General features: G+C 46.0%; 44 protein-coding genes (2 of these 44 running past the window's edge). 24 read left to right on the top strand and 20 right to left on the bottom strand.

Annotation, left to right across the window (positions count from 1 at the left end):
* From ABQ275_RS03665 to ABQ275_RS03650, 4 genes are all read left to right on the top strand, one after another.
* Positions 1 to 1,465 carry the 3' portion of a helix-hairpin-helix domain-containing protein gene (locus ABQ275_RS03665; RefSeq protein WP_349316916.1) on the top strand. It extends 224 nt beyond the left edge of the window, so the window shows 1,465 of its 1,689 coding nt (coding positions 225-1,689); its start codon lies beyond the left edge, outside the window; its stop codon occupies positions 1,463 to 1,465.
* The gene (locus ABQ275_RS03660; protein WP_349316915.1) at positions 1,462 to 2,163 is read left to right on the top strand and encodes a PrsW family glutamic-type intramembrane protease; all 702 of its coding nucleotides are present in this window, start codon (positions 1,462 to 1,464) and stop codon (positions 2,161 to 2,163) included. The genes ABQ275_RS03665 and ABQ275_RS03660 overlap by 4 nt, the downstream gene beginning before the upstream one ends.
* Before the next feature lie 110 nt (positions 2,164 to 2,273).
* Entirely contained in the window at positions 2,274 to 2,909 is a 636-nt protein-coding gene (locus ABQ275_RS03655; protein WP_349316914.1) for a DsbA family protein, read from the top strand.
* A gap of 10 nt (positions 2,910 to 2,919) precedes the next feature.
* A complete protein-coding gene (locus ABQ275_RS03650; protein ID WP_349316913.1) occupies positions 2,920 to 3,414 on the top strand; it encodes a GNAT family N-acetyltransferase in 495 nt (164 codons plus the stop codon).
* A gap of 292 nt (positions 3,415 to 3,706) precedes the next feature.
* On the opposite strand, the gene ABQ275_RS03645 is transcribed toward ABQ275_RS03650, so the two are convergent.
* The 4 genes from ABQ275_RS03645 to ABQ275_RS03630 form a co-directional block, all read right to left on the bottom strand.
* Positions 3,707 to 6,190 (bottom strand): Calx-beta domain-containing protein, encoded by a 2,484-nt coding sequence (locus ABQ275_RS03645; RefSeq protein WP_349316912.1) that lies wholly within the window; start codon positions 6,188 to 6,190, stop codon positions 3,707 to 3,709.
* Positions 6,191 to 6,222: 32 nt separating this feature from the next.
* Positions 6,223 to 8,409 (bottom strand): OmpA family protein, encoded by a 2,187-nt coding sequence (locus ABQ275_RS03640; RefSeq protein ID WP_349316911.1) that lies wholly within the window; start codon positions 8,407 to 8,409, stop codon positions 6,223 to 6,225.
* A gap of 33 nt (positions 8,410 to 8,442) precedes the next feature.
* Positions 8,443 to 9,357, bottom strand: coding sequence for a type IX secretion system membrane protein PorP/SprF (locus ABQ275_RS03635; protein ID WP_349316910.1), 915 nt, complete (start codon positions 9,355 to 9,357; stop codon positions 8,443 to 8,445).
* Between the two features lie 66 nt (positions 9,358 to 9,423).
* Positions 9,424 to 19,851, bottom strand: coding sequence for a Calx-beta domain-containing protein (locus ABQ275_RS03630; protein ID WP_349316909.1), 10,428 nt, complete (start codon positions 19,849 to 19,851; stop codon positions 9,424 to 9,426).
* A 505-nt stretch (positions 19,852 to 20,356) separates the two neighbouring features.
* On the opposite strand from ABQ275_RS03630, the gene ahcY reads away from it, so the two are divergent.
* Both ahcY and ABQ275_RS03620 read left to right on the top strand, forming a co-directional pair.
* On the top strand, positions 20,357 to 21,685 hold the full coding sequence (gene ahcY, locus ABQ275_RS03625) for an adenosylhomocysteinase (protein ID WP_349316908.1): 1,329 nt from the start codon (positions 20,357 to 20,359) through the stop codon (positions 21,683 to 21,685).
* 140 nt (positions 21,686 to 21,825) lie between these two features.
* A complete protein-coding gene (locus ABQ275_RS03620) occupies positions 21,826 to 22,557 on the top strand; it encodes a pyridoxine 5'-phosphate synthase (protein ID WP_349316907.1) in 732 nt (243 codons plus the stop codon).
* A gap of 123 nt (positions 22,558 to 22,680) precedes the next feature.
* Here the strand turns inward: ABQ275_RS03620 and lon are convergent, their stop codons facing one another.
* From lon to ABQ275_RS03600, 4 genes are all read right to left on the bottom strand, one after another.
* The gene (gene lon / locus ABQ275_RS03615; RefSeq protein ID WP_349316906.1) at positions 22,681 to 25,083 is read right to left on the bottom strand and encodes an endopeptidase La; all 2,403 of its coding nucleotides are present in this window, start codon (positions 25,081 to 25,083) and stop codon (positions 22,681 to 22,683) included.
* Between the two features lie 174 nt (positions 25,084 to 25,257).
* Positions 25,258 to 25,869 carry a porin family protein gene (locus ABQ275_RS03610; protein WP_349316905.1) on the bottom strand — a complete coding sequence of 204 codons (612 nt, stop codon included), beginning with the start codon at positions 25,867 to 25,869 and terminating at the stop codon, positions 25,258 to 25,260.
* Between the two features lie 108 nt (positions 25,870 to 25,977).
* Positions 25,978 to 26,835 (bottom strand): hypothetical protein, encoded by an 858-nt coding sequence (locus tag ABQ275_RS03605; RefSeq protein WP_349316904.1) that lies wholly within the window; start codon positions 26,833 to 26,835, stop codon positions 25,978 to 25,980.
* 199 nt (positions 26,836 to 27,034) lie between these two features.
* Positions 27,035 to 28,300, bottom strand: coding sequence for a metallophosphoesterase (locus tag ABQ275_RS03600; RefSeq protein ID WP_349316903.1), 1,266 nt, complete (start codon positions 28,298 to 28,300; stop codon positions 27,035 to 27,037).
* A gap of 329 nt (positions 28,301 to 28,629) precedes the next feature.
* Here ABQ275_RS03600 and ABQ275_RS03595 point away from each other — a divergent pair, with 329 nt between their 5' ends.
* From ABQ275_RS03595 to ABQ275_RS03555, 9 genes are all read left to right on the top strand, one after another.
* Positions 28,630 to 29,310, top strand: a complete 681-nt coding sequence (locus ABQ275_RS03595; RefSeq protein WP_349316902.1) for a metal-dependent hydrolase — start codon at positions 28,630 to 28,632, stop codon at positions 29,308 to 29,310.
* Positions 29,311 to 29,378: 68 nt separating this feature from the next.
* Complete coding sequence (locus ABQ275_RS03590) at positions 29,379 to 30,200, top strand: AAA family ATPase (protein WP_349316901.1); 822 nt, start codon at positions 29,379 to 29,381, stop codon at positions 30,198 to 30,200.
* Entirely contained in the window at positions 30,184 to 31,101 is a 918-nt protein-coding gene (locus ABQ275_RS03585) for a ParB/RepB/Spo0J family partition protein (RefSeq protein WP_349316900.1), read from the top strand. Before ABQ275_RS03590 ends, ABQ275_RS03585 begins: the two co-directional genes overlap by 17 nt.
* Positions 31,094 to 31,804, top strand: coding sequence for a DUF5683 domain-containing protein (locus ABQ275_RS03580; protein WP_349316899.1), 711 nt, complete (start codon positions 31,094 to 31,096; stop codon positions 31,802 to 31,804). The genes ABQ275_RS03585 and ABQ275_RS03580 overlap by 8 nt, the downstream gene beginning before the upstream one ends.
* A 40-nt stretch (positions 31,805 to 31,844) precedes the next feature.
* Positions 31,845 to 32,561 (top strand): 4-hydroxy-tetrahydrodipicolinate reductase, encoded by a 717-nt coding sequence (dapB, locus tag ABQ275_RS03575; RefSeq protein ID WP_349316898.1) that lies wholly within the window; start codon positions 31,845 to 31,847, stop codon positions 32,559 to 32,561.
* A 172-nt stretch (positions 32,562 to 32,733) separates the two neighbouring features.
* Positions 32,734 to 33,150 (top strand): Rrf2 family transcriptional regulator, encoded by a 417-nt coding sequence (locus tag ABQ275_RS03570; protein WP_349316897.1) that lies wholly within the window; start codon positions 32,734 to 32,736, stop codon positions 33,148 to 33,150.
* Positions 33,151 to 33,482: 332 nt separating this feature from the next.
* The gene (locus tag ABQ275_RS03565) at positions 33,483 to 34,166 is read left to right on the top strand and encodes a phosphoadenylyl-sulfate reductase (RefSeq protein ID WP_349316896.1); all 684 of its coding nucleotides are present in this window, start codon (positions 33,483 to 33,485) and stop codon (positions 34,164 to 34,166) included.
* Between the two features lie 34 nt (positions 34,167 to 34,200).
* Complete coding sequence (cysD, locus tag ABQ275_RS03560; protein WP_349316895.1) at positions 34,201 to 35,109, top strand: sulfate adenylyltransferase subunit CysD; 909 nt, start codon at positions 34,201 to 34,203, stop codon at positions 35,107 to 35,109.
* A gap of 93 nt (positions 35,110 to 35,202) precedes the next feature.
* Complete coding sequence (locus ABQ275_RS03555) at positions 35,203 to 36,450, top strand: GTP-binding protein (RefSeq protein WP_349316894.1); 1,248 nt, start codon at positions 35,203 to 35,205, stop codon at positions 36,448 to 36,450.
* Positions 36,451 to 36,525: 75 nt separating this feature from the next.
* Here ABQ275_RS03555 and ABQ275_RS03550 read toward each other — a convergent pair whose 3' ends face one another.
* Positions 36,526 to 37,464: an NAD-dependent epimerase/dehydratase family protein gene (locus ABQ275_RS03550; protein ID WP_349316893.1), complete on the bottom strand. Its 939-nt coding sequence runs from the start codon at positions 37,462 to 37,464 to the stop codon at positions 36,526 to 36,528.
* Positions 37,465 to 37,860: 396 nt separating this feature from the next.
* Here ABQ275_RS03550 and kdsA point away from each other — a divergent pair, with 396 nt between their 5' ends.
* Positions 37,861 to 38,682, top strand: a complete 822-nt coding sequence (gene kdsA, locus ABQ275_RS03545) for a 3-deoxy-8-phosphooctulonate synthase (protein ID WP_349316892.1) — start codon at positions 37,861 to 37,863, stop codon at positions 38,680 to 38,682.
* A gap of 84 nt (positions 38,683 to 38,766) precedes the next feature.
* On the top strand, positions 38,767 to 39,171 hold the full coding sequence (locus tag ABQ275_RS03540) for a hypothetical protein (protein WP_349316891.1): 405 nt from the start codon (positions 38,767 to 38,769) through the stop codon (positions 39,169 to 39,171).
* Positions 39,172 to 39,323: 152 nt separating this feature from the next.
* Here the strand turns inward: ABQ275_RS03540 and ABQ275_RS03535 are convergent, their stop codons facing one another.
* Complete coding sequence (locus tag ABQ275_RS03535; RefSeq protein WP_349316890.1) at positions 39,324 to 39,545, bottom strand: PspC domain-containing protein; 222 nt, start codon at positions 39,543 to 39,545, stop codon at positions 39,324 to 39,326.
* 211 nt (positions 39,546 to 39,756) lie between these two features.
* On the opposite strand from ABQ275_RS03535, the gene ABQ275_RS03530 reads away from it, so the two are divergent.
* Complete coding sequence (locus tag ABQ275_RS03530) at positions 39,757 to 42,024, top strand: aconitate hydratase (protein ID WP_349316889.1); 2,268 nt, start codon at positions 39,757 to 39,759, stop codon at positions 42,022 to 42,024.
* A gap of 121 nt (positions 42,025 to 42,145) precedes the next feature.
* A complete protein-coding gene (locus ABQ275_RS03525) occupies positions 42,146 to 42,727 on the top strand; it encodes a TIGR00730 family Rossman fold protein (protein ID WP_349316888.1) in 582 nt (193 codons plus the stop codon).
* Here the strand turns inward: ABQ275_RS03525 and ABQ275_RS03520 are convergent, their stop codons facing one another.
* A complete protein-coding gene (locus ABQ275_RS03520; RefSeq protein WP_349316887.1) occupies positions 42,728 to 43,762 on the bottom strand; it encodes a DUF4421 domain-containing protein in 1,035 nt (344 codons plus the stop codon).
* 37 nt (positions 43,763 to 43,799) lie between these two features.
* On the bottom strand, positions 43,800 to 44,273 hold the full coding sequence (locus tag ABQ275_RS03515) for a metallophosphoesterase family protein (protein WP_349316886.1): 474 nt from the start codon (positions 44,271 to 44,273) through the stop codon (positions 43,800 to 43,802).
* 64 nt (positions 44,274 to 44,337) lie between these two features.
* Between ABQ275_RS03515 and purU the strand changes: the two genes are divergently transcribed.
* Entirely contained in the window at positions 44,338 to 45,207 is an 870-nt protein-coding gene (gene purU / locus ABQ275_RS03510) for a formyltetrahydrofolate deformylase (protein WP_349316885.1), read from the top strand.
* 18 nt (positions 45,208 to 45,225) lie between these two features.
* On the opposite strand, the gene ABQ275_RS03505 is transcribed toward purU, so the two are convergent.
* On the bottom strand, positions 45,226 to 45,816 hold the full coding sequence (locus ABQ275_RS03505; RefSeq protein ID WP_349316884.1) for a hypothetical protein: 591 nt from the start codon (positions 45,814 to 45,816) through the stop codon (positions 45,226 to 45,228).
* A 150-nt stretch (positions 45,817 to 45,966) separates the two neighbouring features.
* On the opposite strand from ABQ275_RS03505, the gene ABQ275_RS03500 reads away from it, so the two are divergent.
* Positions 45,967 to 46,803: a CHAD domain-containing protein gene (locus tag ABQ275_RS03500; RefSeq protein ID WP_349316883.1), complete on the top strand. Its 837-nt coding sequence runs from the start codon at positions 45,967 to 45,969 to the stop codon at positions 46,801 to 46,803.
* 5 nt (positions 46,804 to 46,808) lie between these two features.
* Here the strand turns inward: ABQ275_RS03500 and hutG are convergent, their stop codons facing one another.
* The 6 genes from hutG to ABQ275_RS03470 all read right to left on the bottom strand — a co-directional run bounded on the left by hutG (position 46,809) and on the right by ABQ275_RS03470 (position 53,624).
* Positions 46,809 to 47,828, bottom strand: a complete 1,020-nt coding sequence (gene hutG, locus ABQ275_RS03495) for a formimidoylglutamase (protein WP_349316882.1) — start codon at positions 47,826 to 47,828, stop codon at positions 46,809 to 46,811.
* Entirely contained in the window at positions 47,825 to 49,054 is a 1,230-nt protein-coding gene (hutI, locus tag ABQ275_RS03490; protein WP_349316881.1) for an imidazolonepropionase, read from the bottom strand. The genes hutG and hutI overlap by 4 nt, the downstream gene beginning before the upstream one ends.
* 149 nt (positions 49,055 to 49,203) lie before the next feature.
* Complete coding sequence (gene hutU, locus ABQ275_RS03485) at positions 49,204 to 50,874, bottom strand: urocanate hydratase (protein WP_349316880.1); 1,671 nt, start codon at positions 50,872 to 50,874, stop codon at positions 49,204 to 49,206.
* A complete protein-coding gene (hutH, locus tag ABQ275_RS03480; RefSeq protein WP_349316879.1) occupies positions 50,852 to 52,420 on the bottom strand; it encodes a histidine ammonia-lyase in 1,569 nt (522 codons plus the stop codon). Before hutH ends, hutU begins: the two co-directional genes overlap by 23 nt.
* A gap of 42 nt (positions 52,421 to 52,462) precedes the next feature.
* A complete protein-coding gene (locus ABQ275_RS03475) occupies positions 52,463 to 52,942 on the bottom strand; it encodes a MarR family transcriptional regulator (protein WP_349316878.1) in 480 nt (159 codons plus the stop codon).
* A 280-nt stretch (positions 52,943 to 53,222) separates the two neighbouring features.
* Complete coding sequence (locus ABQ275_RS03470; RefSeq protein WP_349316877.1) at positions 53,223 to 53,624, bottom strand: SET domain-containing protein; 402 nt, start codon at positions 53,622 to 53,624, stop codon at positions 53,223 to 53,225.
* Between the two features lie 123 nt (positions 53,625 to 53,747).
* Between ABQ275_RS03470 and ABQ275_RS03465 the strand changes: the two genes are divergently transcribed.
* Together ABQ275_RS03465 and mgtE are read left to right on the top strand one after the other, a co-directional pair.
* Complete coding sequence (locus ABQ275_RS03465) at positions 53,748 to 54,623, top strand: bestrophin family ion channel (protein ID WP_349316876.1); 876 nt, start codon at positions 53,748 to 53,750, stop codon at positions 54,621 to 54,623.
* A 55-nt stretch (positions 54,624 to 54,678) separates the two neighbouring features.
* Positions 54,679 to 56,055, top strand: a complete 1,377-nt coding sequence (mgtE, locus tag ABQ275_RS03460; RefSeq protein ID WP_349316875.1) for a magnesium transporter — start codon at positions 54,679 to 54,681, stop codon at positions 56,053 to 56,055.
* Here the strand turns inward: mgtE and ABQ275_RS03455 are convergent.
* Positions 56,052 to 56,585 carry a histidine phosphatase family protein gene (locus tag ABQ275_RS03455; protein ID WP_349316874.1) on the bottom strand — a complete coding sequence of 178 codons (534 nt, stop codon included), beginning with the start codon at positions 56,583 to 56,585 and terminating at the stop codon, positions 56,052 to 56,054. The genes mgtE and ABQ275_RS03455 overlap by 4 nt on opposite strands.
* Before the next feature lie 105 nt (positions 56,586 to 56,690).
* Here ABQ275_RS03455 and ABQ275_RS03450 point away from each other — a divergent pair, with 105 nt between their 5' ends.
* Positions 56,691 to 57,671 carry the 5' portion of a prolyl oligopeptidase family serine peptidase gene (locus ABQ275_RS03450; protein ID WP_349316873.1) on the top strand. It continues 1,386 nt past the right edge of the window, so the window shows 981 of its 2,367 coding nt (coding positions 1-981); its start codon is at positions 56,691 to 56,693; its stop codon lies off the right edge, out of view.

Here is a 57,671-nt window from a genome sequence, read left to right as displayed (position 1 = left end):
CGGGCTGCTGGATAACTACCTGCAGATCACCCCCGCCGGTATCCTGGAAATCATGAAGATAAAAGGACTGGGGCCTAAAAAGATAGCTACTATCTGGAAAGAACTGGAAATAGAATCTATGGGCGAACTCCTGTACGCCTGCAACGAAAACCGGCTGATGCTCCTCAAAGGATTCGGCGCAAAAACACAGGAAAATGTTCGTCAGAACATCGAATTCTATCTTTCTAACCGCAACAGGTTCTTATATGCCGAAGTTGCTGCCACAGGCGCCGACCTGGAAAAACAACTCCGCGAAATCATGGCGCCGGCAGCCGTAGCCCTCACAGGCGCATTCCGCCGCCAGGCAGTGATCATCGATGAAATTGAACTGGTCATCGCCGCACCGGCAGACAAAGTACAGGCGCAACTCAGCGCACTGCCGGGATTTGCCCTGACAACGGCCAACGATCATAACCTGGTATGGAAACTCAACGATAAACTAAAAGTCGTTACCCATAGCTGCGAAGCGGCCGATTTTTATAGCCAGCTGTTCACTACTACGGGCGCGCCGGCATTCATGGATAAATTCAATGCGGCCGGTGGAGCTGCCCACCTGTCATCCGCACCATCGGAAGAAGCCATCTTCAGTGCGGCTGGTATTGACTTCATTCCGCCCTGCTTACGGGAAGGCATGAACGAAATTGAGCAGGCACGCCTACACCAGCTCCCGGAACTTATCCTGCCAGGCGATATCAAAGGGATCATTCACTCTCACAGCCAGTGGAGCGATGGCCTCTATACGCTGGAAGAAATGGCCATAGCCGCCAGGGATCAGGGGTTCCAGTACCTGGTGATCAGCGATCACTCCCGCTCCGCCTTTTATGCAAACGGATTGCATATTGAAAGAGTGCAGGCCCAACAATTACAGGTAGATGAACTGAATAAAAAACTGGCGCCTTTCCGCATTTTTAAGAGCATAGAGGCCGATATTCTCAATGATGGATCATTGGATTACCCGGATGAAATACTGGCCACTTTCGATCTCGTAATCGCTTCTGTGCATTCAAATCTTAAAATGACAGAAGAGAAAGCGATGGCCCGCCTGCTGAAAGCCATCGAAAATCCATACACCACCATCCTCGGACACATGACCGGCCGCCTGCTGCTGAGCCGCAACGGGTACCCCGTAAACCATAAAACCATTATCGATGCCTGCGCGGCCAACGGTGTGGTAATAGAACTGAATGCCCACCCCCGCCGCCTGGATATCGACTGGACATGGCTACCTTATGCGCTGGAAAAAAAGGTGCTGATCTCTATTGATCCTGATGCACACAGCATTGAAGGTTATCATGATATCCACTACGGTACCCTGGCCGCACAAAAAGGCGGCGTAACAAAAACAAACAATCTTAGCAGTTATACTGTTGACATGCTGGACGCTTACCTGCTGGAACGTAAAAAACAAAAAAGTATCCTTTCATGATGTTACTGGCGCTGGCCATTGCCCCCGGATTTGCGATATCCCTGTTCATTTATGCCATGGATAAATACGACCGTGAACCCATAGGGTTGCTTCTCAAATGCTTCCTGCTGGGCATGGTATGTGTGGTGCTGCCGTTGGTTATACAGGCCCTGGGTCTGCAAATAGGTCTGCGGGAAAACACCGGAACTTTTCTGGGCACTGCGGTCTTTGCCTATGGTGTGGTAGGCTTGTCAGAAGAACTGGCTAAATTCCTTGTGCTGCGCTTCTACGCTTACCCTAAAAAAGCATTTAATGAACCGCTGGATGGCATTGTTTATTCGGTCATGATAGGAATGGGCTTTGCCACACTGGAAAATATAGCCTATGTAGCCCAGTTCGGATTCAGGACCGGCGTAGCCCGCATGTTCCTGTCCGTGCCCGCTCACGCCACTTTTGCCGTGTTGATGGGATACTATGCCGGCCTGGCTAAATTTATCCCGCAAAAAACAGATGCCTTACTTTTACGGGGATTGCTGATCGCTGTTTTCTTTCACGGATCATTCGATTTCTTCCTGTTTCTAGGTAATAACATATTCCTGCTGGGGGCTTCCCTGATCACACTTTACATAGCAGGAAAGCTATCACTGAAGGCTATACGAAAAAACAAAGCCCATTCAAAGGAATTATATGAACAACGTTATTTTGAAGAAGAAGGATGACGGAAACCCTAAAGCTATTAACGTTTGGCTTTTAGCTTTTAGTTATCTTTGGTGCGTATACGGCTGTCTTAACAGCCAAAGGCGAACCGCTAAACGATAAACGCTGACTTATGCGATTTATATATGTCTATGATCCGCTTTGCGGCTGGTGCTACGGTTTTACTCCCGTAGTACTGCAACTACAGCAGCAAAGTAACGGTACCATGGAATTTGATATTCTTTCCGGCGGCATGATTACCGGCGATAACAGGCATCCTTTCTCTTCCATGGCGGCTTATATCCAAAGGGAACATACCAACGTAGAGGAAATGACAGGCGTAAAATTTGGCGAAGCTTTTCTCAGAAAATTATTACCTTCTGCCGAAATAATGGATTCAGAGAAACCCAGCGTGGCGCTCAATGTATTTAAGCAATACCAACCTGAAAATGCCATCAGCTTTGCGCATGATATGCAGGTAACCCTTAATTATGATGGCGTAAGCCTTAACAGCGACGATACTTACAGGAAGTTAATCCGCAAATTCGGATTACCGGAAGACGAATTTATCAGCCGTTTACATGACGAACATTACCGGTATGAAACACAGCAGGAATTTCAGCTGATACAGAACTGGGGCATCACCGGCTTTCCGGCCGCCATCCTCGATACTGGCAAACAACTCTATCTCTGTGCAAGAGGTTTTACAACTTTAGAACGACTACAAGAAACCATTGATAATATAATACAGGAAAGTAAAAGTATCTAATTCAAAAAAAATGTACCGCATAAAATCAACTACCGTGGCAGACATTCCTGTAATACAGGACCTGACAGAAAAAATATGGCGCCCCACCTATCAAAGCATCCTTACACCGGAACAGGTCGATTATATGATCAACCAGATGTACAGCACTGAAGCTTTGACCAAACAAATAACAGAACAGGGACATCGGTTTATCATCTTACAAGATGATAAAAAACCTATTGGTTTTGCTTCTTACAGCGCCACCGATACACCCGGCGTTTATAAATTGCATAAAATATACCTGCACCCCAGCTACCAGGGAAAAGGTGTAGGAAGATTCCTGCTGGATACCGTAGCAAGACAAACCAAAGCCCTCGGAGCCCAGATCCTGGAACTGGATGTAAACCGGTTGAACAAGGCAAGATACTTCTACGAAAAACAGGGTTTTAGCGTTTATGGGGAGAAAAATACAGACATCGGCAACGGCTTCCTGATGGAAGATTTCGTGATGCGTAAACAACTATAAAAAAAGAGCCCGGTAAGGACATACCAGGCTTTTCATTTTAAACCATTAAAAGACACAACTCTTTTGATGATCATCTTTATGAATATTAATTCATAAAAAAGTTATTCAACTATAATACCTACGAGAAATAATCACTGTTTGGATTGAATTGATTTTAAATAAGCAGCATCTTTATATATTATAATATAAAAGATGCTGCTTACTACTCTATTAAAAAAATTCCCGCATAATAACTATGCGGGAATGCAGGTGTGCCTGAAGCGCGTATATCGGTTAGTGATCCAAGCTGTGGTTATTTAGCCGTTAACACAGTTCCCTCATCATTATCATCATCGTGGATGACTGCAACGGCCTTGTTCAGTTTCAGTTCAGGTGAAATACTCAATGTTCCTGCATTAGCAGCGGCAGTAACGTCGCGCAGCTTCACAGATACCAATGCATCCGGTTCCTTGACACGGTCATTCACCAATGCCACCTGGATATCGGTTTCACTGAAAGCACAGTCGCCTGTAATTTTCACCATGTCACCATTCATGATCACGTAGTCCTTACCATAAGTGGCTGTGCTGGACGAATCTACTCCAAAGAAAACATTGATATCACTGCCAGTACAGTTTGTTTGTACAGACTGATCTGCCGCTTTCACGAGGATACATTTAAACATGCTCACCGGCGCAGTAGCCGATTCGTTGGCATCTGTGAGCCTTACCAGGGTAATATATGCCGCCTGATCCTGGATATGCTGGGAAGCGGAAATAGAAGCTACATCTCCATTGTAGCCCACCACTGCTTCATTATCTGCTTTGATCTCACTCAATACCAGTACCACGGTTTCCGCCAGTTCAAAGCGGTTATCATCCTTTACCTTTACTGCAAGACTGGCAGTAGTGGCTCCACTATCGATCACAAAAGGCGCTTTAATGCTGCTTACAAAGTCTGCACCCGGCAAAGCGGTACCATTACCAAATTTATAGGTAAGGCGTACCGGTTTGGCGGTAGCGTTGATCAGCGGCGTATTATCTCTCTTAAATAATCCGGCAGAAAAAACCACATCAGTAGCAGGTTCTGCACCATTGGTGCCCCCAATAAATTTCACCATCGCCGGTTGATCCAGGATCGTTACCTCTCCTTTTGCTTTAGTCAGGTATAATGCTGATGCGTCCAGTACTTCTACATGGAAAGCCTCTTTACCTTCCAACAGGTTATCGCTTTTTACCGGTACCTGGATAGTTTTGGAGATAATAGCACCAGCTGCAAATTCAGAGGGCACAAAAGAAATCGTTCCTTCTGTTATGTCAAAATCAGCCGGTCCGGCACCCCCTTTACGTGGTATCGTTTTATAGTGCACATTCACCGGTGTACGTATCCCGTTGTTTCTTAAAAACCCCGACAAGGTAATGGTAAGAGTGGCATTGGATAAGCCGTTGAGCGGCTCAGAAACAGCAATATCATTGATAGATACACCGTGACTGATTTTGATAATACGGTTACCATCTTCCTCTCCGCCGCCAGCCGCCAGGATTTCTCCGGAAGGACTCATCAGCAAAGCAGCAAGGGTCGTTTTTGCATCGTACTTCCCAAGTTGTTTATCAAACATCATTTCGCCATCAGGAGTTAGTTTAATGAGACGATAACCATCTTTGGTCACCATACACATTTCATCGTCCTCTGTGAGCAACAGATGCTGGAAAACAGATCCTACATTCTTATTCACCACTTCAGTGCCATCCGGTAATAATTTTACAATTTTGCCGGTATTGTTGCCAACGTTACCGCCGGCAGCAACTACGATACCGTTCCTTCCAACTTCCAGCGCATAAAGCGCGGCGTCCACTTCTTTATTGAATAGTTCTGTTCCGTCAGGACGCAACTTAACGATACGCCCTTTATCTTTTTCTTCCGCGCAGGCGAAGATCTGACCCAGGTCATTCACCTTTATCGCATTAAATTTACCATCTACAGTGCTGTATTCCTTATCGAATACCACCTGTCCTTCTGCATTCACTTTGGCAATGCGGCTGGCGTTGCCGGTACCATAGGCGCCACCGCCCATAGCCAGTACAGCACCGTCTTCCAGCAGCAACATTCTTTCGAAGGTAGCGCCGGGCTTCCCAAAAGAAAGCTCAAATTGTTTTTCTCCCTTACCATCTACTTTCACGATATATGCTTTACCCTGACCATCACCAACATCGCCACCTACAGCAATGATGTTTTCATCTTCATCGATCAGCACATTCGTGAACACATTATGTGCACCGAATCCTTTATCAAATGTAATTTTACCATCGGGCGTCATTTTTGTGATGCGCGCCTGGGCAGGTTTGCTGCCATCTACTCCCACGGTAATATAGTTACCATGACGGTCGGTAATGATCTTTGTAAAATAGCCACCCTGGCCATTTCCGATACTCTTATCAAATACTACCGCCCCGGTGGAAGACAGCCTGGTAATACGTGCATTACCATAGGCAATAGTACCGCCACCAACAGCTATCAGTTCATTCTTCGGTAATAACAGCAGATCCTGGTAAGCAACCAGTCCCCCTTTATTCAACCGGGCATTATAAATAAGATCTCCTGTGGCAGATAATTTGGTGATACACCCATTATCAAATCCACCGCCGATAGCAACAATCGTATTGTTCTCTGCAATCGCCAGCTTCCGGTACTGGTTTTTGGGAGTACTCATACTTTTGTTGAACACGACAGGCATCTCCTGTGCGAAGGCTTGTGTGCCTATCGCCAGCATTAGCATAAGTGAAGCAATTTTGTTCATTTTGTTAATTTGATATACGCAAAAAATAATTCCTATTGTAGTTTAATCTCACACCTGCGGTTCACACCCTGCATTTCTATAAAAAGCTCCCGATCCGCTACCACATTGAAGTTTCTTGTTACCAGTACCGGCCGCGTGGAACCGAAATAATTGATCCTGATCCTGTCTGGGTCCACTCCCCTGCTCAGCAGGCATTGCTGTATGTATACAGCGCGGTTCTTCGATAAAGCCAGGTTATACTTTTCTGTACCGATAGTATCTGTATGGCCATTGACTATAATCAACCGGTGCGGATTGGCTTTCCATAAATGGAAGATAGAATCCAGCTTATACCATTCCTGATCCTGCGGTATATAAGAGTTCAGATCAAAATAAATGACGCCGGGTACACGCCACAGTGAACCAACAGCCTGCTGACCGCTATCCTGTTTTGACGTATATGCGTTTACGTTCGACTGCTGCCGGATAATAATATCACTACTATCCTGATTTTTGCCAGGCAAAACAGTCCCTTTCCCTTCCTGCTGCCACCGCAAAAGATCCGGATGGCTGCTGATAGTTTGTACCGCATGCGCCGGTGCTGTATCAGCAACTACCGCAGTAACGGGTTGTTTTGCAACTGCATTATTGCCGGCATTTTGCCAGGGAATGATTTCAGGTGAACTATCGGGGATATCTTCCGGATTATTGTTGATAACAGGTTCCCCACTAACGGCAACGGCCATATTAACTGCGGGTTTGGCAACAGATATAGCCACCTCCGTTTTTGCCGGAAGCAGGCTATCATACTTTTTATCTCCCACTAAAGTCAGCTGTTGACGGGTATCCGCCTGATTCATAGTATAAGGTACTTTATCATCATCTACTGGTTTACCGGGATAAGGCAGGTCCAGTTGTTTCAAAGGATTCTTTTTCAGGTTTAAAACATAGATATGGTCATTATCATGCACACCGGAACGATCTGATGTAAAGTATAATAACTGCCTGGACACATCCAGCACGGGATTCAGATCATCAAACTGCGTATTTACGGGATAGGGTAAATGTATCGTTCCTTCTTCCTGCTTTTTGATATTGATCATGAATATATCCAGTCCACCAAAGCCCTGCAACCCATTCGAAGAAAAGAATAGTTTGTCGCCCACTACAAACGGATACAATTCATTTCCGTTTGTATTGACCGTAGGGCCCATGTTCACCGGTGCTTTCCACCGTTTCTCCGTTTTGTCCCAGTCAGCGTAATAGATGTCTGTACCACCCTGACCACCAGGCATATCGGATGCAAAGTACAAACGTTTCCCATTCGGCGCAACGGATGGATGCAGGAAAGAATAGGTTACATTTTTGCCCAGCTTTACCGGCGTAGGTTTACTCCAGGTATTATGGTCAGGCTGATAAACAGCCGACAACAACTGGGTACCATTATTATAATTGATGTAGGAATTCTTTTCATTTTTAACATCTGCAAACCTGTTGGAAGTGTAGATCACCTTCTGCCCGTTATCAAAAAAAGAAGCGGGACCTACCTGCAACACGCCACGCAAACTATTGCTGAAAGGTTCAATACCATCTTCCGAAATCATGTACAACTTGGAATTGGTATAAAATGATTGCGGCGCATCATCCCTGAAATCATTGGAAAGGAATACAATGTTATCACGGTACAATGCCAGTCCATACTGGTATCCCGGCAGATTAAGCCTTAAACTGTCTACCCGCACGTTCTGCACAGAGTCACGGTTAAAAAAGGAATAATAGTTTACCAGCGATTCCTGCAAGTTGGTGAAGCGGGCATTGTTCTTATAGTTGTTACTATATACTTCACTTACTTCTTTTGCTTTATCTACCCTGCCGGTACGTTTGAGCAGATCAATATAATTGGTAACATCTGCTACGAGGATATCAGCAGCAGGTTTATATAACAGTTCATCATACAGGCTGATGGTTTTTTCAAACTGCCTGGTTTCATAATAAATGCGTGCCAGCTGTAATTTGGCGCGGCGCATCACCTTTTCTTCACTTCCGTTATTGATAACATCATTACATAAAAAGATAGCTCTTTCATATTCCTGTCTTTTATACAAACGTTCCGCGCGCTTCACTTTCGCCATACTCCCGAACGAAGCTGTCTGCACATGATCCTTTACAAAAGAACAGGAAGCAGACATGCATACTACGCTCAGAAAAAGCAGGAGGTACTTAAATGGATATACTCGCATATGTCCCGTGATTTGGGTTTTCATAGTTTTAATTTAGAAATAACGTGGCGCTACCACTTTCCATTTAGACCAGGAAAAACGGTAGTTGACCATCAATTCATGCGATACGGTTTGCGCACCCTTCAGATTCGATTGCATCGGTGTATCATACGAATAGCCTATTTGCAAACTTTTGCTGGCCTGGATCTGTACCAACCCGGTAAGCGTTTTCTCCGAACGCCAGGAAGCGCCCAACCATATCAGGTTTTTCAGGAGGATATTGGCATTCAGGTCATACTGAAAACCGGTTCCTTTCACAGCACGCAACAACACATTCGGTTTCAGTTTTACATCGTCATTAATATTGATCAGGTACCCTGTCTGCACATAATAATGCGATTGCACCACCACTTTATTCACACTGCTACCCAGGTCAAAGCTTTTGAAAGTAGGAGATGACAGACCGATAAAAAAACGATCTGTAAACAACATGAAGCCAAACCCCACATCGGTTCTCCAATAACTCTGGTCATGTGCAAAAGCGGGATCGGTGGTTGACAACGAACTATTATCCTCCCGGAATTGCGACATCCCACCCTTTATCCCCATAGCCAGGTAAATTTTTTCGTTCAGCTTTACCCGTTGCGAGATGTTGAAGTTGACAGCTGTCTGCGAGTTCACCGTAATCTTTTCGTTCATCAGTGAAACACCGAGACTTGTATTGGTAGCTTTCAACGGCGTATAAAAAGAAGCAGTGGCAGTTTTAGGCGCTCCATCCACACCTACCCACTGGTTACGGCCTACAGCGGTAAGACTCGATGACTCATCCATAGATGGATAAGCAGGATTGATAATCATGCCATTGAACATATATTGTGAGTACAGTGGCTCCTGCTGCGCCTGCAGCTGCAGACAGCAGCACCAGCATAATACAATAACCCCTAAAGCTTTCATAGGACGCTTATTCATAGGTATCAGCTTAAACATTTTTCAAAATCATCTTTCTTAATTGCTGTTTATACTTTCGTATAACCATTACCGTTTTATCACAATAAATCCGGTGTACCGCTCTGCTTTACCATTTATCCAAATCTGTATATTATAGAAGTAAGAACCATCCGGAACATCATTACCCACATTACCACCGGCATTGGAACGACCTCTGAAATTATTGGACTTATTATCGTAATTATTTAGTTTAAAAATGGTGCCACCCCAACGGTTAAATATCACGACTTCATTTTTCGGATACTTTTCAATGTTCTCAATAAACATCGCATCATTACCCTGCCCGTCATTGTTGGGCGAAATGGCCGGATGTACACGGATCTTGTTATTGTTAGCGTCTATTTGACGGTTGTCTGTTGTAAATCTTTCTACTGAATCCGGTACACCGTCTCCATCAGAATCCAGGTCCAGGAAATTCGGAATACCATCGCCATCCGTATCATCATCAAACGGATCGCCGTTATCGTTGATATCTTCCTGTTCATCGGTAAGTCCATCGCCATCTGTATCACATTTCCGACACATCTCGTCATCATTGAGAATAACACCGGTTGCATGGTCGGGCATACCTATTACCGGTAGATGCTGGCCGGAAGGAACGGTAGCAGAAAGCATTTTCAGGATAAACGTTTCATGCTGTTCAAAGGCAACATCTCCGATAATATTCACCGCGATTTTACCATCAGACTGATAAGCCGGTATAACTGCCTGTTTAACGGTGTTACCAAAATCAACGCCCGGTGTGGCTTTGAAGTCCATATAAGGGAAGCTGACACCTTCTGTTGATTCCTCAAAATCAAAGTTGATGGTAACCGGCCGGGAACTCTGCCTGTTCATTTTTACCAGGAAGTTGAGTGGCGTGTTCTCTCCTGCATTACCTTCTTTCACACTGAATTTATCTGCGGTAAACGACAGTGTAAGCGGATCATTATCCGTAATGATCACGTTGGACTCCGCTACAGCACCCGCTTTATAAACAGGTGTACTATTATCGCCATTGTAAGGCAGGATAGTAGCTTTAATAAACCCATCATCATCATTCACATCATTATCCACCGTCTTGATGGTGAAAGTTTGCTGCGTTTGCATGGCAGCATAAGTGAGCGTAATGATGTTACCAGCAGCGGTAGCACCGGTGGTAGTAAAGGTTCTGGCGGCATCCTGGTCAATTTGTATCCGGATAGGCATATCATGCGTTGTACTATTCACCGATTTGATGGTGAACTGCACCGCTTCACCTTCAGCAGCTGTGGTGACTGTGCTGGAAATTTCCACCACCAGTGTATCATTATCATGAATAATTACATCTGCAGCCGCCTGTGATGAGATAGGCCAGGTTACACCAGGTATATTGGCGGTAATAGTTTGCAGTTGTACCTGCACATTTTCATCTCCTTCTATTATGCTGTTATCAATAGGATCTACCTTGATATCGGCATAATGCAGACCCGCCGGAATGGTGACTGCACCACTCAGTTTTTTGTAACGGGTATCCGCTACCGCATTTCCTGCTACTGTATAGTTTACGGTTACATCTTTCACCGCTGATAACTGCGTATCCGTAAAGCGTATCCTGAAAGCGCCTGGCACAGCAGGTTCGGAGGCATCTGCGGTTTTCTCTACCAGCATTTCACGCCTGGTGGCATTAGCGCCGGTCGCATCACTTTCATCATCGTGAATAGTCATTTTCACGGTATCCATATCATTCACATCAAACGCGATGTTTTTGCTGAAACGTTTCATCTGCGCCAGCATCAGGGATACCCCTATTTGTTCATCTCCTTCAATCACCTGGTTATCTATCACATTAACGGGAACGGATACACTACTTTCGCCCGCTGCAATAACCGCTGATGCCTGTACCGGTGCCACGTTGGTCATACCGGTAATACTGCTTACATAAAACACCACTTTAACATCTGCTGCGGCGGTATTATTGCCAGACAACTTGATCTGATAAGCCCCATGGATGGCAGGTTCTGCGGCATCATTCACTTTCAGCAGCTGCACCGACATATCACCCGTTTCAGGAATAAGGAGGGCAGCCGGTTTGTTGAAAGTATATCCTGCTGTAACCAGTTGCGGAGCAAACTGTACTTCTTCATCCCCTTCCAGCATGTTGTCATTAATCACCTGCAACTCATATGCTTTACTATGTTGCAGGGCGGGCAGGATTACCTGTGCAGGTAATCCGCTGTAATCTGCTGCATCCGCTGTAGATGCGGCATCCCTATTGAGGTCAATAATAATATCTTCCGAAGAAACAATCTGATTGTTGACAAATCCGATGATAACCGCTGTTTTATTGCCTTCCCGGATAGAAGCGGAATCAATATGCATCTCCATTTTCAGGTTATTCGCATCCAGGCGGGTAGCGTCATCTATTGTTACATCCAAGCTATCACCTTTCAGACCTGCAAAGTTTTTAGGTGTGGCTACGATGCGCAACAGCTCTGCATTTTCAAGGATCAGATCTGTTTTTGCCGTGAACGAGAAAGGTATATCCAACGAACCGGCTGGTATCGTTACTTCTGTGGGCAAACCGGTAATATCCGTGAGTACAGCTTTTGATTGGGTGCTGAGTGACAAGCTGATCGTGATCGCTTTACTGGATGTTACACCCGGTGCCAGCGATACTTTCGCGTTATATACATCCCCTTCTGCTACATGTGTACCGGCTGTTACTGCAGTAACGTGGATAAATCCTGTAGTTGGATCATCATGCGTTTTATCCTGGATCGTGATTTTTTTACCGGTTACTAACATGGAGGCATCGTCAGCAGTTCCGGTGAAGAATACTTCTTCATCATCTTCCAATACCAGGTCTGTCAATGCTTTGAATGTAAAAGCAGTAGTACCTGTTTTAGCTCCTTTATTAATTGTGATATCAAAGGGAGATGGTAAAGTATTGTGATCTATACCAATCGCTGTTGAAAGTGCAGCATCCTTGCTGATGTGTACTGTAATATTATGACCGGCCTGCAAATTATTTGGTAACTGCACACCCAGGATAGTACCCGCGCCGTTTTCATCAATCGCGTCCAATGTACTTGTGATCACAATCGGGCCCGGTAATGGATACTGGGTTGGATCATCACTCACATCTATTTTAAATGCTGTACTGGTATAACTACTGATACCATCATTACCCGTAGCTGCGATGGTAAAGTCTTCCGGTCCTTCTGTAAAATTATCGGTGTTAATACTTAATGCAGTTGTAATACTGTTGCCGCTGGTAATAGTAGCAATCGTTGCCAGGGTATAATCCAATCCTCTTTCAGCAGTACCTACTGTTTGTGGCAGCTGTACTATTACCGGTACTTCTGTGGTTACACCGGCAGGCAGACTAACCGTCAGCACATCGTTGTCGCCTTCTGTCAGTGGTAATGGTTTCGACAGCGAAAGACTTACTTTCAGGTTATTCGCATCCAGGCGGGTAGCGTCATCTATCGTTATATCCAGGCTATCGCCTTTCATACCAGCATAGTTTTTTGGCATCGCTACGATACGCAACAGCTCTGCATTTTCAAGGATCAGGTCTGTTTTTGCGGTGAATGAGAAAGGTATATCCAACGAACCGGCTGGTATCGTTACTTCTGTGGGCAAACCGGTAATATCCGTGAGCGCAGCTTTTGATTGAGTGCTGAGTGACAAGCTGATCGTGATTGCTTTGCTGGATGTTACACCCGGCGCCAGCGATACCTTGGCATTGTATACATCCCCTTCCGCTACATGTGTACCGGCTGTTATCGCAGTAACGTGGATAAATCCTGTAGTTGGATCATCATGCGTTTTATCCTGGATCGTAATCTTTTTACCGGTTACCAACATGGAAGCATCGTCGGCAGTTCCGGTGAAGAACACTTCTTCATCATCTTCCAATACCAGGTCTGTCAGTGCTTTGAATGCAAAGGCAGTAGTACCTGTTTTAGCTCCTTTATTAATTGTGATATCAAAGGGAGATGGTAAAGTATTATGATCTATACCAATCGCTGTTGAAAGTGCAGCATCCTTGCTGATGTGTACTGTAATATTATGACCGGCTTGCAAATTATTGGGCAACTGCACACCCAGGATAGTACCCGTGCCGTTTTCATCAATCGCGTCCAATGTACTTGTGATCACAATCGGGCCCGGTAATGGATACTGGGTAGGATCATCACTCACATCTATTTTAAATGCGGTACTGGTATAACTACTGATACCATCATTACCGGTAGCTGCGATGGTAAAGTCTTCCGGTCCTTCTGTAAAATTATCGGTGTTAATACTTAATGCAGTTGTAATACTGTTGCCGCTGGTAATAGTAGCAGTCGTTGCCAGGGTATAATCCAGTGTTGCTTCAGCAGTACCCACTGTTTGTGGCAACTGTACAATAACCGGTACTTCGGTGGTTACACCGGCAGGCAGACTAATCGTCAGCACATCGTTGTCGCCTTCTGTCAACGGCAATGGTTTCGATAATGAAAGACTTACTTTCAGATTATTCGCATCCAGGCGGGTAGCGTCATCTATCGTTACATCCAGGCTATCGCCTTTCATGCCAGCATAATTTTTTGGCATCGCTACAATACGCAACAGCTCTGCATTTTCGAGGATCAGATCTGTTTTTGCAGTGAATGAGAAAGGTATATCCAACGAACCGGCGGGTATCGTTACTTCCGTTGGCAAGCCGGTAATATCCGTGAGCGCAGCCTTTGATTGGGTGCTGAGTGACAAGGTGATCGTAATCGCTTTGCTGGATGTTACACCCGGCGCCAGTGATACCTTGGCATTGTATACATCCCCTTCTGCTACATGTGTACCGGCTGTTACCGCGGTAACGTGGATAAATCCTGTAGTTGGATCATCATGCGTTTTATCCTGGATCGTAATTGTTTTACCGGTTACTAACATCGAAGCATCGTCAGCAGTTCCGGTGAAGAATACTTCTTCGTCGTCTTCTAATACCAGGTCTGTCAATGCTTTGAATGTAAAGGCGGTGGTACCTGTTTTAGCTCCTTTATTAATTGTGATATCAAAGGGAGATGGTAAAGTATTATGATCTATACCAATCGCTGTTGAAAGTGCAGCATCCTTGCTGATATGCACGGTAATATTATGACCAGCCTGCAAATTATTTGGCAACTGCACGCCCAGGATAGTACCCGTGCCGTTTTCGTCAATCGCGTCCAATGTACTTGTGATCACAATCGGGCCCGGTAAAGGATACTGGGTTGGATCATCACTCACATCTATTTTAAATGCGGTACTGGTATAACTACTGATCCCATCACTACCGGTAGCCGCAATGGTAAAGTCTTCCGGTCCTTCTGTAAAATTATCGGTATTAATACTTAATGCAGTTGTAATACTGTTGCCACTGGAAATAGTAGCAGTTGTTGCCAGGGTATAATCCAGTGTTGCTTCAGCTGTACCCACTGTTTGTGGCAGCTGTACAATAACCGGTACTTCGGTGGTTATACCAGCAGGCAGACTAATCGTCAGCACATCGTCGTCGCCTTCTGTCAGCGGCAATGGTTTCGATAATGAAAGACTTACTTTCAGATTATTCACATCCAGGCGGGTAGCATCATCTATTGTTACATCCAGGCTATCGCCTTTCATGCCGGCATAGTTTTTTGGCATCGCTACAATGCGTAACAGCTCTGCATTTTCAAGGATCAAATCTGTTTTTGCGGTGAATGAGAAAGGTATATCCAACGAACCGGCGGGTATCGTTACTTCTGTGGGCAGGCCGGTAATATCCGTGAGTACAGCTTTTGATTGGGTACTGAGTGACAAGCTGATCGTAATCGCTTTGCTGGAAGTTACACCCGGCGCCAGTGATACCTTGGCATTGTATACATCCCCTTCTGCTACATGTGTACCGGCTGTTACCGCAGTAACGTGGATAAATCCTGTAGTTGGATCATCATGTGTTTTATCCTGGATCGTGATTTTTTTACTGGTTACTAACATGGAAGCATCGTCAGCAGTTCCGGTGAAGAACACTTCTTCGTCATCTTCCAATACCAGGTCTGCCAGTGCTTTGAATGTAAAGGCGGTGGTACCTGTTTTAGCTCCTTTATTAATTGTGATATCAAAGGGAGATGGTAAAGTATTGTGATCTATATCAATCGCTGTAGAAAGTGCAGCATCCTTGCTGATGTGTACTGTAATATTATGACCAGCCTGCAAATTATTTGGTAACTGCACGCCCAGGATAGTACCCGCGCCGTTTTCATCAATCGCAGCCAGTGTACTCGTGATCACAATCGGGCCCGGTAATGGATACTGGGTTGGATCATCACTCACATCTATTTTAAATGCAGTACTGATATAACTACTGATACCATCATTACCGGTAGCGGTGATGGTAAAGTCTTCCGGTCCTTCTGTAAAATTATCGGTGTTAATCGTTAATGCAGTTGTAATACTGTTGCCACTGGCAATAGTAGCAGTCGTTGCCAGGGTATAATCCAATCCTGTTTCAGCAGTACCTGCTGTTTGTGGCAACTGTACAATTACCGGCACTTCTGTGGTTACACCGGCAGGCAGACTAATCGTCAGCACATCGTCGTCCCCTTCTGTCAATGGCAGCGGTTTAGATAATGAAAGACTTACTTTCAGGTTATTCACATCCGTCCTTGTCAAATCCTCAATCTTCAGGTTCAAGGGGCTATTTACCGTATAGCCGGTAGCGGTAGCCGTCAGGATCAGTGTCTCATTTTTTTCCAGTACATCATCTGTTGCTGTCTGTATAACATCAAAAGTGGCAGTTGTTGCCAGTGCCGGAAGTATCAGGCTGCTGTTTAACACAGCATAATCTCCTGTTGCTACACTTGCTTCAGAAGTATTGTCCACATTCAATTGAACCGTTACCGGTATAGCGGAAGCATAAGGTACCGTAACAGTTACCTTCAGCTTCTGACCTTCCTGTATGAGGGTTGCATCTGGTGTAAGGGTCATGACCCTGGCGCCGGAATTATTGGTGGTATTGTCTGTAATGTTGATGGTGGTACTGCTGGCAGGATAGTCAGCATCTCCTGTATTGCCATCTATAATGATGGTGCCATTATCATCCAGGATAAGATTATTGTACGCAGTTATAGCAGTTGAGTTGGTACCCACTTTACTGTTGACAGGAATCGTGATACTCACCGGTAGGGCGGTATGCCGTGTTACAGCAGCTGTGGAGCCGGCGTTTCTCGACAAATTCACTACAATAGGGATCCCTGCTTTCCAACCGTTAGGTAAAGTAGCGGTAAGCGTAGCGCCGGTAAGGTTGCCCTCCTGGATACTACTAACGGAGCTGCTAAGGATAATGGGCGTTGCTGCCGGAATCGGGAATTGCAGATCATTGATCGTAAAATCAAGTGTTGCCGGGGTAATGGTATATGCTGTAGAAAGACCGTCTGGCTGAACTGCCGGCGTGAGCGTGAAGGCTTCCTCTCCTTCTACCAGCAGGTCATCTGTAATTTCCAACAATGCTGTAGCAGTGGATGCTGTAGCTGCTATTGTTACCGAAGCCGGCAGCTGATAATCCGTACTACGTATGGCCGTACCTGTTGTTTGCGGCAATGTTACCGTAATAGGAATTTCAGTTGTTATGCCATCGGGTAAACTAACAGTGATTGTACTACTGGTACCTTCATCCGGATTCAATACAGGTGCACTGATGGTTAATGCAGTGTTACTTGTATTCTGTCTCGTCAGGTCATTAAGCGTAAGCGTGGCACCCGTTATGGTATATCCCGTTGCGGTTCCTCCCATAATCAGTTGCTCATCTTTTTCAATGACCATATCACTTTCGATGTGGATAGCATCTGCTGTTGGTGTAAACTCACCCACGGTATTGGCCGGTAAGGTCACCACTGTTTGCAGCAAACTATAATCACTGGTGCCGGCTTCTGAACCGACCGCTGTTCTCACGAGGGTGACAGCAATATTCTTTGCGGAACTGACACCCACTGGTAATGATAATTTAAATTTAGTATCCTCCCCTTCATCCAGTACAGCTTTCACCGGTGTCAGGGTAACAACTTTAAGACTTGCAGCTGTTTGATCATGAATATCTAATCTCACCCCGGTTCCTACGAGGATATCGGGATTTGTAGAACTACCGTTAATGATCAGGAAACGGTCATCATCCAGCACCAGGTTGGTGGCAGATATACTTGCTTCTGCGGAAGCTGTTTGTCCACTTACAATCGTAAGGGATGCCGGTAACCCGGTATAACTGCCAATACCTGCTGTGGAAGTAACATCGGGCGTCAGGTCAATCTGTAAGTCTATATCCGTTTGCAGACCTGCCGGCAACACTGCCTTCAATTTTGCAATGTCAACACCGCCTTCGTCTATTTCATTTTTTGAAAGTTGTAAAAGGATAGGTGCCGTAAGCGGTAATTGCGCATCTTCAATAGTAATAGTGGTAGCAGGTGTTACTGTTGTAAAAACAGTAGCTGTACCATCACTCACAGTTGGCGTAAGGATAATCGTTTCATCTCCTTCTATACGATTATCATCAATCAGCGTCAATGCAGTATTGGTGCCATTGCCTGTAAAGGTAAGCGTAGCGGGCAATGCATCGTAATCGGTGCCGCTAACCGCAGTACCGGACCTGGCCAGTGTTACAGTGATCGGCAGATCAGTGGTCACACCTGTTGGCAGGTTAACATTCAGTAAACCGTCAAATCCTTCCCTGAACTTCAGCGATGCATCAGCTGGTGTAGTAGTAAGCGCCAGCACCGTGTTTGCTGCATGATTCCGCGTATCATCCGTGATCGTGATTTCCTGCAGTAATGCCGTCTGAATGGTTTGGGCTTGCCCCATCACATCCGCATTTACCTGCATTTTGAATTTTTCAGAACTCTCCAGGACCTTATCCGTAGCTGCCTGAATTATAATATCTGCATCATGTCCGGATGCAGGGATCAATACCTTGACAGGAATGGTAAAATCCACGCCGCCGGGCAATGCAGTATTGCCAGCAACGATGGAAAGGTTTACCCATGTATCTTCAGAAACGGTGGTAGTGGTACCGGGCAGACTCACTTTAGCAGTAATCTGATCGCCTTCATTCAGGGTGGTGGCCGGGTAAATCAGTCGTAGTGTACGGTCTTCATCATCCGTAATGATATAGGTGCCGCTCGTTTTTGTACCCAGTTTTACCAGGTCATTGCAGGTATTCTCCAGCTGGAAAGTCATGTGCCTGTTGTATTGCAGCACATCATTCCCGATGATGGTGATATTATCCAGTGTGATTTCCTTTGCCGTGGTATAGTTCCCGGCAGGGATCATAAACCCTTTATCATAGGTAAAGTCTGTACCTTCTACTGCTACATTTGTTTCGCCGGTTAGTGGCGCTGCCAGCTTCACATTTACATACGTAGGAACAGTGAGGATACCGCCCGATACTTTTAATTTCAGACTGGTCGGAGCATGGGTATTACCGGCATTCCCCTCATTATCAGCAGTAGTATCTGCAACAAATTCTACGTTAACGGCTGTACTGTTTGTACTTACCGGGTTTAAATTCATGGCAGTCCTGGCGGCATCGTAATCAGTAAAGGTGGCATCGCTCCCATATCCTACCAGTACGCGTGTACCGATAGCCTTGCCACTGGGTTTATTATTTATGGTGACTTGCACCGCTATTCCCCTGTCAATAGCCGGATCAGGAAAACCTCCGTTCCCGCCCCCCAGAGGACAGGAATTTGTTTGTAAAAGATTCTTTGCGGGCGATAGCTCAGGTTCCCTGATAGAATAGGAACTGAATTTATCTGTAGCTGCAAATGCGTGACTAAATGGCCCGGGGAGGCCCATCAAGCCGTTCGTCCGGTAGATGCCTACAAGATTTGGCTCTGTGCTGGTTGGCAGCAATTGTCCATAGGAAGCTGCACTGGCAGGGCCAGCATAGTAATCGTTACTCCAGTCATAAACAAAATTCACATCCTGCTGCATTACCGCGTGTTCCGATAAATACAGCAGTACGTTATATCCTGGCGTTTCACCGGTGAATGCGTAATCTATTGTAAAATAATTATTGGGGTAAACGTAACTGTAAGTCCTGATGATATTAATGTCCTTATTGTATTTGTCCTTTAATTTACTGAGAATATTGACCCGGTAAGGGCTGGCTGCTGATCCTTTCCCAAGCACTTCAGATACTTCACAAATATTGCTGTTAAGATCCCATTCATCTACACTGGCGTCAGCAACGTACTTGAATATCACGGTTTCTTTAACCCCTTTTTCTCCGGTCACTAAGTTGTTATATGTTTCTGTTTTGCCGAGGCGGAATATCTGGTAGGCGCCGGTTGCTGCGTCAAACTCAATCCGTAGTCCATTAGCCGCGGTAGTGCCGCCGGTAGGGTTGATGGTGCGGGTCTGCGCCTGGAGGTCAATACCAGCCAGTATGAAGGCCATCAGGAGGGCCATGCATTTCAGATACACGGATATGACACGACGCATGCTTTGCATCGTTAATTTCTTAGGATAGGACAGGACTAACATATAAGCGTGTAAATTTCTATTTATACATATAGATTTTTAGTCAAAAATGTGAAAAACAGTCCTTTGTAAATCCCTATATGCCTTACTACAATTGGCTCTCCCGGCAACCTCATTCTGATAATACATTCATCTTTGCTGATAAAATCTGAAAAACCTGCTGCCGGCAATTAGTAGGAGTCGTGGTAAGTGCTTTAAGCTGCACGCCGGGTGCTCTCTACGATTTAAATATTAAAATATATGCTTTTACCTGGGAAGTACCAGTAAACAATTAAATATAAAATTATATATTTTAATTAGCAAATCTATAATAATATTTATATTAAATCAAATTTATTTATATGTGAGAAAATTAATGGCCCCGGGAAGATGATTAACAAAAAATTAGGGGTCTGCTCAGCAGGATTCGGGCCTGCTATTATGTAAAAAGTTAAAATAACCCTAGATTTGCACAAAAATTATATTGATGTCTACAATTGCGAAATCAAACATTGACTTTAGCCTTGCCTATAAGGTAAAAGATATGTCCCTCGCGGCCTGGGGCCGTAAGGAGATAGAATTGGCCGAAGCTGAAATGCCCGGACTGATGTCACTGCGGACAGAATATGGCGACACTAAACCTCTTCAGGGAGCGCGCATAGCGGGCTGTCTGCATATGACCATACAAACTGCTGTATTAATAGAAACCCTGGTACACCTCGGTGCTGAGGTACGCTGGAGCTCCTGCAATATCTTCTCTACACAGGATCACGCTGCTGCTGCTATCGCTGCTGCAGGCGTTCCTGTATTTGCCTGGAAAGGTCTGAATGAACCAGACTTTGACTGGTGTATAGAGCAAACCCTGTTCTTCGGCGGTGCTGACCGTCCGCTGAACATGATCCTGGACGATGGTGGTGACCTCACCAACATGGTACTGGACAAATACCCTGAGCTGATCCAGCACATCAAAGGATTAAGTGAAGAAACCACTACCGGTGTTCACCGCTTATACGAGCGTATGAAGAACGGCACCTTGCCAATGCCTGCTATCAACATCAACGATTCTGTTACCAAATCCAAATTTGATAACAAATATGGTTGCCGCGAATCCTGCGTAGATGCGATCCGCCGTGCTACTGATGTAATGATCGCTGGTAAAGTAGCTGTTATTGCTGGTTTTGGTGATGTAGGTAAAGGTTCTGCAGAATCACTGAGAGGTGCCGGCGCCCGTGTAATCGTTACTGAAATTGACCCCATCTGCGCTTTACAGGCTGCAATGGAAGGTTATGAAGTAAAGAAAATGGTAGATGCGGTTAAAGAAGCTGATATCATCGTAACCACTACCGGTTGCCGCGATATCATTACCGGCGAACATTTCAAAGCCATGAAAGACAAAGCGATCGTTTGTAACATCGGTCACTTTGATATCGAAATCGATGTTGCCTGGTTGAACAATAACTACGGTAAAACCAAAGTAGAAATCAAACCACAGGTAGATAAATATACCATCGACGGTAAAGACATCATCCTGCTGGCTGAAGGCCGCCTGGTAAACCTGGGTTGCGCTACCGGTCACCCATCTTTCGTGATGAGTAACTCTTTCACCAACCAGGTACTGGCGCAGCTGGAACTCTGGCTGAATGCCGGTAACTACAAGAATGAAGTATACGTGCTGCCTAAGCACCTGGATGAAAAAGTAGCCCGTTTACACCTGAAAAAAGTAGGTGTGGAACTGGATGTACTGTCTCCTGCTCAGTCTACTTACCTCGGTATTCCGGTAGAAGGACCGTTCAAGCCTGATTACTACAGATACTAGATAATATTTAGGGATTTATTGATTTACGAATTTAGGAATTTGAAATGCAGCGGATATATTCGCATATATCTTCGCTGCATTTCAAATTCCTAAATTCGTAAATCAATAAATCCCTAAATATTTTACAGTATTTTTGCAGCATGACGAAGCTGAGTGTAAACATCAACAAGTTTGCTACCCTGCGAAACGCACGTGGCGGCAATCTCCCGGACATTCTGAAAATAGCACAGGATTGTGAGCGTTTCGGCGCGGATGGCATAACAGTTCACCCCCGTCCGGATGAACGGCATATCCGCTACCAGGACGTAAGAGATCTGAAACCCCTTGTTACTACAGAATTTAATATAGAAGGTTATCCTTCCCAGGAATTTATGGATCTCGTATTGGAAGTAGGGCCGCATCAATGTACGCTCGTTCCCGATCCTCCTGATGCTATCACCTCCAATACAGGCTGGGATACCATCAAATACCAGTCACAGTTAAAAGACGTTATCTCCACACTAAAGAAAGCCGGCATACGGGTTTCCATCTTCCTCAATGCAGAAGTTGATAAAGTAGCAGGCGCTAAAAGTGCAGGTGCAGACCGTATTGAACTCTATACCGGTCCTTACGCAGAAGAATATACGAAAGCACGTACCCAGTTGCAAAATCTTCAGGTATTCAACGATTATAAAGATACTGCCCGCGAAGCCACCGCTTTGGGACTGGAACTAAACGCAGGCCATGATCTCAATCTCGAAAACCTGCGCTTCTTCAAATTACATATCCCCCAACTGAAAGAAGTTTCCATTGGCCACGCACTCGTGGCAGACGCCATTTATTTCGGCCTGGAAAACACGATTCAGTTGTATAAAAGGCAACTACAGGATTAAAAATATTTAGAGATTTTTTGATTTACGAATTTAGGGATTTGAAATGCAGCAGAGATTATCAATTAGATCTCCGCTGCATTTCAAATCCCTAAATTCGTAAATCAAAAAATCCCTAAATATTTATTATCGCTTCAATAACGCAATTTCCAGTACCTGGTTCATTTGCTTCACATAATGAAACTTCATCCCTTTGATATAGGCGGGATTAATTTCCTTAATATCCTTTTCATTTTGCCAACAAAGGATCACTTCCCGGATGCCTGCCCTTTTGGCTGCCAGTATTTTTTCCTTGATACCACCTACCGGCAATACCTGTCCGCGTAAGGTGATCTCTCCTGTCATCGCCAGATAGGACTTTACTTTACGACCGGTGAATATGGATGCCAGGGCCGTGAGCATGGTAATACCTGCACTCGGACCATCTTTCGGTACGGCGCCTTCCGGTACGTGTACATGCACACTTTTTGTTGTAAACAACTTAGGGTCCAGCTTCAGTTCTGTAGCGTGTGCATGCAGATAGCTGAGTGCCGTAACGGCAGATTCCTTCATCACATTACCGAGGTTGCCCGTCAGTTTCAGATCGCCTTTACCTTCGCTCAGACTACTTTCAATAAACAGGATATCACCGCCCACATAAGTCCAGGCAAGGCCAACAGCCACGCCCGGCGGGTTACCCACTTTATAGATCTCGTTGGAATAACGCGGCTTGCCCAGGATCTTTTCAATCGTAGCATCCGTGATAGTTTCCGGCAGTGGACGATCCATTGCCACCTGTTTGGCCAGGTTACGCATGATGGAAGCAAACTGTCTGTCCAGCTCACGCACACCGCTTTCCCTCGTATAATCAGCAATGATATGCTCTATAACGGGATTGCCTATACGAAATTTAGTATTTTTCAAACCATGCGCTTCCTTCTGTTTCGGCAGCAGGTGACGCTTCGCGATCTCTGTCTTTTCTTCGATAGAATAACCGCTCAGGTCAATGATCTCCAGCCTGTCGCGCAGTGCAGGGTGAATAGCATTGATATTGTTTGCGGTAGCAATGAATAACACTTTGCTCAGGTCATATTCCAGCTCCAGATAGTTATCATAAAAGGCGCTGTTCTGTTCAGGGTCCAGTACTTCCAGTAAAGCGGAACTCGGATCTCCACGCAGGTCATTACCTATTTTATCAATTTCATCCAGGATCATCACCGGGTTAGAGGATTTGATCTTGCGGATAGATTGTACCACCCTGCCCGGCATGGCGCCGATATAGGTTTTACGGTGGCCCCTGATCTCACTCTCGTCATGCAATCCACCCAGGCTTAGTCGTACATACTTACGACCCACTGCGTTGGCTATAGAGCGTCCCAGGGACGTTTTACCGATACCCGGAGGGCCTACAAAACACAGGATAGGTGACTTCATGTCGCCTTTCAGTTTCAGCACCGCCAGGTATTCCAGGATTCTTTCCTTGATCTTATCCATGCCGTAATGGTCATGATCCAGTATCTTCTTGGCCTTTTTCAGGTCGTAGCTATCGGTCGTGTAGTCGTTCCAGGGCAGGTCCAGCAAGAGGTCCAGGTGGTTGTACACCACGCTGTAATCAGGCGTGCTGGGATGCATACGCTCCAGTTTCTCAATACCTTTGGCAAAAGCTTCTGCAGCCGTGGCCGGCCACTTCTTTTCTTCCGCCTTGCGCTTCATTTCCTTGATCTCCCGGTCATTGGCATCACCGCCCAGTTCTTCCTTGATGGACTTCATCTGCTGTTGCAGGAAATAATCCCGCTGTTGCTTGTCGAGGTCCGCCTTGGTTTTATTCGTGATCTTATGTTTCAGCTCTGCCAACTGCAATTCTGTTTGCAGCAGTTGCATCAACAGCTCCGCACGTGTGCGCAGGTTGTTGATTTCCAGCAATTGCTGTTTTTCTTTCAGGTCAGAATTAAGGTTGGAAGAAACGAAATGCACCAGGAAAGAAGCATTTTCAATATTTTTCAGGATGATGCTGGCCTCCGATGGCAGGTTGGGCGACAACTCAATGATCTGGGCAGCCAGGTCCTTTATAGAGGAAATGTATGCTTCAAATTCAGAGTCATCTTCCGCTATCTCATCGTGTAAAACGGTAATCTTCGCTTTGAAATACGGATCTTCTGTAACGATCTCCTCTATTTTAAAGCGTTTGCGGCCCTGGATGATGATAGTAGTGCCGCCATCCGGCATTTTTATCAGCTTTACAATACGTGCCACCGTGCCCACTTCACTCAGATCCGCTACGTTGGGATCTTCAATCGTACTGTCTTTCTGCGCTACAACCCCGATCATTTTGTCAGTTTTGTACGCATCATTTACCGCCTTTATGGATTTGTCCCGGCCTACCGTTATGGGTATAACAACGCCAGGGAATAATACTGTATTTCGTAATGGTAATAATGCCAGCTCATCGGGAATCTTTTCATCCTCCTGACCTTCCCCATCTTCATTCAAAGGGATAATAGGCATGAACTCCATTTCATCTTCCGAATTTCCTAAATAAAATCTGTTCATCTGAGATATTTAAAGCCTCGGAGGACATTCTGGCAGACAAAGCTGCGCAAGTCCTCGTTTTTTTATGTATACCTACATTGTCAAGTTTGGTGCCAAGTGACTTGATGGCAGTGCAAAAAAAAGTACGAATGACGGCCGTCATTCGTACTTTCTGATTTTCTTTTTTGAGCTTCTTTATAAAGTAACCCCAACACCTAACTGAATGCTCTGGTTTTTCCAGTTGCTGGTGGAGGTAACGTCGTTCAACCCTTTCACATCATTAAAGCCAATAATATAACGGGCACTGACGTTAACGATAGGCAGTTGTAACCATAAACCGGCCACACCGGAAATTTCACCGCCTTTGAAAGCCTCATTGGCAGCGCCAAATACCTTCTTATCACTGACCATTGCACCAAACTGAGGCCCTACCTGCAATTTAATGCGGGGACTTCCCAGGTCGATATTTGCCAGCAAAGGAATGCTGAGGTAATTCAGGTTTACTTCTTTACGGTTGTCGGAGGTGCTTACATCTTTGTAGATGTCACTGAATTGATCCGTGGTTTTTGTTTTAGTAGAGGAAAACACCAGTTCTCCCTGTACACCAAAACCCTTTACCAGGTTTACCTGTGCAAAAGCACCCAGGTGATACCCCAGTTTAAAACCATCCTGGAAGCCCGAACCATCCAGTTTCCCGAGGTTCGCACCACCTTTTACACCAAAGCGCAACAACTTACCTTGTGCCTGAACAGAGGTAACAGCCGCAGTCATCATCAGTACTGCAACGGCAAAAAATAGTTTCTTCATAAACTTTTTTTAATAGTTATGGTTAAAATATAGACGTCTGAGCGTGGCAAAACCCCTACTTATGACTCCGCCCATTAAATACAAATTCCGTGCTATTTGTTAAAGGAATCAGAAACCATAGCCCACGCGGGCTGTGAAATAACTCATCACATGTAAGTCAGGCCCGGTAAATGGTTTAAATACCGTAAAAGAAGGGGAAGCTGTAAATTTTCCGATGAGATAAGATAAGTTGAAGGTAAAATCAAGCGCGCGGGGCTCAAAATTGGTATGATCAGTAAAACCCATCCCTTCACCCATGTGATGTTCTCTTTTCAGTTTAGGCGACCGCATGATGTACTGAAAGGACTTTAACTGGCTGAAGTAATTGGCTGTACCCATCGTTAATCCTGCTGAAGGGGTTAATAACACGGCATCATGATGATTGACCACGCCGTAAAATATAAAGGGATGCCGGACGGCGGCAATCAGATTAAAATCACGCCCCTGTATCGTTTGCTCCCGCAGCTTACCCCGCCACAACTCCTTTCCCCAGCCGTAATCCAGGCTGACACCGGGTTGTAGCCACCATTTGCGGTAGTAGAAATAAGCAAATAATTCATTTTTAATCGGCGTGCCCGGTACATCCGTTGAATCAGCAAAGAAGTACCGCGTATAGGATATACCTGTAAGGATGTTTTTGTTTTTCGTATAGTCGTAACCGGCAGTAAGATCATATTCAAACCAGGGATTACTATCTGCATTAAAAAGATAATAACCGCTGATACCGCCATAGAAGCCACTTTTATGATACCATGATAACGATGGGGAGATAAATGCTTTTAGTAGGATCGGTTGTTCGTAGTTGGGGGTTTTATTGCCATAAGCGGGATTGTTTCCATACCCCAGGCCAACCACTACCTCACTTTTTTCCTGTTTACGCAACAGCGAATCCAGCTGTCTTTCCAGCTCGGCTAAAGACTGGCCCATAACGAGGCGACAGCATAACAGCAACAGGCATGTGAAATAAACGCGCATCATACAGATATACTAGATGCAAGATAGAATAATTAAATATTTACGGATTTTTTGATTTACGAATTTAGGGATTTGAAATGCAGCGGAGATCTAATTGATTATCTCCGCTGCATTTCAAATCCCTAAATTCGTAAATCAAAAAATCCGTAAATTATACAAGGTCTATGACGGTAATTTCCGGCAATACGCCCACTCTGCCTGGGTATCCGAGAAAACCAAAGCCCCTGTTGACATACAGTCTTTGTTCGCCTTCTTTGTACAACCCGGCCCATTCTTTATAAAAGTATTGGGCAGGGCTCCATTTCAGCCCGGGGATTTCAATACCGAACTGCATGCCGTGGGTATGCCCGGCCAGCGTGAGTGCGATATCAGGATATTCTGTGCGGATCTGCGCATCCCAGTGGGTAGGGTCGTGCGACAGCAATATTTTAAAGGGTATATGACTGGTGCCTTCGTAGGCGCGTTTCAGGTCACCATAGCGCGGGAAGCGTTTGATGGCACTCCAGTTTTCCACACCCAGCAAAGCAATCTGTTCACCTCCTTTTTCGAGGATCACGTTTTCATTCATCATCAGCTTCCAGCCCAGGTCTTTGTGAACACCTTTCAGTTTTTCCAGGTTTTCTTCCCGGAGGGCACTGTAACCATTGGGTGTTTTATCCGGCCAGGGGTAATAGTCGCCATAGTCGTGGTTGCCGAGTGTTGAATACACGCCCATCGGTGCTTTTATCTGGCTAAACATCTCCATCCATTGCGCCATTTCATCGGCCCGGTCATTGACCAGATCGCCGGTAAACAACACCAGGTCTGCCTTTTGTGCATTGATGAGGTCTACCCCTTTCTGCACGGCCTCCCGGTTGGCGAAGCTGCCGGAGTGGATATCGGAGATCTGCAAAACACGCAGGCCCTTGAACGAAGCCGGCAGGTTTTTAAAGGCTATTTTCAGCTTATGTACGCGGTAGTTGTATTTATTGGAAAAGCCATATACCAGTGTAGCGAAGAGGCTACCGCCGGCAATGAGTCCCAGCCTGTTGAGGAACTGGGAGCGGGAAAGTCCGCTCACTACCCCTTCCGGCATATTGGTGGCTGCCGGAGCAAATTGGCGGATGATCCACAATACTCCCCTGCGCAGATCATCTACCAGCAGAAATACGGCTGCCAGCAGTTTTGCCAGTACCAGGCCAATGAAAATGGCCATCATATAGGATTTAAGCGGAGCAGGCCAGTTATGCCAGTTGATAAATGGCAACAGGATGAGTATAACCAGGCATGATATAGAAATTGTCCAGTAAATAATATAGGTTATATTCCTTACCCTGGGTAGAGACATGTACACCATAGCCCTGACCGCCTGAAAAACATAAATGTCCAGTAAGAGCAGAAAAATGATCAGAAAGATGGAATTTAATCCGGGTCGCATTACTAAAATTTAATATAGATATAAAATGAAACAGCAATTTAACACATCTTATCGGGTAGAAAATGTTAAAACCCGATAGTGCCTGTGATGCAGACGATCAAAAAACAGATAAATTGTAGTATTTCCCGCGATTGCAGAAAATATTCCTTTGGTATTCTTATCATGCCATACTGAAGCTCATTTCCGGTCTGTTTTCCCCCGGCCGGAATAGTTTGTGAATAAATAAATATACTACAGCGACCGATTTCTATCTAATCGTTGTATTTTTGTCCGATTCGGGCTACATTTAATTATAAAGAGGAATTAATATCAGCAAAGAAGTTTGGACCATGAAGTACACAAATTACGGGCATTCCTGTTTTGCAGTAGAAATCAAGGGTAAAAAGATTCTTTTTGATCCTTTTATTACCCCTAATGAGCTGGCCAAAGGGGTGGATATCAATGCCATAACGGCGGATTATATTTTTGTTTCCCATGCCCATGATGATCATACGGCAGATCTGGTAGACCTGGCGAAAAGGACGAATGCTACCGTAGTTTCGAATTATGAAATTGTGGTATGGGCTGGTAAACAGGGGCTTGAGAAATTACACCCCATGAATACCGGCGGCAAATGGAAGTTTGACTTTGGCACCGTAAAATGTGTTGTAGCGCAACATTCCAGCAGTTTCCAGGATGGCAGTTACGGGGGTAACCCGATGGGATTTGTATTTGTGACAGAAGAGGGTAACTTCTACTATAGCGGCGATACCGCACTTACTTTTGATATGGAGCTGGTACCGGCTATTGCAACACTGGATTTTGCCGTGTTGCCTATTGGTGATAATTTCACCATGGGTATTGAAGATGCAATAGCGGCGGCAGAATTGATAGAATGTGAAAAAATAATTGGCGTACACTACGATACGTTCGGGTACGTTAAGATAGACAAGCAAGAAGCTATGCGGCAATTTGATGAGGCCGGTCTGGAACTGATGCTACCTGAAATCGGAAGTACTATTGAGGTTTGAGGAAGAGGTGATCATGGCTGTTCAATCCTTTATCCTATAAATAACCCTTTTGAATTTTAAATTACACAATGGCTAGAGTAATCGCAATCGCCAATCAGAAAGGTGGCGTAGGAAAAACTACAAGTGCAATAAACCTGGCAAGCAGCCTGGCTGTGCTGGAATTTAAAACACTCCTTGTAGACGCCGACCCACAGGCAAACAGTACCACAGGACTGGGTTATGACCTGCGCAATGTGCAGCAGAGCCTCTATGACTGTATGGTAAACGATGTTCAGGCCAAAGACGTGATACTGGAATCTGATACCCCTTATCTGAAAGTGCTGCCCTCCCATATCGACCTGGTAGGTGCAGAACTGGAACTGATCAACCATCCCAGCAGGGAAAGGGTGATGAAGCAGGTAGTGGATTCCGTGAAAGATGATTACGATTTTGTTATAGTAGACTGCTCTCCTTCACTTGGACTGATCACGGTAAATGCCCTGGTGGCATCCAACTCTGTTATTATCCCGGTGCAGTGTGAGTTTTTTGCATTGGAAGGATTGGGTAAATTGCTCAATACCATCAAAATTGTGCAGAGCAGACTGAATATAGAACTGGAAATTGAAGGCATCTTAATGACCATGTATGATGGCCGTCTACGCCTGAGCAACCAGGTTGTGGATGAAGTAAAACAGCATTTCGAGGAAAGCGTATTTAACACGATCATACACCGGAATACGAAACTGGGAGAGGCGCCGAGCTTCGGTAAATCTGTCATTATGTACGATGCGGCCAGCACAGGAGCTATCAACTACCTGAACCTGGCAAAAGAAATTCTGCAAAAACATAATTACACCCAAATTAAATCCAAAGACAAAATCTTAGCTATCAACGATGACCAATCCAAGTAAGAAAGAGGCGTTGGGTAAAGGCATCCGCTCGCTGCTGCAAAACATAGACACTGATCTGAAGCAAACTGCCGGCGCCCTGGGCGACAAGGTAGTACCTGCTGCTATTGGTATTGAACGCATCCCGCTGGATCAGATTGTAACCAATCCGAAACAGCCGCGTCGTGACTTTGATGAGGTTTCATTACAGGAGCTGAGCCAGTCTATCCGGCTGCATGATGTGATCCAGCCCATCACCATTGCAAAAATCAGCAACAAAAAATACCAGCTTGTTGCCGGTGAAAGACGCTTGCGCGCCAGTAAAATGGCCGGGCTGAAAGATATCCCGGCTTATATCCGCCAGGTAAATGACCAGGAACTGCTGGAATTGGCGTTGCTGGAAAACCTGCAACGGGAAAACCTCAACGCCATTGAGGTTGGACTCAGTTACAAGCGTTTAATGGACGAATGCACCCTCACACAGGAGCAGGTAGCCGAACGCATGGGCAAAGAAAGAAGTACCGTCACCAACTATATCCGTTTGCTGAAACTCCCCCCTGATATCCAGGTGGCAGTGCGCAACGGACAACTCAGTATGGGTCATGCCCGTGTACTGACTGGTGTTGAAAATGTGGAAAACCAGCTTTTCCTCTATAATGAAATATTGCAGAACGGCTTGTCAGTAAGACAAACCGAAGAACTGGCCCGCCGGATCAATCAGGCAGATAAAGGCAATCATCAGAAAGCGGCTAAACTCAAACTGCCACCGGCATATCAGAAAATTCAGGATAACCTGGCCTCTCACTTCGCTACCAAAGTGAAGCTGGACAGGGGTAAGAATGGCAAGGGCAATATTGTGATTGAATTCTATTCAGATGAAGAACTGGATAGTATTCTCGAAAAAATAGATATATACGGTGGCTAACAAGGCTGGAAATATTTTTCATTTATTTCATAACTCTTTCCTGGTATTGCTGGTAATACTGATCCCTGCTATGGTGCAGGCACAGGATACCTTACGGCCCATTGCCAAAACAATGGATACGCTGATCCGGCCAATACCTGCCCCCGGCACTGATACCGTTGGCAAAAAGGCACAAAAGGCAGCAGACAGCAGTCGTATTGCCCTGGACGCCCCGCCACCACACAGTCCGCGCAAGGCGGCCCTTTATTCGGCTGTACTTCCGGGCCTCGGACAGGCTTATAACCGGGAATACTGGAAGATGCCTTTGGTATACGCCGCATTAGGTACCTGTACCTACTTCTTTGTTTTTAACATGAGTGAGTACAAAACCTACCGGGATGCCTACCGGTTGCGGGTAGACGGAAATCCTGATACGCACGACGAGTTTGAGAAAACGATCCAGAATCCGGAATCACTGAAAGTTTACAGGGACTATTACCGTCAGAACCTGGATTATTCCGTACTTTTCTTTGTACTGGCTTATGGGCTGAACATCGCGGACGCCACTGTATTCGCACATCTGCGTACCTTTGATATGTCTGATGACCTCAGTATCCGGATTTCGCCTACATTGATCAACAACCGCACCCTGGGCATTGGTGTTAATATTTTACTCGGTGGTAAAAAGAGCAGGAGCAACAGTTCCTTTTACGCCGGTCGCTAAATTAAATCTCCATCAACATAAAATATAACAAGTAAGGGTTATGAAAATTGCGCTTATCGGATATGGTAAAATGGGAAAGGCTATAGACGCCATTGCCACGGCTAAAGGTCATGAAATAGTACTCCGGGTGGATGTCAACAGCCAGCACCTGCTCACCAGGGAACTCCTGGGTCAGGCAGATGTAGCGATTGAGTTTACAACACCTGAAACAGCCTATCATAACGTACTGAAATGCTTTGAAGCCAATGTGCCCGTAGTATGCGGTACCACAGGCTGGCTGGATAAACTGCCGGAAATCAAAGCCCTGTGCGAAGAAAAACATCATGCCTTTTTGCATGCTACCAATTTCAGCATAGGTGTGAATATCTTTTTTGAAGTAAATAAGAAGCTGGCGGCCCTGATGGCCACACAGCCACAATATGATGTATCGATGGAAGAAATTCATCATACACAAAAGAAAGATGCCCCCAGCGGAACGGCGCTCACACTGGCAGAACAGCTGCTGGCAACGGTTACCCGTAAAACAGGTTGGGTAAATGAAGAAAGCGGGCAACCGGATGTATTATCCATTATTTCCAAACGCATAGATCCGGCGCCAGGCACACATAGCGTCACTTATACTTCCGGTATCGATGATATCAGCATTACCCATACGGCGCATTCCCGCGAAGGATTTGCCGCAGGAGCCGTAACAGCGGCGGAATGGCTGAAAGGCAAGGCGGGTGTATTTACGATGAAAGACGTACTAAACCTTTAAATTACCAAATCACTGAAAAAGGAGTTCCCCGGGCACCCGGAAAGGAGGCCCGGTTTAACAAACCTGCATTTACAGCCATGTATCCAAAAGACGCAGGAACAGCTTATATTTGCTCAGTCAAAAATGTTCACCAGCACCAATATACATCCGGGAGGGATGCAAACAAGTGAGTATGTTATCAAAAAAAACACAGTATGCTTTTCACGCATTGATTCACCTGGCGGAAAATGTGGATAAGGGTCCCATCCTGATTTCTGAGATTGCACAAGAAAAGAATATCTCTATTAAATTCCTCGAAAACATCTTGCTGGAATTGAAAAATGCAGGTATTCTCGGTAGTAAAAAAGGAAAAGGTGGTGGCTATTATCTCATGAAACCCCCGAAGGAAATTGCGCTCGCAAAGATCATTCGTTTGCTGGATGGGCCTATTGCGCTGCTCCCCTGTGTGAGCCTGAACTATTACGAGCGTTGCGAAAACTGCCGTGATGAAGCTATCTGCGGCCTCAATGAGGTAATGAGCAAAGTAAGGGATGCTACCCTGAAATTATTGGAAACCAAAACACTGAAAGACATTTTAACCCGTAATTAGCCTACATAGATTACGGGTTTTCTCTACTATTAAACCCGGTCAAACCCGGATATACTGATTGATGCCCCTCCGGGGGCATATTGTGTTTTACGGAATGCCGCGCTGGCTGATTTGACCCGCTACGGATGAAATACCGGCATGAAATTATCATTTTCACTAATACCGACCGGGTTAAATAAAAATCATTTCCGCCACCATAGCCCTATTGGCATAAAAGGAATAATTTTTTACCTTATTAGTCTATCTTTTTTATAGGTTTTATGTAATTTTGTTAATGGAGTAAGTAAAATTACCCCTGGCACTTAGGCATATCAACTTTAAGGAAGATTTACATGACAGACATTACCACCGCGCTGGTCAACAAGCCGGTAGAGGAAGCAATACAATATCTGCTGGAGCAATATCCGGGAGGTGTAGCGTTTTCCACCTCTTTTGGCCAGGAAGACCAGGTAATCGCAGACATTATCTGGCGTAATCATTTGCCCGTTAGAGTTTTTACCCTGGATACAGGCCGACTGTTCCAGGAAACGTACGACCTGATGGACCTCACCATGGCCCGCTACAAACAACCTGTGGAAGTATTTTTTCCCGAAACAGCTGCTGTAGAGAAACTGGTGGCCGCAAAGGGGCCCAACAGCTTTTATGAATCTGTAGAAAACCGTAAAGAGTGCTGTGGCATCCGTAAGATAGTGCCGCTGAACAGGGCGCTCGAAGGCGTGAAAGTCTGGATCACCGGGCTGCGTGCTGAACAATCCGACAACCGCCACGACATGCAGGCGTTGGAATGGGACGAGCAACGGCGTCTCTATAAATATAATCCGCTTATCCATTGGGGCTATGATGAAGTGCTCGATTATCTGGCCAAACACAACGTGCCTTATAACAAACTGCACGACAAAGGCTTCGTGAGCATTGGCTGTGCACCCTGTACACGAGCCATCGAACCGGGAGAGCATCCGCGCGCCGGCCGGTGGTGGTGGGAACAGTCGCAGAAAGAATGCGGCCTGCACGGATAATAATCACTTCTAATCATTAAACTATTTCTGGTCTATGACTAATACAATAAATTGGGAATTTCCGCAGGCACTGGAAGATGAAGCAATATATATTCTTCGGGAAACAGCTGCCCAGTTTGAGAAACCGGTACTCCTGTTTTCCGGTGGTAAAGATTCTATTACCCTTGTCAGACTTGCACAAAAAGCTTTTTATCCCGGTAAGATCCCTTTCTCCTTACTACACGTGGATACCGGCCATAACTTTCCGGAAACCATTTCATTCCGCGACCAGCTGGTAAGCTCACTCGGTCTGGATATTATCGTAAGAAACGTACAGGACAGCATCAACCAGGGCAAAGTACAGGAAGAAACAGGGAAATACGCCAGCCGTAACGCCCTGCAAACAGTAACCCTGCTGGATGCTATTGAAGAAGGTAAATTTGATGCCTGCATCGGTGGCGCGCGCCGCGATGAAGAAAAGGCACGTGCCAAGGAAAGAATATTTTCCGTACGCGATGAATTTGGCCAATGGAACGCCAAAATGCAACGCCCTGAACTGTTTGACCTGCTCAACGGGAAAATTAACATAGGCGAAAACGTGCGGGTATTCCCTATCTCCAACTGGACAGAACTGGATGTATGGAATTATATCCGTCGGGAAAAACTGGAGATTCCATCTATTTATTTCGCACACGAAAGAGAAATCATTGAGCGTGACGGTCTTTACTGGCCTTACTCTCCCTTTCTCAATACCACCGCTGAAGAAGTGCCTTACCGCCAGACAGTACGTTTCCGTACTGTAGGTGATATGACCTGTACAGCAGCCGTGCTTTCTGAAGCCGATAAACTGGAAGATATCATTGCCGAAATTATGGAAGCAAAGATCTCCGAACGTGGCGCACGTATCGATGATAAACGGTCAGAAGCCGCCATGGAAAAGAGAAAGCAGGCAGGATACTTTTAGTACTGCCCGCAAAGCAAATATTAACACATTCGAACTAACTTTTTTGGTCAACAGCTCACAGCTCACCACCAAAAGCTAAAAGCTAAAAATAATATGGAGGTTTTACGTATAGCCACTTCCGGTAGTGTGGACGATGGTAAAAGCACATTAATAGGCCGTTTACTCTACGATACCAACTCTATCCCCCAGGATAAAATGGAAGCACTCCATGCCGCCAGCAAGCGCAAGGGGCTCGACTTCACCGATCTGTCACTGCTGACAGACGGACTGGTTGCAGAACGTGAGCAGGGCATCACCATAGATGTGGCCCACATCTACTTCTCCACCCCTACCCGCAAATATATCATTGCCGATACGCCCGGCCATATTGAATATACCCGTAACATGGTTACCGGCGCTTCCAATGCGCAGGTATCCCTGATCCTGATTGACGCCAGAAGAGGCATTGTGGAACAAACACACCGTCACTTCTTCATCGCCAACCTGCTTCGCATCCCCTATCTGCTGGTATGCGTAAATAAAATGGACCTGGTAGAATACAGCGAAGCCCGTTTCAACCAGATCATGGAAGACTTTCAGCAACTGCTGGACAACGCCGCTTTCAAAGGACAGGAAATAAAATTCATCCCCATTTCATCCTTATATGGTGAAAATGTGGCGTCACGCACCGGCGCTATAAACTGGTATAAAGGCGATACCCTGCTGGAATACCTGGAGCGGATTACTTTTGATCATGAAGACAGAAATCATCCTGCACGCTTTCCGATACAAAGCGTAATCAGACCCAGAACCACCGAGCACCACGACTTCCGCGGCTTTGCCGGGAAAGTGGCCAGTGGTCATTTTACGGTAGGTGATGAAGTGATTTCCCTGCCATCAGGTCAGAAAAGCAAGATCAAAACGATTGAACAATTTGAATCGCAACTAACGGTGGCGAATGCACGTGAAAGCGTGATCATCACACTGGAAGATGAAATAGATAGCAGCCGCGGTAACATGTTGGTTAAAACCAACGAACTGCCGGAGCAACGGAAAGAAATAGCTGCTTACATCTGCTGGATGGATCAGCAGAAACTGACTACCGGCAAAACGTACCTGTTACAGCATGGTATCAACCGGGTAAAGGCCAAAGTGCAGCAGATCCAGTTTGTAACAGATGTGACCAACCACCTGCAAACAGCCGATAAAAACGAAATGAGCCTGAATGATATAGGTAAGATCAGCATTAAAACAGCACAGCCTGTTTTCGCGGATTCTTATCATGAAAACCCCGCCAATGGCGCCTTCATCCTGATCGATGAATTTAATAACACGACAGTAGCTGTTGGATTTATTGACTAAAAATTACACCTTATAAATAAAACGCGACGACCTGCCTGCAGGTCGTCGCGTTTTATTTATAAGGTGTAGTGTACACTATATATTCTTCATCATATCTTCCGTCATCTTCACCAGGTCATACTCGGGTTTCCATCCCCAGTCGGTCCGTGCGAGGCTGTCGTCCATGCTGTCCGGCCATCCGTCGGCTATTTGCTGGCGGTAATCCGGCTCATAGCTGATCGTGAACGCAGGCATATGTTGTTTGATTTCTGCCGCAATTTCTTTTGGGGAGAAGCTCATAGCAGAGAGGTTATAGGCGGAACGCACAGAAATTTTCGAAGCATCGGCTTCCATCAGTTCAATGGTGGCGCGGATAGCATCCGGCATATACATCATGGGCAGATAGGTGTTTTCTGCCAGGAAGCTCGTATAATGTTGGTTTTCCTTTGCTTCGTGGAAAATTTCAATGGCATAGTCGGTAGTACCGCCGCCTGGCGCCGATTTATAGCTGATCAGTCCGGGATAACGCAGGCTTCTTACATCTACGCCATAGCGGTTATTATAATATTCGCACCAGCGTTCACCGGCAAATTTGCTGATCCCATAAATAGTGGTAGGCTCAATAATGGTATGCTGCGGTGTATCCTGTAGCGGCGAATTAGGGCCAAAAACTGCAATAGAGCTGGGCCAGTATATTTTATCAAGATTTTCTTCTTTTGCAATATCCAGTACGTTCAACAGGCTTTGCATATTGATATGCCAGGCCAGTAAAGGATTTTTTTCGCCGGTGGCAGACAGAATCGCCGCCAGCAGGTAGATCTGGGTAATATTATGCCTGATGACCAGTACATGCAGCATTTCTTTATTCATTACATCCAGCGATACATAAGGACCGGTTCCTTTCAACAGATCATGTTCCTCCCGAAGATCTGATGCCAGTACGCCGGCATCTCCATACATTTTTCTCAAAGCCAGCGTCAGCTCTACGCCAATTTGTCCGCAGGCACCTATTACCAGGATCTTATCTTTCTTCATACAAACTATACTATTTGAATTGGAGCGTAATATTAACGGGTTCACCGGTATTTCCGCACACCCCACCTTCCCGCATGACAATGCTGTAACAATAAAAGTAACAAGGAAGGAGGTAAGAGGTTTGAGGATTACAAAAGTATGACAAGACCAGGATTTAAGGATGAACGGATTTATAAGATGGGTGTTATTTGTGAAATTTTGTGTTATTTATATCTTTCTATGTCTTTTATACCTTTTATACATTTTTATATCTTCTTATATCTTCTTATAAATTTTTATATCTATATATGATAATTAATAAAAAATCCTGATCCTCGTTCCATCCTTTAAATCCTATAAATCCTTTAATCTTGGTACCTTTGCATTTCGATTAATGACTCAATAGTTTATATAATTATGAAGCATCTCAAATCATTGTTCAAAGAGCAATATAATCCGGACAATTTCTTTCTGATTGCAGGACCCTGTGTGATTGAAGAAGAAGAAATACTGACGACGGTAGCGGAAAAAGTATCTGCTATCTGCAAAAGACTGGCGATTCCTTATATTTTTAAAGCATCGTATCGCAAGGCTAACCGTACCAGTGTGCATTCCTTTACTGGTATTGGGGATGTAGAAGGACTGGAACTGTTACAAAATGTAGGTAAAGCCTTTAATGTACCGGTAACCTCGGACATCCACTCTGCTGCGGAAGCGGCTATGGCGGCGGCTTATGTGGATGTATTACAGATCCCAGCCTTTCTTTGCCGGCAAACGGATATCCTGATTGCTGCTGCTGAAACAGGCAAGGTGGTGAATGTAAAGAAAGGGCAGTTCCTCAGCGGAGAGTCCATGAAATTTGCAGTGGAAAAGATCAAAGGTGCTGGAAATGACCACATCATCCTGACCGAACGTGGTACTACTTTCGGTTACCAGGACCTGGTGGTTGATTACCGCAATATTCCTATCATGAAACATCTGGGAGAGCCTGTGGTGATGGATTGTACGCATTCCCTGCAACAGCCCAATCAAACCAGCGGCGTAACCGGTGGTAACCCGCAAATGATCAGTACCATTGCCCAGGCAGCTATTGCTACCGGTGCTGATGGCCTGTTTATAGAAACACATCCCGACCCTTCCAAAGCAAAATCCGATGGCGCCAATATGCTGCGCCTTGACCTGCTGGAAGAATTACTGGAAAAACTGGTGGCTATCAGGAAGGTGGTGAAAAGTTTTTAGTTCCGCTTTCCCTTGTTAATAGCGAAACGCTTGTTGCTTTGAGGTGTTTTATGTAAATTCATAAAACACTAAAATCTACTCACAATGATCAGTTTGCACCATTTAAAATCAGGTGATACCGTTATTACGCAGTACGAAGGAGTGGAAAAAGTTGGCAAGGTGCTGCAGGTAGATCATGAAGAAAAGAAAGCACTTGTTCTGACGGAAGAGGTAAATGAATTCTGGTATGACCTGGAAAATCTGTTTCCTATTCACCTGAATGAACAAACCTTGTTAGGATTGCAGTTTCACAAAGATGAAGCGGCATCGGGTAATGGTAAAGGAACTTTATATGTGAGAGGACCTTTTTCTGTAAGATTTTATGGAGAAGGGCATCAACCGTTGCTGGCATTGCATTACCGCGATGAAACACGGGATCTGAAAGAGAATATTACCCTGAATGAATTGCAGAATCACTATTTGGAAATGACTAATTTTCACCTGGAATAAAAACAAAGGATCAGACCATGATTAAACAGAAAATAAGGATTTACAGGATGGGTACTGGAGATGTGAGCGAAGATATTCGCATTGTTCTTCTGCACCCATCCTGTAAATCCTTATTTTCTGTTTAATCCTGGTCTATCTTCTTATAAAATACCTTAGAGGTAACGTAGAGGGTTTCGCCTGGCGTTCTGAATATAATTCTTCATATTTACCCAGAAAGCGAGAATCATATAAACGATTACGGGTGATCCCATCGTAAGAAAAGTGGCATAAATGAAAAAGAGGCGTATGCGGGAAGTGGCTACTCCGAGTTTATCTCCAATAGCAGCACATACACCGAACGCTTTCCATTCCACGAAATCTTTAATCCGGTTCATGTTTCAAATTTATTGAATTCCGGTCGTAAAAACAAGCATTCCAACAGTAACCAAGGCAGGATAATCCCTGTCTTTTTGTGTGTGATAAAGCATCTTACAAGAAAAGGTTTCCGTTTATCCGTCTTAATCCGTACTATTTAATTTAAAAACTTGTTGTTTTTAGTTAATTTTGCATGCAATTTTTAACCGCTCTTAAATTAATTTTTTTCCCATGGTGTTTGATATTGACATGATTAAAAAAGTGTATGCGGCACTACCGGGTAAGGTGGAAGCAACCCGTAAGATGTTAGGTCGCCCGCTCACACTTGCCGAGAAGATTTTATACGCTCATTTGTATGCACCTACAACCACGCCTTACGAAAGAGGCAAATCCTATGTTGAATTTGCGCCGGATCGTGTAGCGATGCAGGATGCAACAGCCCAGATGGCTTTGCTCCAGTTTATGACCTGTGGTCGTGATAGAGTAGCGGTTCCCTCCACTGTACACTGTGATCACCTTATACAAGCAAAAGTAGGCGCCACACAAGATCTGGCGACTGCTATTGATACCAATAAAGAAGTTTACGATTTTCTTTCCTCTATTTCTGATAAATACGGTATTGGTTTCTGGAAACCAGGTGCTGGTATCATCCACCAGGTAGTACTTGAAAACTACGCATTCCCCGGTGGTATGATGATCGGTACTGACTCCCACACCCCGAATGCCGGTGGTTTAGGTATGGTAGCTATTGGTGTTGGCGGCGCTGATGCTGTTGACGTAATGGCTGGTTTACCCTGGGAGCTGAAAATGCCGAAACTGATCGGTGTTAAACTGACAGGTAAAATGAGTGGTTGGACATCTGCCAAAGATATTATCCTGAAAGTAGCCGGTATCCTCACTGTAAAAGGTGGTACAGGCGCTATCGTGGAATACTTTGGTGAAGGTGCCGACAGTCTGAGTGCAACCGGTAAAGGTACTATTTGTAACATGGGTGCTGAAATCGGCGCTACCTGTTCCCTCTTCGGTTATGACAGCAAAATGGCTGATTACCTGAAGGTAACCAGCAGAGCTGAAGTAGCTGCACTGGCCGATACGGTGAAAGATCACCTGCGCCCGGATGCTGAAATATATACAGATCCTGCCAAATACTACGACCAGGTAATTGAAATCGACCTGAACGAACTGGAACCACATGTAAATGGTCCGTTCACACCGGATCTGGCATGGCCTATCTCCAAATTTGCACAGGCAGTAAAGGAAAACAACTGGCCTGAAAAACTGGAAGTAGCCCTGATCGGTTCCTGCACCAACTCTTCCTACGAAGATATTTCCCGCGCTGCCTCCCTGGCTAAACAAGCCATCGACAAGCAACTGGATATGAAATCTGAGTTTACGATCACGCCGGGTTCCGAACTGGTACGCTTCACCATCGAAAGAGATGGTTTACTGAGTACTTTCGACCAGGTTGGCGGTGTAGTACTCGCCAATGCCTGCGGTCCCTGTATAGGCCAGTGGGCGCGTCATATAGACGATCCTACCCGTAAGAACTCTATCATCACTTCCTTCAACCGTAACTTTGCGAAAAGAAATGATGGTAACGCTTCTACCCACGCATTTGTGGCTTCACCTGAAATCGTAACAGCACTGGCTATTGCAGGTAGTATTACCTTCAACCCGCTGAAAGATAAACTGAAGAACAAAAACGGTGAAGAAGTAATGCTGGACGAACCTACCGGTTTTGAACTGCCTACCAAAGGCTTCGCGGTAGAAGATGCGGGTTACCAGGCCCCTGCTGCCGATGGTAGCAAAGTGCAGGTGAAAGTATCCGAAACATCAGACCGCCTGCAACTGCTGGCGCCATTTGCTGCATGGGAAGGTATTGATCTGAAAGGACTGAAACTCCTCATCAAAGCAAAAGGTAAATGTACGACTGACCATATCTCTATGGCAGGTCCATGGCTGAAATACCGTGGTCATCTCGACAACATTTCCAACAACATGCTGATTGGTGCGATCAACGCATTCAACGATAAAAGCGATACCGTTAAGAACGCATTAACCGGCGAATATGGAGCAGTTCCTGCTACCATGCGCGATTACAAAGCCAAAGGTTTTGGCGCTGTAGTAATAGGTGATGAAAACTACGGGGAAGGTTCCAGCCGCGAACACGCTGCCATGGAACCCCGTCATCTCGGCGTTCGTGCTATACTGGTGAAATCTTTTGCCCGTATCCACGAAACCAACCTGAAAAAACAGGGTATGCTGGGACTGACCTTTGCTGATAAAGAAGATTATGAAAAAGTACAGGAAGATGATACCATTGATATCAACGGACTGACTGACTTTGCTCCCGGAAAACAACTCAGCATCGTACTGCATCACAAAGATGGCAGCACAGACGAGTTTGCCGTAAACCATACTTACAACCAACAACAGATCGAGTGGTTTAAAGCTGGTGGCGCGCTGAACGTAATCCGTGCAGAAGCAGCGAAGAAATAAATTTGATTTAGGGATTTTTTGATTTACGAATTTAGGGATTTAAAATGCAGCGAGCTTCAATATTGATCTCCGCTGCATTTTAAATCCCTAAATTTGTAAATCAAAAAATCCCTGAATTTTTATGAAGCGTATCGTCGTTTTTTGTGGCTCCAGTGCAGGACACGATCCTGTTTTTACGGAGCAGGCCACCTTACTCGGTGCTGCATTGGCCAAAAGGAATATCGGTTTGGTATATGGCGGCGCAAAAGTAGGACTAATGGGCGCTGTAGCCGATGGCGCTTTAAAGGCTGGCGGTGAAGTAACAGGCGTACTCCCCCACTTCCTGCAACAGAAAGAGCTGGCACATGCCGGCTTAAAAGAGCTGATCCTCGTAGACACCATGCATGAACGCAAAATGAAGATGAATGAACTTTGTGATGGCGTTATTGCTTTACCCGGCGGGTTCGGCACCATGGAAGAATTATTTGAAATGCTTACCTGGGGACAATTGGGCCTTCATAAAAAACCCATCGGATTATTGAATGTAAACGGCTTCTATGATGCATTGCTGCAGTTATCGCAAACCATGACAGAAAAGGGCTTCCTGTCTGCACAAAACAGGGATATGCTGCTACACAGCAGTGATATTACCGACCTGCTGACACAGATGGAAAAATATACCGCACCTGATAAGGCGAAGTGGATTACACCGGCACAAAGTTAACTACCAGAGCGGCTTGTTCAGCGTAAAACGGCGCACCAGGCTTACCCTGAAGTTGCCGGTACCGAATGCCTGATAAGTGTGTGGCACAGGCATCCTGCTGCGGGTGGTCATCCCTACATAGTGGACACCGGCAAAATACCGGCTGGAATTATACCCTAAAGAAGCACGCACCGTATTGCTGAATTGCAGGCCCACACTACGGCTCACATGACCGCTTTCCAGGAAAAGATTTGTTTGGTTCAACCCTAAGCCACCCGTCACAGAAAGCGATAAAAAAAGATGTTCTTTATAAACAAACGTATAGGCATAACCGGCATTGGCGGCTATACTGGAAATTCCTGTTTTGTAAAAATGCTCTTCCCGCAGGAACGTAGTGTCAGCAATATTGGCTGGCACCAGGGACGAATCTCCCTTGATCTTCCCTAAAAAAATTTCTCCCCCCACAATGAATGAGCCGGCGCTTTTTTTCTGGTATTCATTCTGCAGATTGGGCGCCCGGTAAGAAAACCGTTTGTCGTTGAAAATGTATTGCACATTCAGTCCGAAATCGATATTACGAATGTCAGGACGCTGTGGATAAGGATTGGCAGCCGCATATGATTTACCAAAAACCTCCTCCGGGTTAGCAATATAATATCCTTTGTAATATTGTCCGTAGAAGTCGATCGCCAGTTTACGGAGATAAATATGTGATTGCAGATCGAGATATTTTGTCTTCCCGTATTTATCGTATTTATTAATAAAAGGCAGGTTAAAACCCAGGTTCAGGCCAATAAAGCGGTAGTTGGCGCCAAAACCGATATTGAGCGGCGTATTGGGCCGGTAGAGAATATCCCTGTTTTGTTTTCTGTCAACAATATCATATTTCGTGTATTTACGGGAGCCATACAGGCGAAAGGTAATATCTTCCGTATGATCCTCAATATAGGCCGTATCATTGTCCGTATGCAGCCATTTCATCAACCTGCTCTGCGCAGACAATGGGCTGATCCGGCAGCAAACAATTAGTAATACAAGTAGTATTCGTTTGTCCATAAGCGTTGTTTCAGTTATAGGTAGCCTTTTGCAGCGGTCATTTTGGTAGTTCTATGACTTCCAGTTGTTGAATACGACCTGCCTCCAGCTGAAATCTCAGGAGTGTTTTTACTTTGTGCCAGCCTTGCTGTCCGCAAGCGCCCGGGTTCATATGCAACAAATGGAGTGCCGGGTCAGGCATTACTTTGAGGATATGAGAATGCCCGCAGATAAAGAGTTTGGGCGGATGGTTTTTTATTTGTTCCCGGATACCGGGGGCATATTTCCCCGGATAACCACCAATATGGGTCATCAATACCTCTACTCCTTCCAGGGTGAACTGAAGGGTTTCCGGGTAACGGATACGGATATCCGCACCATCGATGTTACCAAAAACAGCCCGGAAAGGTTTAAATGCTTCCAGTTTATCTGCCAGTTCCACATTGCCGATATCGCCGGCATGCCAGATTTCATCTACTTCTTCAAAATATTTAAATACCTGCGGATGCAAATAACTATGCGTGTCCGACATCAATCCAATTTTTTTCAACGGAGATTCTTTAGTGCTTTATATTATAATTTTTTATTTTAGGCTTATGTTAAAGACTCCTGTTAACAATATTACCGCCTGTCTCCTTATTTGCTGTCCTGATCGCCCGGGTATTGTAGCCGGCGTATCAAAGTTCCTGTACCAATTGGGTGCAAATATACTGGATGCCAGCCAACACAGTACAGATCCCCGTGAAGGTTTATTTTTTATGCGGATGGAATTCCAGCTGGAACTGACCGATAAAGCCGCCCTGGAACAAACTTTCCAGGAACAGGTAGCTGCGCCACTGGCGATGCAATGGCATATCCATTATAGCGATAAACGCAAACGGATGGCCATCATGGTGTCTGCCTATGATCACTGCCTGATGGAATTATTATGGAGATGGAAAAGCGGAGAGCTACAGGCAGATATTCCGCTGGTTATCTCCAATCATCCGCAGTTGGAAAAGGAATGTACGGCGCTGGACATCCCTTTTCACTATCTCCCGGTAGCTGCAGGCAGCAAGGATTTACAGGAAGATGCCGTGATAAGACTGCTTCATGAACACCGCATCGATTTTACCGTGCTAGCCAGGTATATGCAGATTTTATCACCCAGGTTTGTCAACCTTTTTCCGCAGCAGATCATCAATATCCACCATTCTTTCCTGCCAGCCTTCGCGGGCGCGCGGCCTTACCTCAACGCCTATACGAGAGGGGTAAAACTGATAGGCGCCACCGCACACTATGTTACCAATGAACTGGATGAAGGTCCCATCATTGAACAGGATGTGGCCAGGGTAAGTCATAAACATGCCGTAAACGACCTGGTGATGCTGGGCCGGGACATAGAACGGCAGGTGCTTACCAGGGCAGTGAAAGCACATATTGATAACCGCATCATTTTACACGGCAATAAAACCATTGTATTCTGACCGGGAAGGCCGTTCTGTTTATTGTATAAACTTAGCCAGCTTCTTTCCAGACACTGCATAAGCTTCGGTAATACGTACGCCGGTATCAAAATCAAAACCGGCAAACATCCGCCCTGGTGCATTGTCTACAGAAATTTTGGCTATTACATTATTCCTGTTGGCCGTTTCCACGATAATGGCTTCCGCATCAATACTGGCATTTTTACGTGCAACACCTACATTAAAGCCGGGTTCTATAAAAGTTGTGTGGAAGATGAGGGTGTATTTGGCATCTGAAAAAGAACCGGCTTTCATATCGCCGTTTTCACTAAACAAGGAATCAAATTTCGGTTCGTACCTGTCGGCACGGTCGCTACTCCAGGCTTTGGCCCAGGTGTCGCCTTTGCCGGCTTCCTTCTTGTTGTACTCTTCTGTTTTCTTTTTGACGTACTCATCTTCATTATCAAACTTGCCAACAGCAAGATGATCATAGGTAAATTCAACATTGAGTTTTTTTTCGCCTTTTAAAGGAGAAAGATCTCCTTCCACCAGCTTGATTTTCTGCGCAAAGGCGGGGATGCTCAATGCGGCCAGCAGCAAAGTTGCTGCCATTTTGGGGATTGACTGCATAACTTGACAATTTGATACAAACTTATTGAAAATATCCCAATGAGCCTGCTGCTCCCTTGTTAACTTCCCGTTACCGTCATCGCTTTCAGATATAAAAAAGGGGCATATGAAGTCAGGGACCCATACGTTTTTTAGGTAACTTTAATAGCGATGCTACAAGCAGCCTTATATAAATATCTCCGCGGGGAATGCGATACTGTAGTAAAAGCATACACACATTTGCAGCAGGCTCCCGGAGATGCCAATGCCATCCACGCCTTACGTGTGAGTGGAAAAAAGATCAGGGCATTTTTTGCACTGGTGGCACAACTGCCGGAATACACGTTCCATCCCGGCAAAGACCTTCGTGTACCAAAGCTGATACAGGCTATTGGCGGCACTTCCAGGGATACACATCTACAGGAAAAATTTCTTGCCAGACAGGAGAAAAGTATCGGCTGGCGCTTTTCAACAGCTCACCTGCTGCTGAAAAACAAACAAGCCACCACCGATACACTGATGCAGGCCGTTATTAAACGTACTGCTATAAAAAAAACAGTTGATCTGCCGGAAAACTTCAGGGAAGCCATTGCGGATACCGACAGTAAAAAAAGCATTGAAACTTTGCTAACCTTCATTGGAGAACAATACAGCCATACTACGCTACCAGCCAGTAATGCACACCATACCGTTTGGCATGCACTGCGAAAACATATGAAGGCGCTTTATTTCCAGCTAACGATTATGGACCAGGTATTACCTGCATCACGCGGAAGAAAACAATTGCTGCAACATACCAAAACAGCCGGGGAACTATTAGGCCAATGGCATGATGCCAATGCACTATTATTATTTTTGAAAGACACTATTACCAGTATGAAGAAAGAAAAGATGGCAATACCTGTAAATGCAGGGGAACTGGTGAAGCGCATACAACTGGAGACGAAGCAACTCCTGGCACAATGTGCGCTGCACATGCGCCAGGCGCCGGTAAATATTTCCTGGTAACGGTCTTAATCCAGCGAATCATCACCACAGTATGCCATCAGTATTTCAAAGATAATAGCCGCGCCCAGTCTGGCGGTGTGGTTATCTATGTCCAGTGAAGGATTCAGTTCTGCTATATCAGCACCTGTTACTTTACCGCTTTGCAGGATAGCGCGGTAACATTGCAGGAACAAGCCTCCCGGCATAATACCATTGCCCGCAGGCGCACTTACACCCGGTGCAAAAGGAGCCGCAAATACATCCATACAAGTGGTCAGGTATACTTCATCTACCTGGCTCAGGAAATGCTGAATGGCGGCAAACAGCGTGTCCTTGTCATGCAGGTGAAAAGCATCAGCACCTACATAGGTGGCGCCTTCTTCACCGGCGACATTAAACAGCTGGCGGGTATTTCCACTTTTCTGTATACCCAGTGCGAGATAATTAAAAGGCTCACCGGATTGTTTACAGTCCTGCGCCAATTGCCAGAAACCACTGCCGGAATGAGCACCTTCCTCACCGGGTACACGCATATCAAAATGCGCATCGAAGCTGATGAAGCCTGTTTTACTTTTTCGTTGCTGTGCATACTGGCGGATACCACTGGCATGACCATACGTAATTTCGTGACCGCCGCCCAGTAATACCGGCAGATAACCCGCTATGAGAATAGCTTTCACGGCTTCGCTGAGTACCAGCTGTGCGTTTTCCAGTTCACCGTTATTACATATAATATCTCCTGCATCCAGGAAAATCGTATGTGCGTTGAAGTGAGCCGGAAAATTGGCCATGACCATTCGTAAAGCAGCAGGTCCTGCTGCGGCGCCTGTTCTGCCTTTGTTACGGCGCACCCCTTCATCGCTGGCAAAGCCCAGCAGGACCACCCCTCTTTCACCGGGTTGCAGTGCAGGCAGTGGTGATTCCAGCAGGTTCACCGTTCTGATCACCTGGTGCCATCGCATCAGATCCGGGTCGGTGCCGTCGATACGGCCGGTCCAGGTAGCAGCCGACGTGGGCTGATAGCATTCCTTTGTTATCATCATCATGTAACTATTTCTCCGTTTTTCCACACCACAGCCGGTTTCATCTTACCCTGATAATACAGGATATCCCGGTAATCGGCTGTAGGATATGCCTGCATATCAGCGGCATATCCGGCCACGAGCTGACCAACATCCTGCAATTGCAGGGCTGGTGCAGCTCTGAAGGTAAGCGCCGCAAATACTTCTGCGGTAGATAATTTTTCTGCGGCACTCATCACGGCTGCCTGTACCAGCAAATCGCCCATAGGCGCAGATCCCGGGTTCCAGTCGCTCGCAATGGCCAGGCATGCACCTGCATTCAGCAACTTACGCGCCGGTGCATATGGCATTCCCAAACCTAAAGATGCACCCGGCAAAACTACTGCAACAGTAGCAGCATTTGCCAGCAATTCAATTTCTTTGGCGCCACTGGCTTCGAGATGATCGGCAGATAATGCACCTGCCGCCACGGCCACGGCCACGCCTCCTGTACTAAACTGATCTGCATGCACCGTAGCAGCAAAGCCCTGCTGTGTGGCCTGTTGCAGAAAGGTTGCTGCTGCATCGGCAGAAAAGGCGGTTTCTTCGATAAAGATATCCACCCGGTTGGTGAGTTGTTCCTGCTTTAATACAGGCAATAACTCCTCCAATATCCATTGCAGGTATTCCGTTGCGGTACCGGTATAATCACGGGGTTGCATATGTGCTGCCAGACAGGTGGGCACCAGCGTGGCTGCTGTATGCATATCCGCCTGCTGAATGGCCCGCAGCATCTTCACTTCGCTCTCAAAATTAAGCCCGTAGCCACTCTTCACTTCTATCGTGGTCACCCCTTCTTTAAGATGACGATTGGCACGTGCCACTGTATTCTCTACCAGGGTAACGGTATCGGCTATACGTGTTTTGGTAACAGAGTCCCAGATACCACCACCGGTACGGGCAATCTCCAGGTAGCTTTTACCCGCAATGCGCATGGCATAATCCCTGTTGCGGGTACCATCATAACAAATATGTGTATGACAATCTATAAAACCTGGCAGTAATACCAGCGGCGTATCCATAAAAGCAATACCAGCATCCCCATACTGTTGTTGCAGTAACCGGTATTCCCCTATTGCGATAATCTTACCATCCTCGATCACCATACCACCTTTCTCTATCACCGTTAACTGTTCATCCTGCAATGCCCCTTTTAAAGGCAAACCGGATAATGGAAGTATTTGTGAAAAAGGACCAAGTAACGTTTTCATGGTTGCTTCTTATTAATGGTGATTTTGGAATTTAGAGATTTACGTATTTAGGAATTTATAAATGCAGCGGAGATCAACTTTTGATACAAAATAAAAAACTATATCTCCGCTGCATTTATAAATTCCTAAATACGTAAATCAAAAAATCCCTAAATATTTAATCCAAACCTGTTTGCCCATTCCTGCGCCTTTTCGTAGCCGGCATCGGCATGGCGGAAAATGCCCATTGCGGGGTCGTTGAAAAGCACGCGGCTTAAACAGGTAGCAGCACGATCCGTGCCATCTGCCAATACCACCATGCCGGCATGCTGCGAATAGCCCATACCTACACCACCACCATGATGGAAAGATACCCAGGTAGCGCCACCGCCGGTATTAGCCATGAGATTGAGCAGCGGCCAATCGCTTACGGCATCGGAACCGTCTTTCATGGATTCTGTTTCACGATTAGGAGAAGCCACAGAGCCACAGTCCAGGTGATCACGACCTATAACTATAGGCGCTTTCACTTTTCCTGTTCTCACCAGTTCGTTGAAGATCAGCCCCGCCTTTTCCCGCTCGCCCATACCCAGCCAGCAGATGCGGGCAGGCAATCCCTGGAAAGCCACTTTTTCCTGCGCCTGTTTCAACCAGTTGATCAGGTGTGTATTTTCAGGAAATGCTTCCATCAATGCACGGTCAGTTGTATAAATATCTTCCGGATCGCCGGACAACGCCACCCAACGGAATGGCCCTTTCCCTTCGCAAAACAGCGGGCGGATATACGCCGGTGTAAACCCTGGGAAGTTAAATGCATCCGGCTCTCCGCCTTCTTTTGCAAATTCGCGCAGGTTGTTGCCATAGTCGAAAGTAACGGCGCCTTTTTGTTGCATCGCCAGCATGAAGCCTACGTGACGCGCCATACTTTTCAGCGACAACTGCCGGTATTGTACAGGATCGCTTTTACGCAGATCCAGTGCGGCTTGTAGCGATAACCCATTGGGTACATAACCGTTCACAGGATCGTGTGCGGATGTTTGATCAGTGAGAATGTCCGGGATGAGATTATCTTTCAGCATACGTTCCAGCAGGTCGCCTGCATCACTTACCAGCCCCACAGACAACGCTTCTCCTTTTGCCTGTGCTGCTTTTACCCAGCCAATGGCTTCTTCGTAGGAATGGGTCATGCGGTCGATATACCGGGTATCGATGCGTTTCTGAATACGGGTAGGATCTATGTCTGCCGCCAGCATCACCGCGCCGGCCATGGTAGCCGCCAGCGGTTGTGCACCACCCATACCGCCGATTCCTGCTGTAACGATCAGCTTACCTGTGAGGTTGCCATCAAAATGCTGGCGGCCGCATTCCATAAAGGTTTCGTAGGTCCCTTGCAGGATGCCTTGTGTACCGATATAAATCCAGCTGCCGGCAGTCATTTGTCCATACATCATTAATCCTTTGGCGCGCAATTCATTGAAGTGCTCCCAGGTGGCCCACTTCGGAACCAGGTTGCTGTTGGCCAGCATCACGCGCGGCGCCTGCGGATGCGTGCGCACAATACCTACCGGCTTGCCGGACTGCACCAGCAGTGAATGGTCTTCATCCAACTCCAGTAATATGGCGATGATCTTTTGCAATGACTCGCGGTTGCGAGCAGCCTGACCAATACCACCATATACCACCAGTTCATCCGGGTTCTCCGCTACTTCATCATCCAGGTTGTTGAGCAGCATGCGCAAGGGAGCTTCTGTTTGCCATGATTTAGCATGGAGGACAGTGCCGCGTGGCGCTTTATAATGCGGGTGTGCCGCGTATGTTTTAATAAAGTCCAAACTGGTCATGATAAAGTCCGTTTAAAGGTAATTGATGCCGGGCGGCGGCTTCATTGGCTACGCGCACGAGTGATTGATCGGTGATGATGTGGTGTAAGGCGGCGATATCATATGCGAAGATGCGGTCTTTTGTGGCGAAGGAAACTTTCCTGCGGGCATATTGATGCACGGCTTCCAGTACGGGACCGGATTTCAGCGGGCGGCGGAAATCCACTGCCTGCGCGGCATACAACAGTTCTATAGCCAATATATATTCCAGGTTGCCGATCACCTGGTTCAACTTACGGCCACTGATAGAACCCATAGACACATGGTCTTCCTGGCCCAGTGAAGTAGGCACACTGTCCGCGCTGGCAGGAAAACAGAGCGTTTTATTTTCTGTGACCAATGCCGCGGTGGTATACTGCGGGATCATGAAGCCGGAGTTCAGACCGGCATCCTGGATCAGTAATTTAGGTAGCCCGTATCTTCCTTCTATCATCATATAACAACGCCTGTCGGAGATATTACCCAGTTCGGCGGCGGCTACCGTGGCGTAATCCAGCGGCAGCGCCAAGGGCTGACCGTGGAAGTTGCCACCACTGATGGTATCGGTGGCGCTGAAGATGATAGGATTATCCGTTACGGCATTCAGTTCGATGGTCGTCAATTCCTGCAGGTGTTGCCATGCAGTACGGGAAGCGCCGTGTACCTGTGGCATACAGCGGAGAGAGTAAGGGTCCTGCACGCGGCCACAGTCAACATGTGAAGACATGATCTCTGAATGATCCAGCATTGTTTTGAGGCGGTGTGCCACCAGCTGGCTGCCGGGAAACGGGCGGATAGCATGCAGGCGCGGATCAAATGGTTTGGCGGTGCCCATCAGTCCTTCGAGAGATAGTGCGCCGATGATGTCAGCGGCTTCCAGTGCGTTGTACAGGCGTTGTACTGCTTTTACGGCGAAAGAGAGGATAAACTGTGTACCGTTGATCAGTGCAAGTCCTTCCTTGGGGCCAAGCACCACCGGTTCCATACCTTCCTGTTGCAGCACGGCAGACATCTCCGTTACGGCTCCCTTATACCATACCTGGCCTAAACCGATGAGAGGTAGAAAGAGGTGCGCCAAAGGCGCGAGGTCACCAGAAGCGCCCACAGAGCCTTTCTCCGGCACCAGTGCCGTGACACGGTTTTCGATATGCCACATGATCCGTTCCAGTGTGGCCAATGCAACACCCGAATAACCCTGCGCCAATGCATGTACTTTGGTGATCAGCATAAAGCGGGCAATTTCTTCGGGGATAGGTGCACCCACGCCTACGCTGTGGCTTTGCAGAATATTATATTGCAAAGCGCGGGTATCTTCTTCCGAAATCTTGGTATCGCATAACGGACCAAACCCGGTGTTGATACCGTATACCGTGGTATGCTGTGCTACGATTGTCTGCACATAACCAGAACTGGTTTGTACACGTGTAATAACGTCGGGTGACAGGATTCCCTTCACCTTTCCTGCGGCAATGTCGATCACTTTGCCAACGGTCAACTGGTCTGTACCGTATTTAAAAATATCACTCATGACAGGATGATTTATTTTTAAAATTGTTTGGTGTATGATGATTTATAATTGTTTGCTGATCCTTTCAGATAAAGGCTTTTGTTGTACAGATTGTTCAATCTGCGCGATAGCTGCCAATACCTGCCGGCTTTGTTTGTTTTCCATGGCCAGTTCATTCATGGCGGTAGAAATGGCTTCCCAGATAGGCTGGATCTGTAGCAGCAGCTCCTCTCCTTTTTTTGAAAAAGCGACCAGCTGCCGGCGTCCGTCTTCCTTGCAGGGAGTGGTTTTCACCAGTCCTTTTTTCTTCAGGCTGGTCACCATCTGACTCACTGCAGAGTGGGAAATTTCAAGCTGACCGGCAATATCGATCATGGGCATGGGCTGTTGCTGCGAGAGCAGGTAAAACACCGGAAACCAGCTGGCATCAAAAGGAATACCAGCCTGTTCGTATACCTTATTTACTTCCATCAGGAAGTATTCACTCAGCCTGCGCAACCGGCTGCCAAAAACGAGATAACCTAAAGCGGGATAGAACGACATAGACCAGGATTAAATGGATATTAAAAGATTACCCGGATGGGTGCAGTTTTTTATTTTATATAAGTACTTATACAATATTAATGAAAAAGACCAGGATTATAAGGATTTAAAAGATTAACCTGATGGGTGTAGATTTTTTATATTATATAAGCACTTATACAATATTCGAAAAAGGAACCAGGATTCAATTGATTTTAAAAGACAAACCTGACGAGTACAAATGACAACACTTATCATCTACACCCATCAGGTTAATCTTTTAAATCTTTATAATCCTGGTCTATTTAGCAATTTGTTTGCGTTTGGTATCGAACCACACAGGAGAGGTATTGTCCACTTCACCGTTGTAGTTAATGAAAAGCTCCTCGCCTTTCTTAATATCACGACGGGTAATGATGCTCATGGTATCAGCCTCAAAATCCATCTCATACTCGCAATTGGGATCGTAGTCATGGTTGTAGATGGAGCAAAAGCCCAGTGCTACACAGGAACGGGTTTCTCTTACACCCCAGAGGAAAATGTAATTGTGGAGTTTTGTTTTATCCACTATTTCTGTGTCGTCGTAAGAGAGTACAAGCACCGGTGAAGTTTCAATTCTTGTTCCGGCAGGAATCTTTTCTTTTGTGTAGACTCCCCTGCCCTTTCCCTTAGACTTATCAATATACAAGTACGGCTTAATCATAACTCTAATTCAAATAAAAGAAGACGTAAAGTAAACTTAAAGCAGGAAGTTATCAAAATCCTGCATAAAAAATTTAGGTTTGCGGCCCGATAAGGATTCTTTTGCCCTTTTAATTTGTCAAGTATGATCAATTATAACCCGAAGGAGTGGTTTACATTCATCTTCCGGATCCATAAGGCGGATACGGTCAGAAAACTATTTCCCATGTTTATTGCCTTATCCGTCTACTCCGGTCTTATTGCCTGGCTGGAACTGGAAGTATGGAAGCTGTCGGCCAACAATGAGTTAAAGAACATCTCGCTGATGCATGGCCTCCTGGGTTTTGTAATATCATTGCTGCTGGTGTTCCGCACCAATACCGCCTACGACCGCTGGTGGGAAGGGCGGCGGCAATGGGGCACGCTGGTCAACAGCAGCCGCAATCTGGCCATCAAACTGCAGGCAATGCTGCCGGTAGAAAATACCGCTGCCAGGGCCTTTTTCAAAGCAATGATCCCCAATTATGCCTTCAGCCTGAAAAACCATCTCCGCAAAACACATCTCCCCGAAGAGATGGAAGCCGTACCAGGCGCCCCACAACACACCAACCTCTCCAACCATGTACCCAATCAGCTGGCACAGCAACTGATAAGCAAAACCATGGAACTGCACCGCGACGGGCAGCTGACGGGTGACCAGCTGATTATGCTCAATACCGAGTTGCAGTCATTCACAGAAATATGCGGCGCCTGTGAGCGCATCAGAAATACACCTATTCCCTTCTCCTATAGTGTGTTCATTAAAAAATTTATTTTCTTTTATGTGATGTCGATGCCCTTCGGTTATGTATTCAGCGTGGGCTATCTTATTATCCCGATGATCGTCTTCATCTTTTTTGTACTGGCCAGCCTGGAGCTGATTGCAGAAGAAATTGAGAATCCTTTCGGAACGGATGCCAACGACCTCCCGCTCGATACGATCAGCAACAATATCCGGCAGCATGTAGCAGAATTATTATAACAACTGTCCCGGCAGCGTTCTATTTTACTTATTTTCGCGCATAGAGTCAATGTACATGGAAAATGAAGCTTTACTGGAGAAATTCAGCATACTGGCAAAAGAGAAAAACTACCGTGAGCTGTCAGTATACCTGGACGACCAGTTAATTACGGATATAGCTGAGTTGATTCACGATCTCCCCGAAGATGCGGGGATTATTATCAATCACCTGTCGATCACCAGAGCGGCAGCGGCTTTCCGCATACTGGACTTCCCCTTGCAGGAAGATGTTATCAAGGAATTATCTCCCGCTAAAGTAGCAGAACTGATGAACGAGCTGCCGGCGGATGACCGGACGGCATTCCTGGAAGAACTGCCCAGCGAGGCGGTGAAAGAACTGATAAGACTGCTGGACCCTGAAGAGCGACGGATCACCTTATCATTACTCGGCTACCCCGAAAATAGTGTAGGCCGTATCATGACACCGGAATACATTGCCGTAAGAGAGCAATGGACGGTAAAAGAAGTACTGGATTATATCCGCGAACATGGAAAAGATAGTGAGACGATTGATGTGATCTATGTGATTGATGAAAAAGGACATTTACTCGATGACTTCCGGATCCGCGAGTTCCTGCTGGTATCGCCGGATACCGTTGTACATACCCTGATGGATGACCGCTTTGTATCGCTTCATGCCAACGATGGCCAGGAAGAAGCGATCCAGGTGTTCCGGATGGAAAACAGGGTAGCCCTTCCCGTAGCAGATGACCAGGGCATCCTGCTCGGTATTGTAACGATCGACGATATGTTGTGGATCGCAAATGAAGAACATACAGAAGATATCCAGAAGATCGGTGGTACCGAAGCCCTGGATGAACCATACCTGGATATGCCGCTGCTGAAACTGGTGAAGAAACGTATCGGCTGGCTGATCGTACTGTTTATCGGCGAGATGCTAACAGCTACGGCTATGGGATTTTTTGAAGAAGAAATAGCCAAGGCAGTGGTGCTGGCGTTGTTTGTTCCACTGATCATTTCCAGTGGTGGTAACAGTGGCTCACAGGCATCTACCCTGATTATACAGGCCATGGCGTTGGGAGAACTCACTATCAGCGACTGGTGGCGCGTTATGCGCAGAGAGCTGATCTCCGGTGTATTGCTGGGCAGTGTGCTGGGAGCCATCGGCTTTACCCGTATCCTGCTGTGGAACTCTTTCTTTCATACTTATGGCGACCATTCCGTGCTGATAGGCGCTACGGTAGGCATTTCACTGATAGGTGTCGTATTATGGGGCACCCTTTCGGGCTCAATGCTTCCGCTTATCCTGAAACGTTTCGGCGCCGATCCGGCCACGTCATCCGCTCCTTTTGTAGCCACCCTCGTGGATGTAACCGGGCTGCTGATCTACTTTACGGTAGCATATACGCTGATGAAAGGAATATTGCTTTAATAACAACTCTCTTTTAAAGATGTTCCTGCTGCATTTTTTCTGATGATAAATAAACGATCATACTCGTCCTCTCCCACAGGATTTACAGGTGGTTTGGCGCGCAGGCTGCGCATGATAGGCGCCAGCGTATTGCTATGACCAATCACCAAGATCCTTTTGCCCCAGTCGCCATGACGGGTAATTTCATAGATGAGTGATTCCCCACTGGTATCGGCCCGGTAGAAACAGGTATCGAGGTGCAGCCGCAAACGCAGGCTATCAGCGGTTTGTATACTTCTTGTATAATGGGTGAGATAGATCTTGTTTAGTCCGGAATCTTTGAGCAGCTGATATAAAGCGCCCGCCCGCCGCATACCGGCGGCTGTTAACGTAGAATCGGGCCCGGGATTTCTTTCTGCATGCCTTACCAGGTAAAAGGTACCGGTAAGAAAAGTTGTATCTTCTGAAACCGCTACCTGCTGGTGTTCACGTGGCCGCGGCTTACAAGCGGCAAACAGGATCAGGAGGCATAAAATTGGCAACAAGCGCATAAGGCAATGTTAAAGCGGAAGGTGAGGGCAATACGCCCAGCTAAAATTTAAGGCAATTTATGATTAAACCGTTACATTTATTCCCCAACAAAATAACGAACCGCTATGAGAAAATGGGTATTGCCCGCCATTATTCTTTTATCAGCTAACCGTATCTATGCCCAGGAAACCGGGCCGCTTACTGTGGAAAAGATCATGCGCGATCCCAGGTGGATGGGAACCTCCCCCGATAATGTATACTGGGGTACCGATAACAAAACCGTGTATTTCAACTGGAACCCGGACAAACAACTGACCGACTCCCTGTATGCTGCCGGCATCAATAACCATACACCTGTCAAAACAGCCGCCGGAGAGCGCGCGCTGATCGCAGCAAAAGCTGGTGGCACTTATAATACCGATAAAACATTATTAACGTACAGCTACCAGGGAGATATTTTTTTACTGGAGATAAAAACCGGTAAAACAACCCGTGTTACCAACACTACTGCCACAGAAACCGATCCGGTATTCAGTTTTGGCGGTAAGCAAATCGTGTATCAGCATAACCGCGACCTCTATGGATGGGACAAAACTACCGGTCTGACAACGCAGCTCAGTCACTTCACAACCGGTAACAAACCACCGGCAGATTCTGGCGACAAAGATAATGCGGAAGAAAAATTCCTGAAAGCACAGCAGCTGGAACTGATGGCAGTTGTTCGCGACAAGAAAGCAAAAACAGCCGCCGCTACGGCCTTCAACAAGCTGCATGATCCCAAATCATTACGCAGCCTGTATCTGCAGAATAAAAAGCTGCAAAATGTACAGATCAGCCCCGATGGCCGGTTCATTACCTATCGCCTTTACAAGGGAGCAGATGATGCACGCAGTACCATCGTTCCTGAATTTGTAACCGCCACCGGTTTTACAACAGATATTCCCTCCCGTGATAAAGTAGGCGCACCGCAGGGCAGCTTCGAAAGCTTTGTGTATGACCGTCAGCTTGATACGGTGTTACCCATCAATACCACAGACCTCCCCGGTATCAAAGATCAGCCGGACTACGTAGCCGACTATACGAAAAAAGACAGTGCCGTTATAAGG

It is taken from the genome of Chitinophaga sp. MM2321, assembly GCF_964033635.1.
Lineage (GTDB): Bacteria > Bacteroidota > Bacteroidia > Chitinophagales > Chitinophagaceae > Chitinophaga.
Note: the sequence above shows the minus strand (reverse complement) of the source record. Positions and strands in the feature narration are given on the sequence as shown.

Bases quoted from the DNA above. Each gene is read 5' to 3' on its own strand.
- hutH (WP_349316879.1), bottom strand. From the start codon at position 52,420: ATGAGTGATATTTTTAAATACGGTACAGACCAGTTGACCGTTGGCAAA.
- ABQ275_RS03535 (WP_349316890.1), bottom strand. From the start codon at position 39,545: ATGAACCGGATTAAAGATTTCGTGGAATGGAAAGCGTTCGGTGTATGT.
- ABQ275_RS03605 (WP_349316904.1), bottom strand. From the start codon at position 26,835: ATGGGCCAGTCTTTAGCCGAGCTGGAAAGACAGCTGGATTCGCTGTTG.
- hutU (WP_349316880.1), bottom strand. From the start codon at position 50,874: ATGACCAGTTTGGACTTTATTAAAACATACGCGGCACACCCGCATTAT.
- ABQ275_RS03500 (WP_349316883.1), top strand. From the start codon at position 45,967: ATGCTACAAGCAGCCTTATATAAATATCTCCGCGGGGAATGCGATACT.
- ABQ275_RS03530 (WP_349316889.1), top strand. From the start codon at position 39,757: ATGGTGTTTGATATTGACATGATTAAAAAAGTGTATGCGGCACTACCG.
- ABQ275_RS03470 (WP_349316877.1), bottom strand. From the start codon at position 53,624: ATGATTAAGCCGTACTTGTATATTGATAAGTCTAAGGGAAAGGGCAGG.
- ABQ275_RS03515 (WP_349316886.1), bottom strand. From the start codon at position 44,273: ATGTCGGACACGCATAGTTATTTGCATCCGCAGGTATTTAAATATTTT.
- hutG (WP_349316882.1), bottom strand. From the start codon at position 47,828: ATGATGATGATAACAAAGGAATGCTATCAGCCCACGTCGGCTGCTACC.
- ABQ275_RS03600 (WP_349316903.1), bottom strand. From the start codon at position 28,300: ATGCGACCCGGATTAAATTCCATCTTTCTGATCATTTTTCTGCTCTTA.
- ABQ275_RS03610 (WP_349316905.1), bottom strand. From the start codon at position 25,869: ATGAAGAAACTATTTTTTGCCGTTGCAGTACTGATGATGACTGCGGCT.
- ABQ275_RS03660 (WP_349316915.1), top strand. From the start codon at position 1,462: ATGATGTTACTGGCGCTGGCCATTGCCCCCGGATTTGCGATATCCCTG.
- ahcY (WP_349316908.1), top strand. From the start codon at position 20,357: ATGTCTACAATTGCGAAATCAAACATTGACTTTAGCCTTGCCTATAAG.
- dapB (WP_349316898.1), top strand. From the start codon at position 31,845: ATGAAAATTGCGCTTATCGGATATGGTAAAATGGGAAAGGCTATAGAC.
- ABQ275_RS03550 (WP_349316893.1), bottom strand. From the start codon at position 37,464: ATGAAGAAAGATAAGATCCTGGTAATAGGTGCCTGCGGACAAATTGGC.
- ABQ275_RS03655 (WP_349316914.1), top strand. From the start codon at position 2,274: ATGCGATTTATATATGTCTATGATCCGCTTTGCGGCTGGTGCTACGGT.
- ABQ275_RS03620 (WP_349316907.1), top strand. From the start codon at position 21,826: ATGACGAAGCTGAGTGTAAACATCAACAAGTTTGCTACCCTGCGAAAC.
- ABQ275_RS03505 (WP_349316884.1), bottom strand. From the start codon at position 45,816: ATGCAGTCAATCCCCAAAATGGCAGCAACTTTGCTGCTGGCCGCATTG.
- ABQ275_RS03630 (WP_349316909.1), bottom strand. From the start codon at position 19,851: ATGCGTCGTGTCATATCCGTGTATCTGAAATGCATGGCCCTCCTGATG.
- ABQ275_RS03590 (WP_349316901.1), top strand. From the start codon at position 29,379: ATGGCTAGAGTAATCGCAATCGCCAATCAGAAAGGTGGCGTAGGAAAA.
- ABQ275_RS03555 (WP_349316894.1), top strand. From the start codon at position 35,203: ATGGAGGTTTTACGTATAGCCACTTCCGGTAGTGTGGACGATGGTAAA.
- ABQ275_RS03525 (WP_349316888.1), top strand. From the start codon at position 42,146: ATGAAGCGTATCGTCGTTTTTTGTGGCTCCAGTGCAGGACACGATCCT.
- purU (WP_349316885.1), top strand. From the start codon at position 44,338: ATGTTAAAGACTCCTGTTAACAATATTACCGCCTGTCTCCTTATTTGC.
- lon (WP_349316906.1), bottom strand. From the start codon at position 25,083: ATGAACAGATTTTATTTAGGAAATTCGGAAGATGAAATGGAGTTCATG.
- cysD (WP_349316895.1), top strand. From the start codon at position 34,201: ATGACTAATACAATAAATTGGGAATTTCCGCAGGCACTGGAAGATGAA.
- ABQ275_RS03455 (WP_349316874.1), bottom strand. From the start codon at position 56,585: ATGCGCTTGTTGCCAATTTTATGCCTCCTGATCCTGTTTGCCGCTTGT.
- hutI (WP_349316881.1), bottom strand. From the start codon at position 49,054: ATGAAAACGTTACTTGGTCCTTTTTCACAAATACTTCCATTATCCGGT.
- ABQ275_RS03640 (WP_349316911.1), bottom strand. From the start codon at position 8,409: ATGCGAGTATATCCATTTAAGTACCTCCTGCTTTTTCTGAGCGTAGTA.
- mgtE (WP_349316875.1), top strand. From the start codon at position 54,679: ATGGAAAATGAAGCTTTACTGGAGAAATTCAGCATACTGGCAAAAGAG.
- ABQ275_RS03540 (WP_349316891.1), top strand. From the start codon at position 38,767: ATGATCAGTTTGCACCATTTAAAATCAGGTGATACCGTTATTACGCAG.
- ABQ275_RS03465 (WP_349316876.1), top strand. From the start codon at position 53,748: ATGATCAATTATAACCCGAAGGAGTGGTTTACATTCATCTTCCGGATC.
- ABQ275_RS03650 (WP_349316913.1), top strand. From the start codon at position 2,920: ATGTACCGCATAAAATCAACTACCGTGGCAGACATTCCTGTAATACAG.
- ABQ275_RS03565 (WP_349316896.1), top strand. From the start codon at position 33,483: ATGACAGACATTACCACCGCGCTGGTCAACAAGCCGGTAGAGGAAGCA.
- ABQ275_RS03595 (WP_349316902.1), top strand. From the start codon at position 28,630: ATGAAGTACACAAATTACGGGCATTCCTGTTTTGCAGTAGAAATCAAG.
- kdsA (WP_349316892.1), top strand. From the start codon at position 37,861: ATGAAGCATCTCAAATCATTGTTCAAAGAGCAATATAATCCGGACAAT.
- ABQ275_RS03520 (WP_349316887.1), bottom strand. From the start codon at position 43,762: ATGGACAAACGAATACTACTTGTATTACTAATTGTTTGCTGCCGGATC.
- ABQ275_RS03585 (WP_349316900.1), top strand. From the start codon at position 30,184: ATGACCAATCCAAGTAAGAAAGAGGCGTTGGGTAAAGGCATCCGCTCG.
- ABQ275_RS03570 (WP_349316897.1), top strand. From the start codon at position 32,734: ATGTTATCAAAAAAAACACAGTATGCTTTTCACGCATTGATTCACCTG.
- ABQ275_RS03645 (WP_349316912.1), bottom strand. From the start codon at position 6,190: ATGAACAAAATTGCTTCACTTATGCTAATGCTGGCGATAGGCACACAA.
- ABQ275_RS03475 (WP_349316878.1), bottom strand. From the start codon at position 52,942: ATGTCGTTCTATCCCGCTTTAGGTTATCTCGTTTTTGGCAGCCGGTTG.
- ABQ275_RS03635 (WP_349316910.1), bottom strand. From the start codon at position 9,357: ATGAATAAGCGTCCTATGAAAGCTTTAGGGGTTATTGTATTATGCTGG.